The organism is Arcticibacter pallidicorallinus, from assembly GCF_003002875.1.
In the GTDB taxonomy this organism is placed as follows: Bacteria; Bacteroidota; Bacteroidia; order Sphingobacteriales; family Sphingobacteriaceae; genus Arcticibacter; species Arcticibacter pallidicorallinus.
This window is the reverse complement of sequence record NZ_PVTH01000005.1, coordinates 173,014-230,684: the sequence shown is the minus strand read 5'-3', so window position 1 is coordinate 230,684 and position 57,671 is coordinate 173,014. Positions and strand designations below refer to the sequence as shown.

The 57,671-nt window shown below is 43.6% G+C and carries 50 protein-coding genes and 1 tRNA gene; 25 read left to right on the top strand and 26 right to left on the bottom strand.

Annotated features, from left to right (window positions below; translation table 11 throughout):
* Positions 1–114 precede the first annotated feature (114 nt).
* Both istA and istB read left to right on the top strand, forming a co-directional pair.
* Complete coding sequence (istA, locus tag B0I27_RS10225) at positions 115–1,668, top strand: IS21 family transposase (protein WP_106293144.1); 1,554 nt, start codon at positions 115–117, stop codon at positions 1,666–1,668.
* Between the two features lie 18 nt (positions 1,669–1,686).
* Positions 1,687–2,424: an IS21-like element helper ATPase IstB gene (gene istB / locus B0I27_RS10220; protein WP_106293143.1), complete on the top strand. Its 738-nt coding sequence runs from the start codon at positions 1,687–1,689 to the stop codon at positions 2,422–2,424.
* A 185-nt stretch (positions 2,425–2,609) separates the two neighbouring features.
* Here istB and B0I27_RS10215 read toward each other — a convergent pair whose 3' ends face one another.
* Both B0I27_RS10215 and B0I27_RS10210 read right to left on the bottom strand, forming a co-directional pair.
* Positions 2,610–3,680, bottom strand: a complete 1,071-nt coding sequence (locus B0I27_RS10215; RefSeq protein ID WP_106293142.1) for a phospholipase D-like domain-containing protein — start codon at positions 3,678–3,680, stop codon at positions 2,610–2,612.
* A gap of 61 nt (positions 3,681–3,741) precedes the next feature.
* Entirely contained in the window at positions 3,742–7,791 is a 4,050-nt protein-coding gene (locus B0I27_RS10210; RefSeq protein ID WP_181276743.1) for a sacsin N-terminal ATP-binding-like domain-containing protein, read from the bottom strand.
* A gap of 1,727 nt (positions 7,792–9,518) precedes the next feature.
* Here B0I27_RS10210 and B0I27_RS10200 point away from each other — a divergent pair.
* The 3 genes from B0I27_RS10200 to B0I27_RS10190 all read left to right on the top strand — a co-directional run bounded on the left by B0I27_RS10200 (position 9,519) and on the right by B0I27_RS10190 (position 12,783).
* The gene (locus B0I27_RS10200; protein WP_106293139.1) at positions 9,519–10,748 is read left to right on the top strand and encodes a site-specific integrase; all 1,230 of its coding nucleotides are present in this window, start codon (positions 9,519–9,521) and stop codon (positions 10,746–10,748) included.
* 413 nt (positions 10,749–11,161) lie between these two features.
* Positions 11,162–11,776 carry a DUF6088 family protein gene (locus tag B0I27_RS10195; RefSeq protein WP_106293138.1) on the top strand — a complete coding sequence of 205 codons (615 nt, stop codon included), beginning with the start codon at positions 11,162–11,164 and terminating at the stop codon, positions 11,774–11,776.
* Positions 11,773–12,783 (top strand): nucleotidyl transferase AbiEii/AbiGii toxin family protein, encoded by a 1,011-nt coding sequence (locus B0I27_RS10190; protein WP_106293137.1) that lies wholly within the window; start codon positions 11,773–11,775, stop codon positions 12,781–12,783. Before B0I27_RS10195 ends, B0I27_RS10190 begins: the two co-directional genes overlap by 4 nt.
* 130 nt (positions 12,784–12,913) lie before the next feature.
* Here B0I27_RS10190 and B0I27_RS10185 read toward each other — a convergent pair whose 3' ends face one another.
* Positions 12,914–13,507 carry a DUF6088 family protein gene (locus B0I27_RS10185; protein ID WP_106293136.1) on the bottom strand — a complete coding sequence of 198 codons (594 nt, stop codon included), beginning with the start codon at positions 13,505–13,507 and terminating at the stop codon, positions 12,914–12,916.
* A gap of 732 nt (positions 13,508–14,239) precedes the next feature.
* Here B0I27_RS10185 and B0I27_RS10180 point away from each other — a divergent pair.
* On the top strand, positions 14,240–14,710 hold the full coding sequence (locus B0I27_RS10180; RefSeq protein WP_106293135.1) for a JAB domain-containing protein: 471 nt from the start codon (positions 14,240–14,242) through the stop codon (positions 14,708–14,710).
* Positions 14,711–14,722: 12 nt separating this feature from the next.
* Here the strand turns inward: B0I27_RS10180 and B0I27_RS10175 are convergent, their stop codons facing one another.
* Positions 14,723–18,850: an NACHT domain-containing protein gene (locus B0I27_RS10175; protein ID WP_106293134.1), complete on the bottom strand. Its 4,128-nt coding sequence runs from the start codon at positions 18,848–18,850 to the stop codon at positions 14,723–14,725.
* Between the two features lie 532 nt (positions 18,851–19,382).
* Here B0I27_RS10175 and B0I27_RS10170 point away from each other — a divergent pair.
* Positions 19,383–21,512 (top strand): ATP-dependent nuclease, encoded by a 2,130-nt coding sequence (locus B0I27_RS10170; protein WP_106293133.1) that lies wholly within the window; start codon positions 19,383–19,385, stop codon positions 21,510–21,512.
* A 1-nt stretch (position 21,513) separates the two neighbouring features.
* Entirely contained in the window at positions 21,514–23,286 is a 1,773-nt protein-coding gene (locus B0I27_RS10165; RefSeq protein WP_106293132.1) for a UvrD-helicase domain-containing protein, read from the top strand.
* Between the two features lie 1,078 nt (positions 23,287–24,364).
* Here B0I27_RS10165 and B0I27_RS10155 read toward each other — a convergent pair.
* From B0I27_RS10155 to B0I27_RS10145, 3 genes are all read right to left on the bottom strand, one after another.
* On the bottom strand, positions 24,365–25,660 hold the full coding sequence (locus tag B0I27_RS10155) for a site-specific integrase (protein WP_106293130.1): 1,296 nt from the start codon (positions 25,658–25,660) through the stop codon (positions 24,365–24,367).
* 184 nt (positions 25,661–25,844) lie between these two features.
* Positions 25,845–25,917: transfer RNA gene (locus B0I27_RS10150), tRNA-Lys, on the bottom strand.
* Between the two features lie 62 nt (positions 25,918–25,979).
* Positions 25,980–27,602: an ABC-F family ATP-binding cassette domain-containing protein gene (locus B0I27_RS10145; RefSeq protein WP_106293129.1), complete on the bottom strand. Its 1,623-nt coding sequence runs from the start codon at positions 27,600–27,602 to the stop codon at positions 25,980–25,982.
* Between the two features lie 88 nt (positions 27,603–27,690).
* On the opposite strand from B0I27_RS10145, the gene B0I27_RS10140 reads away from it, so the two are divergent.
* From B0I27_RS10140 to B0I27_RS10130, 3 genes are read left to right on the top strand one after another with little or no spacing between them, the layout of a single operon-like run.
* Positions 27,691–28,239: a hypothetical protein gene (locus B0I27_RS10140; RefSeq protein WP_106293128.1), complete on the top strand. Its 549-nt coding sequence runs from the start codon at positions 27,691–27,693 to the stop codon at positions 28,237–28,239.
* A 26-nt stretch (positions 28,240–28,265) separates the two neighbouring features.
* A complete protein-coding gene (locus B0I27_RS10135; protein WP_106293127.1) occupies positions 28,266–28,670 on the top strand; it encodes a DUF2721 domain-containing protein in 405 nt (134 codons plus the stop codon).
* 1 nt (position 28,671) lies between these two features.
* Positions 28,672–29,064 (top strand): DUF2721 domain-containing protein, encoded by a 393-nt coding sequence (locus tag B0I27_RS10130; RefSeq protein WP_106293126.1) that lies wholly within the window; start codon positions 28,672–28,674, stop codon positions 29,062–29,064.
* Here B0I27_RS10130 and B0I27_RS10125 read toward each other — a convergent pair.
* Positions 29,042–29,863: a YncE family protein gene (locus tag B0I27_RS10125; RefSeq protein WP_106293125.1), complete on the bottom strand. Its 822-nt coding sequence runs from the start codon at positions 29,861–29,863 to the stop codon at positions 29,042–29,044. The genes B0I27_RS10130 and B0I27_RS10125 overlap by 23 nt on opposite strands.
* Positions 29,864–30,187: 324 nt before the next feature.
* Between B0I27_RS10125 and B0I27_RS10120 the strand changes: the two genes are divergently transcribed.
* From B0I27_RS10120 to B0I27_RS10080, 9 genes are all read left to right on the top strand, one after another.
* Positions 30,188–30,466 (top strand): hypothetical protein, encoded by a 279-nt coding sequence (locus B0I27_RS10120; protein WP_106293124.1) that lies wholly within the window; start codon positions 30,188–30,190, stop codon positions 30,464–30,466.
* A gap of 110 nt (positions 30,467–30,576) precedes the next feature.
* The gene (gene ccsA, locus B0I27_RS10115; protein ID WP_106293123.1) at positions 30,577–31,236 is read left to right on the top strand and encodes a cytochrome c biogenesis protein CcsA; all 660 of its coding nucleotides are present in this window, start codon (positions 30,577–30,579) and stop codon (positions 31,234–31,236) included.
* Between the two features lie 5 nt (positions 31,237–31,241).
* Positions 31,242–31,454 (top strand): CcmD family protein, encoded by a 213-nt coding sequence (locus B0I27_RS10110; RefSeq protein WP_106293122.1) that lies wholly within the window; start codon positions 31,242–31,244, stop codon positions 31,452–31,454.
* Between the two features lie 10 nt (positions 31,455–31,464).
* Positions 31,465–32,886 carry a Glu/Leu/Phe/Val family dehydrogenase gene (locus tag B0I27_RS10105; protein ID WP_106293121.1) on the top strand — a complete coding sequence of 474 codons (1,422 nt, stop codon included), beginning with the start codon at positions 31,465–31,467 and terminating at the stop codon, positions 32,884–32,886.
* A 123-nt stretch (positions 32,887–33,009) separates the two neighbouring features.
* Complete coding sequence (locus B0I27_RS10100) at positions 33,010–33,414, top strand: cytochrome c maturation protein CcmE domain-containing protein (protein ID WP_106293120.1); 405 nt, start codon at positions 33,010–33,012, stop codon at positions 33,412–33,414.
* 16 nt (positions 33,415–33,430) lie between these two features.
* On the top strand, positions 33,431–35,884 hold the full coding sequence (locus B0I27_RS10095; RefSeq protein ID WP_106293119.1) for a heme lyase CcmF/NrfE family subunit: 2,454 nt from the start codon (positions 33,431–33,433) through the stop codon (positions 35,882–35,884).
* Positions 35,884–36,648 (top strand): Rossmann-like and DUF2520 domain-containing protein, encoded by a 765-nt coding sequence (locus tag B0I27_RS10090; protein ID WP_106293118.1) that lies wholly within the window; start codon positions 35,884–35,886, stop codon positions 36,646–36,648. Before B0I27_RS10095 ends, B0I27_RS10090 begins: the two co-directional genes overlap by 1 nt.
* Before the next feature lie 28 nt (positions 36,649–36,676).
* Positions 36,677–37,213 carry a KdsC family phosphatase gene (locus B0I27_RS10085; protein ID WP_106293117.1) on the top strand — a complete coding sequence of 179 codons (537 nt, stop codon included), beginning with the start codon at positions 36,677–36,679 and terminating at the stop codon, positions 37,211–37,213.
* Between the two features lie 10 nt (positions 37,214–37,223).
* A complete protein-coding gene (locus B0I27_RS10080) occupies positions 37,224–37,808 on the top strand; it encodes a Maf family nucleotide pyrophosphatase (protein ID WP_106293273.1) in 585 nt (194 codons plus the stop codon).
* 46 nt (positions 37,809–37,854) lie between these two features.
* Here B0I27_RS10080 and B0I27_RS10075 read toward each other — a convergent pair whose 3' ends face one another.
* From B0I27_RS10075 to B0I27_RS10050, 6 genes are all read right to left on the bottom strand, one after another.
* Positions 37,855–38,778, bottom strand: coding sequence for a Ppx/GppA phosphatase family protein (locus tag B0I27_RS10075; RefSeq protein WP_106293116.1), 924 nt, complete (start codon positions 38,776–38,778; stop codon positions 37,855–37,857).
* Between the two features lie 49 nt (positions 38,779–38,827).
* Complete coding sequence (gene dnaJ, locus B0I27_RS10070) at positions 38,828–39,982, bottom strand: molecular chaperone DnaJ (RefSeq protein WP_106293115.1); 1,155 nt, start codon at positions 39,980–39,982, stop codon at positions 38,828–38,830.
* A 4-nt stretch (positions 39,983–39,986) separates the two neighbouring features.
* The gene (locus tag B0I27_RS10065) at positions 39,987–40,601 is read right to left on the bottom strand and encodes a nucleotide exchange factor GrpE (RefSeq protein WP_281260341.1); all 615 of its coding nucleotides are present in this window, start codon (positions 40,599–40,601) and stop codon (positions 39,987–39,989) included.
* A gap of 110 nt (positions 40,602–40,711) precedes the next feature.
* Positions 40,712–41,395, bottom strand: a complete 684-nt coding sequence (locus B0I27_RS10060) for a cell division ATP-binding protein FtsE (protein ID WP_106293114.1) — start codon at positions 41,393–41,395, stop codon at positions 40,712–40,714.
* Between the two features lie 2 nt (positions 41,396–41,397).
* Entirely contained in the window at positions 41,398–41,601 is a 204-nt protein-coding gene (locus B0I27_RS10055; protein WP_106293271.1) for a fructose-6-phosphate aldolase, read from the bottom strand.
* Positions 41,602–41,641: 40 nt separating this feature from the next.
* Positions 41,642–42,667 (bottom strand): acyl-CoA reductase, encoded by a 1,026-nt coding sequence (locus tag B0I27_RS10050; protein ID WP_106293113.1) that lies wholly within the window; start codon positions 42,665–42,667, stop codon positions 41,642–41,644.
* 97 nt (positions 42,668–42,764) lie between these two features.
* On the opposite strand from B0I27_RS10050, the gene B0I27_RS10045 reads away from it, so the two are divergent.
* The gene (locus B0I27_RS10045; protein ID WP_106293112.1) at positions 42,765–43,118 is read left to right on the top strand and encodes a 4Fe-4S binding protein; all 354 of its coding nucleotides are present in this window, start codon (positions 42,765–42,767) and stop codon (positions 43,116–43,118) included.
* Between the two features lie 66 nt (positions 43,119–43,184).
* Here the strand turns inward: B0I27_RS10045 and B0I27_RS10040 are convergent, their stop codons facing one another.
* Positions 43,185–43,664, bottom strand: a complete 480-nt coding sequence (locus B0I27_RS10040; protein WP_106293111.1) for a universal stress protein — start codon at positions 43,662–43,664, stop codon at positions 43,185–43,187.
* A gap of 100 nt (positions 43,665–43,764) precedes the next feature.
* Here B0I27_RS10040 and B0I27_RS10035 point away from each other — a divergent pair, with 100 nt between their 5' ends.
* Positions 43,765–44,556, top strand: coding sequence for a C40 family peptidase (locus tag B0I27_RS10035; RefSeq protein ID WP_106293110.1), 792 nt, complete (start codon positions 43,765–43,767; stop codon positions 44,554–44,556).
* On the opposite strand, the gene B0I27_RS10030 is transcribed toward B0I27_RS10035, so the two are convergent.
* The 9 genes from B0I27_RS10030 to hisG are packed head-to-tail and all read right to left on the bottom strand — an operon-like array spanning position 44,546 to position 52,578.
* On the bottom strand, positions 44,546–45,460 hold the full coding sequence (locus B0I27_RS10030; protein WP_181276742.1) for a WD40 repeat domain-containing protein: 915 nt from the start codon (positions 45,458–45,460) through the stop codon (positions 44,546–44,548). The genes B0I27_RS10035 and B0I27_RS10030 overlap by 11 nt on opposite strands.
* Positions 45,461–45,469: 9 nt before the next feature.
* Entirely contained in the window at positions 45,470–46,057 is a 588-nt protein-coding gene (gene hisIE / locus B0I27_RS10025; protein ID WP_106293108.1) for a bifunctional phosphoribosyl-AMP cyclohydrolase/phosphoribosyl-ATP diphosphatase HisIE, read from the bottom strand.
* A 14-nt stretch (positions 46,058–46,071) separates the two neighbouring features.
* Positions 46,072–46,827 (bottom strand): imidazole glycerol phosphate synthase subunit HisF, encoded by a 756-nt coding sequence (hisF, locus tag B0I27_RS10020; protein ID WP_106293107.1) that lies wholly within the window; start codon positions 46,825–46,827, stop codon positions 46,072–46,074.
* Entirely contained in the window at positions 46,828–47,583 is a 756-nt protein-coding gene (locus tag B0I27_RS10015) for a 1-(5-phosphoribosyl)-5-[(5-phosphoribosylamino)methylideneamino]imidazole-4-carboxamide isomerase (protein ID WP_106293106.1), read from the bottom strand.
* 7 nt (positions 47,584–47,590) lie between these two features.
* Entirely contained in the window at positions 47,591–48,181 is a 591-nt protein-coding gene (hisH, locus tag B0I27_RS10010; RefSeq protein WP_106293105.1) for an imidazole glycerol phosphate synthase subunit HisH, read from the bottom strand.
* 15 nt (positions 48,182–48,196) lie between these two features.
* On the bottom strand, positions 48,197–49,357 hold the full coding sequence (hisB, locus tag B0I27_RS10005; protein WP_106293104.1) for a bifunctional histidinol-phosphatase/imidazoleglycerol-phosphate dehydratase HisB: 1,161 nt from the start codon (positions 49,355–49,357) through the stop codon (positions 48,197–48,199).
* A 1-nt stretch (position 49,358) separates the two neighbouring features.
* Positions 49,359–50,417: a histidinol-phosphate transaminase gene (gene hisC, locus B0I27_RS10000; RefSeq protein WP_106293103.1), complete on the bottom strand. Its 1,059-nt coding sequence runs from the start codon at positions 50,415–50,417 to the stop codon at positions 49,359–49,361.
* 11 nt (positions 50,418–50,428) lie between these two features.
* Positions 50,429–51,727, bottom strand: a complete 1,299-nt coding sequence (gene hisD, locus B0I27_RS09995; RefSeq protein WP_106293102.1) for a histidinol dehydrogenase — start codon at positions 51,725–51,727, stop codon at positions 50,429–50,431.
* A complete protein-coding gene (gene hisG / locus B0I27_RS09990) occupies positions 51,727–52,578 on the bottom strand; it encodes an ATP phosphoribosyltransferase (RefSeq protein WP_106293101.1) in 852 nt (283 codons plus the stop codon). The genes hisD and hisG overlap by 1 nt, the downstream gene beginning before the upstream one ends.
* Before the next feature lie 208 nt (positions 52,579–52,786).
* Here hisG and B0I27_RS09985 point away from each other — a divergent pair, with 208 nt between their 5' ends.
* The gene (locus B0I27_RS09985) at positions 52,787–53,977 is read left to right on the top strand and encodes a BaiN/RdsA family NAD(P)/FAD-dependent oxidoreductase (protein ID WP_106293100.1); all 1,191 of its coding nucleotides are present in this window, start codon (positions 52,787–52,789) and stop codon (positions 53,975–53,977) included.
* 40 nt (positions 53,978–54,017) lie between these two features.
* Here the strand turns inward: B0I27_RS09985 and mnmC2 are convergent, their stop codons facing one another.
* On the bottom strand, positions 54,018–54,698 hold the full coding sequence (gene mnmC2, locus B0I27_RS09980) for a tRNA (5-methylaminomethyl-2-thiouridine)(34)-methyltransferase MnmC2 (protein ID WP_106293099.1): 681 nt from the start codon (positions 54,696–54,698) through the stop codon (positions 54,018–54,020).
* Between the two features lie 107 nt (positions 54,699–54,805).
* Here mnmC2 and B0I27_RS09975 point away from each other — a divergent pair, with 107 nt between their 5' ends.
* Positions 54,806–55,846: a quinone-dependent dihydroorotate dehydrogenase gene (locus B0I27_RS09975; RefSeq protein ID WP_106293098.1), complete on the top strand. Its 1,041-nt coding sequence runs from the start codon at positions 54,806–54,808 to the stop codon at positions 55,844–55,846.
* Positions 55,847–55,942: 96 nt separating this feature from the next.
* Entirely contained in the window at positions 55,943–56,578 is a 636-nt protein-coding gene (locus B0I27_RS09970; protein WP_106293097.1) for a putative polyvalent protein kinase domain-containing protein, read from the top strand.
* Positions 56,579–56,594: 16 nt separating this feature from the next.
* Here B0I27_RS09970 and B0I27_RS09965 read toward each other — a convergent pair whose 3' ends face one another.
* A complete protein-coding gene (locus B0I27_RS09965) occupies positions 56,595–57,518 on the bottom strand; it encodes a hypothetical protein (RefSeq protein ID WP_106293096.1) in 924 nt (307 codons plus the stop codon).
* Between the last annotated feature and the right edge of the window lie 153 nt (positions 57,519–57,671).

Here is a 57,671-nt window from a genome sequence, read left to right as displayed (position 1 = left end):
CACTATCGGACGGGAATCTACTAACGGAAAGCTATTGAGCGTAACGATTACGGTTCGTTTTGTGCCACTTTATAGATCAAGGAAACTACCTTGCCGCTTTACATATACAGCGACATGGCCAACATACTTGATCCGATGGACTTGAAACAAATAATTACATTACATCTTGATGGTACCAGCAACCGCAGGATAGGCTCAATACTAGGGATCTCCCGGAATACGGTTAACACCTATATGCAGCTGTTTGCAGCAAGCGGAATTTCATTGGAAGAACTCTTAGTCTTTGAGAATGCTGACTTATCTGAGTTGTTTTCCTCCCATACTACTGTTGACACAGAACGGCATAACGAGCTTATGCTATATTTCGAAGGGGTCAACCAAGCGCGGAATCATCCTGGGTTCACTTTTTTGCACCACTACCAGCAATACGTAGAGCAGGCCCAGGAACCATACAGTTACACCCAATTCCTTGAGCATTACCGTCGTAAATACCCTAAGGAGAAGGGCTCCATGAAACTTGATCACCTGGCCGGTGAGGAGATGTTTGTCGACTTTGCGGGAAAGAAGCTACATATAATCAATAAGGGAACCGGGGAGCTTATTGCCGTAGAAGTATTCGTTGCCATTCTCCCCTGCAGTCAGTACACCTACGTACGGGCATGTATGAGCCAAAAAAGGAGTGACCTGATTTCGTGCTGTACAGAGACCCTGCGTTTCTATGGCGGAGCACCCAAGGCCATCATATCAGACAACCTACGGTCAGCGGTCAATCGTGCCAGCAAGTATGAGGCGGATATCAATCGGAGCTTCAAAGACTTTGCCCGTCACTATAACTGTGTGATCAATCCTACGCGTGGGTACTCGCCTCAGGACAAAGCTTTGGTCGAGAATGCTGTGCACCTGGTCTATCAACGAATCTATTATCCATTGCGCGAGATGACCTTCTTCTCGCTGGAAGATCTCAACAAAGAGATCAGCATACTGCTGAAGAGTTATAACAATCTTCTGTTCAAGCGAAAGGAATCCAGCCGCATCGAACTCTTCCAGAGTATTGAAAGGCAGTATCTCAAAGAGTTACCAGCTCAGTCATATGAGTTAAAGGACTATAAAAGAGCTAAAGTCCAGAAAATGGGATATGTTTACTTCTCGCCCGACAACAGCTACTATAGCGTTCCCCACCGGTATATTGGAAAGGAGACCTCGATCCATTACACCCAAAGCCGGATCGAAGTATTCTATAACCAAGAAAGGATTGCCTTGCACCAGCGTAACCTGACCAGAGGAAGCTATAACACCAACAAAGATCACCTGAGTAGCACGCATCGGTTTTACTCTGATTGGAGCCCGGAGTTCTTCAGTAAAAAAGCAGCCTTACACGGGGAGCATGTACTAAAGTGTGTAGAAAAGATAGTGACATCGCAGGATTACCCTGAGATTGGCTACAAGCGAGCCTTGGGTGTGATCCAGCTATACCGGGCCTATGGCTCTCAGAGGCTCAACGATGCCTGCAAAAGAGCTCTGGATACGGATGCCTGCTCGTACAGCTGCATAAAAAATATCCTTAAAAATAATATGGACAAAGTGCCCCTGGCTGACGGACAGCCGGAGCAGGCACAGCCCCATATCCCTTTTCATAGTAATATACGCGGAGCCTCCGCATACCAATAACAACAAAAAGACAGAACAATGAACAATCAGACAATTGACAAATTACGGAGTATGCGCCTGGGTGCCATGGCCAGGTTACATCTTCAGCACGTGGAGCAAAACAGGCTTGAGGGAATGACATGCGATGAATATCTGGCCCTGCTGACCGATCATCAATGGGAGGATCGGGAAAACAATAAGACTGAGCGCCTATTGAAACAAGCCTCCTTCAGACAGAATGCCAACCTCGCTGACATCAACTACTCAGCAGAGAGGAATCTGGACAGAAATATGTTCGCCCGGCTTGGTACACTTGATTTTGTATCCCGAAAAGAAAATATCATTATCTGCGGCGCTTCCGGCACAGGTAAAAGTTACCTCTGTCAAGCACTGGGACACCAGGCCTGTCTATCGGGCATAAAAACACTGTATACGATTACAGCCAGGCTCTTTAAGAAACTAAAATTGAGCAAAGTGGATGGAACTTACCTCAAAGAACTGGAAAAGTTGACGAAAATGGAACTGCTTATTCTTGATGACTTTGGCCTGCAGGCTTTCGACAATCAAGACAGGGAAACGCTGATGGATATCATCGACGATCGCCACGGAAAAAAGTCAACCATGATATCCTCCCAGATACCCGTTTCCGCATGGTACGAAATTATCGGTGGTGAAGGCACTATTGCCGATGCAATCCTTGATCGTATAGTTAACTCATCCCACCGTATAGACCTCAAAGGGGAGTCCCTGAGAAAAGGAATATTGAAACAAGAATAGTACCGCCTTTTTTATATAATTGTACGATCTTTAAAGTGGCACGGTTTGACCGAAATAACTGGCACTATCCCTCCGAAATACCCACACCCGAAAGAACTTATGGATTTCGATTTTGAGCAACCTAAATAGCCCCTTTAACAAAAGATAGAAAAGGAAAATAGAACTGATTGCTTTAATATCAAATGTTAAAGAGGAGATTGTTTTTTATTCTTTTTGAGCTTTTTTCCGAGTCTATTAATTGCCAATTGCATTTCATGATTGGAGTAATCATTTTCTATTTTAGGAAAGGATGCAAAAAGTTTGTTCACCAGCTTTTGGTTTAGAAAGAGAGCAAAATTATCTGGCCATAACCTATCCTCGATGATAATATCCACTTGGTTATTGATCATGGATTTGAGAACATCATACGTCCACGTGGTGTCGAACAGCGTTCGAAAAAAAATATCTACGGCATCCCAATTCCGCTCTATTTGTTCACCAAGTTCGTCCCAATATTCAGGGTCGTCGCGGTAACCATCGATCAGAAGGTTTTCATTACGGCTTCCTATCCAATTTTTGATAAGTTCTTTATTGATCGGTAACTTGAATTCACCTGCTATTAGTTTACGATCCATCCAACACCTTTGGTTGAATATGAAGCCTGGATCATATTTTATTTCATCATAAAGCCCATTTTCGTGGGTAAAGCAATAGCCATTTATAATGCGGTCTTTGTACAATTTATATTGCTCACGAGTAAATGGATAGTAGGTACAAAGTAAACGCTGGGCAAACTCCGGGTGATCAAATAATAATTGGACGTTTTCATCAACGTAGGTCTCCTCGGTGATGGCCCAGAAAACACGTTTGTGAATAGAGTTAAATCTATCATCCCTAATCAACGCCACATTTTCCGCGTTTCTTTTGGCCTTGCCGCTATAATTGTAAGACCCGAGCAAGGTCAGATCCTCGTCTATGATCATAAACTTGCGGTGTAAAAAGCGCCCATCGATCTTCTTTTTGATCAATATCCCTATGGCTTGGAAATCGTTAGCAACGTCTAAAAAATACTGGTCATTGATCTCGTTATCATCAACCACCAGTTCTACTTGCAACAGTGAGTTCCGAAGCTTGGCCCGGTATAAAGCACGTTTAATAACGTTACTCGTTAGCCACGCCATAACTATCAATACAGATATTTTGGCCTCGCTGATCAATTTGACCACCACTGGTTCAATATTTTCAAAATGAGCCTTAATAACAATTTTTTGTTCCATGAAATTAGTTACTGAAATAATTGATGAAGCAGGAAGCCCATTTTCGATAAAAAGGTGTTGTCTACACCGTTCCGCTAACCTTAGCTTCAATAAATTTCAGGTTACGATCAACGATTTCTCTATAAGGATCTCGTATGACCAATGTTTTTATCTGATCTCCTTTGATCACTTTCTTAATAATGATCAAAAAGTATTTATCACCACGACGTCGCATACTATCAAATTCTGGACCTGTAATGTGGACATATGGTGTGTTGTCGACCATACCTTTTACCTCTATAGCGAGGTCATGCGAGTCTAAATAAAGGTCATGCCCGATGCCAACACTTTGGTCATCGATGGACTGGTCGGCTATTCTCGGGAGATTGAACCAACAGACCGATTTCGCCACGCTGGCATCCAGGCCTAATAGTTCCAATAAGCTGGGTTCAGCTTCAATAAGCTTTTTGTACACATAATACTCAGCCATTAAACCAATATCCTTACGTGCATCCTCTGATAGCTCCGCTCTTGGAATAGGCATCGTATGGTTTGTAGCCGGTCTACGGGTCACGGGGGCTGTAAAGACTGGTGAAGTGGCTGTATCCACTGCTGGGGTGAACAATTCGCTTGGTAAAGATGTGAATTGGTCAAGGTACTCCAGCGACTCTGCTAAAGTGAACTCTGTTTCCAGTTCGATCTGCTCGACCTCTTGATGCACAACTTTACTTACAGGTTTAAATGCTGGGTGAAGGTTGGGGTTAGTTGGGACCGGAACAACAATTATGGTGCCTCCTTCATCACGAGGTTTGTCAACATAATAATCTTCGGTGAGTAAATTTTGAATTTGCTCCACCCTTACAAGATCAATATCAAGATCAGCCGCGTATCTTCTTTTACTTTCGCCTTTTCTTACCGGGTCTAAAAGTTGTTCAAATACTAAATTTAACCGTTTAAGTTCCCTACCTGTATAATGTTCAAAATAATCCAAAAGCGCTTCGCTCAATTGGCGTGAACGGTATTGCACATTAGTTTCGATGTTAAGCCTTGCTTTATCTTTATCCCCGGTAGTGTAAAACAACTGCCTTAATTCTATCGTTTTATCGCCTGCGACGTAATGATAATTGACTAGTAATTGCTGGTGAATGTATAATTCGGCGGTTTTAAAATACTGGATATCAACATCCGTAAAATTGTTGTCGAGGTCGGCTTCGACAAACGCGATGACGAGCTCAAGATTTTTGACCGTTGAAATTAAACTTTGAACGTTGCCCGTACTGCCTAGGCTAAGCGCGAAAATTGAACTTATCGGCCGCCCAATATCCTTCGCATGTTTACCCCATTCGTTTTTGTCCCTCTTAGTAAATGAGAACGGGTTATCAATATATCGAAGTAACCCATTTGCCGAGAGTTTATCAAGTAATGCCTTTTCATCGATATGAATGCAATTTTCGCCTAATTCCCAATCATAGCTTTGATCAATAAGGCTTCGGCAAAGATATTTCCTCTTTTTCAATTCGGGCAAAGAAACATGCTGGCGGTGGGCATTGTAAAAATCGGACAGGTATGCTAAGAACCGGTGATAGCATTTCTCATAGTTACGCAGGTCGCTAATGCTGTTTAGATCCGTCGCCGCAACATGGTCCAGTAAGTTGTAAAAGTTTTGCGCAGATTTTATATTAAGGTGTTTTAGATCAAAATCTTCTATAAATTGTGCATGCAATACGTTATCCAGTTCGCCCACGGGGTAATAAGCACTTATAACTTGGTTGGCGGTTTTGATCTTTTCATCTTGGGTAAGGTAAATAACTTCCTTTGCGCGGTGAAGGGTCTCCGGTTGACCAGCTTGCTTTGCGGGGATCCAAGCTAATTGTTGCAATAGCCGGTAGGCAGCCGAAGACCGGGTCTTTTTCTTGTCGTCATAGGACTGCCCATCGACAGCCATTTTTGCGTTATATCTATTGGTAATTATAAAAAGCCGGTAGGTCGGCCAAGCATTGCACCACGCTATTGCAAACTCTGCTGATAAGTAATATGGTTGATGTAAGGCCCTGTCGTTCGTAATGATCGTGTGGCTATCATTATCCTCGAAAGTAGTTTCTCCTTCTACTATATAAATAGCCGGGATGGTCCAAACGCCTAAGCGGGCTAAAAATGATCGCCAGCTTTCTACATCATTGGTGATACCAAGCGCGGTCCAATCAATTGCATCGAAATCTTGGTTGTAAAAAGAACCATAAAGAAAGTCGTCAAAGTAAACCGGTGAATAGAGTGGCGACCGCCAAGACAAATTCTCCGTTTTTCTATTCTGGGTTGGTAAGTGAATAGATTCTGTTATCGATTGGCAAGCCGTATCATCGATGCTTTCAAATTGCTTTAGGAAATAGAGCAATTCCACGATGATCTTTTGATCTTCAGCTATAATAGGATTCTGCACCTTTAAAACCTTGATCGCGGTATTGATCAAGTTCTGCTCGTTGAATTCCCGCACCCCAAGGTATTTCCGTGCCTCTTCCCTGATCCTGTCTATCTTGATCTCGTTATTTAAAAAAGATACCGACGCGTCTAGTATCGCCGGCGACTTTAAATTAGAACGCCTTTGGTAGTAGATTTCTGTTTCGTTCGACTTAACTAGGGTATTATTTTGCGTGAGTAATACCTGCTTATCGGTGACCGTTAGTTTCCGGCTATTTAATAGCTCGTATAAACTGGTAAAAAACGCCGGGTCATCAACGAATTGTAGGCACTTCGCCTCGATATGATGCTTGATAGAAGAATCAGGCAGGTCAACCACGCCGCATTCCTTTTGCAACCACGATTTGATCCTCTCGCTTGGCGCTTTAAATAAACACTTTTCCCCCAAGAACCCATCACGGAAAACTTCGTATTCTGCTTGGGATACTAAGTAGATCTCGGATGGACTTTTATAGGCATTGCTGGGTTCATGGTATATAAAAGACGACGTACGCAATCCAGCCCGCAAATGATCATAGAACTTATCCAATTGGTTGTTGCTTTCACGCGTAAAGGCCAAGATCTCTAATTCTTGCCTTGCGAACTCCGCTTTGATCTTTTCAAGGAACGTCCCCGAGTAAAAAGCCGCGATTTGCTTGAATAGCGTTTGGTTTAAATAGCTGTCGGTCGCCAGTCGCTTACGGTCGAGGGTGACGGCAAATAGGCTGTGTATACTAAATGAAAGGCCTGTGCCGAAATCCATCCCGTAAAAAAGGTGCAAGCGAGCTCTCGGGGTAGGTTTAAATTTCCCGTCTTCGCCGATTTCTAGCAAATAGCGGCATTCAGCGCTGGTCGCATCCCCGAAAGATTCTAACTCTTCGGGTGAAAACCGTGCAATATCTGCCGGGGGTAATTCGAGAATTGTATCGTAAGACTTAAAGTTTCTTTTTGAGCCGCCAGTCGAAACTGTAACCGGGTTATGCTCATCATTCAAGGTTAAATCGGAATCGCCGATCTGTAGAAACTGAATAGCTTTTAAAAATACGAGGTCTTCTGGCGCAAGCAGGTTAGCCGCAACTAGGCTTGTCTTTCCTTTGAAGGCATCCTTTAATGGGAACCGAAAGATCGTGGTAAAGCCCTGTGTTGCAAGTACGGGGTATGCAGCCGTTATGTTTTCCTCCCGGTACATCGGGTACTGGAAAAGCGGCAATTCGGACGGTAAATGCTTGTTACCCAACTCTATTGCAGCGGCAGCTGTATTGAAGACGATCGTTCCGTAGTTTGTGATCACCTCCGGCGAATCCGTTATTTCAAGCACGGCACTGAAACCGATCCCTTTATGGCCGATGAAGTCCCTTGAATCCTTGGTTGATATAGCTGGAAAACAAAGACTGCGTACCCCCTTGCGGTCAAAAGGAATACCGTTATTGGCAAAATAAAGACAATCGTTTTCCAACCATGCTTTTATACTCCCATTTTTTACCCTGCCTGCAATAATGGCATCGCGTGCATTTTGTAGTAATTCTAAAAAGAAACGCGATTTGTACGAGGCTGCGAATAGCGCTTGGACTTTCCGTGCGGACTCTAAGGATTCTTCGCTGCGGTCGCGATGTTCGTCAAAAACCTCGCCCACGGCTGCGCGTAGCATAGCAGGCGTTTCGATCGTATTTTCAAGCATATTAATAAGGTATCGAGGCTTTGGGCCGGTCATAAAGATATATAATATTGTAAATAAGGGTATCAACTTTTACAGGTTGCCGTTAGAAACTTCCTTTAAGGATCCGCAATTCGCCTTACGGGATACAAATTTTTTGGTCATATTTACGTTATGCAACAACAACCCTCATTTGAACTAGGTACGGGCCCTGCGAACATAAATGCACTATCTAGGTTGATAACAACCAAGTGGGCCGAGGATGATCTAAATATAGGGTCGCTGGTGATCGTGCCGTGCTTTCATTGGATGAGTATGCTAGTGTGCAGATTCGTAAGTTAGATTAACCAAAAGTTCCTTGATAATCGATACTGAAAAGCATCTAGCGTACAAAAATTAGTAAATGAATTAACGAATCTGCACACTAGGCGCGTTTTAAACGTCCACTTGTATTGCTCACAGGCCTTGGAATTTTCTTTCAGCATTGAAAAAGAAAATGATGAAGGTGAATTAGTAGAAGACGTATTTTTTGACTGGTGATGATCTACTTATCATACCAGCTAGCTTGCGAAAAAAAATTTTAGAAAAAATGTTTTACAAATGTTTTACGACATGTTGGAATCACCTGTTAGCCGTCTAAAAATAAGAGAGTTACTAACGGGTTAAAATAGAACCGGAATCTGATATTCCTGTTCAGCAACCTCTCACTGAATTTTGTATTGCCCAGATATTTTACTGAGTTGACTATCGCAAAAGGATAAATTCATAGCAAGCGAGCTCTTGTAAATTTCCAAATTATGATTTAACTCCTGGTTACGAGAAGTAATCATATTTGAGAAGAAAACCCGATTATGTTTTTACCTCAGAAAACTCCGGCTTCCACATGCAAAACTGCTGGCCCCTAGTTAATTGCCTTGCAATAGACTTATCCATTTGGACCTTAGTTTGTAATCTTCAATGCTAATTTTTAAGTATTATACCTATTTTTTAGCGAAGTAGGTTGAATACTTTAAAAATGTTATTACATTAATGTATGATCTGCTCCAATAGCATGCGGGCGATTAGCAAGTTATTACTCCATACCATGTTACGTAGGAGATTAATTTAGGAGAAACAAGCTTGTGAGTTGACGTGTTTCATTTGTTAAATGCAAATAGAGAGATAGCTTTCTTAATGCGCTTATAAGAAAACATCTAATTGCAGGATTTTTGAAAGGAAATCGCCAAAGTCTGCAAGTCCTTCTCGTAGGCAGACCAGATTGTGAGTTAAAACGTCATAAAATCGACAAAGCGATTTTTGACCTTCCCAAGAAAAAGCCGTAAATTGGCCTCTGTAAGCTGGAAAGCGCGATTTTTCTCGAAGCAAAAGGAGCTATCCAAAGGACTCATAATCTTTTGGTCCCTGGTTCGAGCCCAGGTGGGCGCACGAAGTACCTTCCAAACAGGTACAAACAAGTGTAACAAATCGAAAAACCCTGTAAATACATCCATTTACGGGGTTTTTTGTAAAATTTCAATTCAAGTAAGTTCAAAGAGAATCAATCTGCTCGTTACCAATCGACTACCTGTTTTTTGTTTTTACCTTTGAGGTAATACAAAGTGCTGTAAGTCTCTGCTTGTTAGTTGATTACGACCAAAAAAGTTGACTAAAATCGCCTTGTTTTCAGGCTGTTTGTGTTACCTCTGTGTTACCTGAAATAAAGGCAAGAAATAGGATGTATTGAATGAATTTAAAACTAAAAAACAAATTTTATGAGATCATCACAGTCATTCGGAATTCACTTCACTATCAGAACTGATAAGGTAAGAGAGGGGAAAGTACCAGTTTACGCTTGCGTAACGGTTAGCAGGTTGCGTAGCTATATCGCCTTAAAACAATTAGTGGAGGTAAAGAGCTGGGATAATGCCAAAGGAGCATTAAAAGGAAACCGGGAAGAATTTAAAAGCATCAACAATTATTTGCAGGAAGTTAGGATGGCAATCGGAACCTGCTACCAACAGCTAAATCTTAAAGGAAAGATGATTAGCGCTGAAGCCATCAAGGATGCATTCCTGGGAACAGCCAAAGAAGTCCACACGTTAAGCAGCTTGTTTGAATACCATAACGAAACGGCCGCCAGTACGCTCAAATGGAGTACACTTAAGCATTACTATGTTACTCAGCGCTATCTCGTAAAGTTTATTCAAAAGCAGTTCAAATCAGCAGACCTGTATCTTCACGAACTCGATTACAAGTTCATCTACGACTTTGAAACGTTCCTTCGTAATCATAAGCCTGTAGACCACCAGAAGCCCTTAAACAATAATGGAGTAATGAAGCATATTATTCGCGTTAAGAAGATGGTTCACCTCGCTATCCAGCTTGAATGGATTTCTAAGAACCCGTTTGCTAACTACAAGCTCAAAATTCAGAAAGTCAACCGGGAGCATCTTTCTGAAAAAGAACTAAAGACCATGGAGAACAAAGTTTTTGATATCGACCGGATTGATATGATTCGCGATCTCTTTGTTTTCTGCTGCTATACCGGCCTTACTTATGTGGATGTGATCAATCTGAAGCACGATAATATCGTAGAAGCTGCTGACGGAGAAATGTGGGTGAGAACTTGCAGACAGAAGACGGATATTCCGGTTAATACCCCACTGTTACCTAAAGCGGTAGAAATCCTGAAGAAATATAAAGACAATCAAAGAGCCTTACTAACTAATACCATTTTTCCGGTAGTTTCTAATCAGAAGGTAAATGCTTATCTGAAAGAGATTGCCGAGGTCTGTGGTATTAAGAAGAATATCACTTTTCATTTAGCGAGACATACGTTTGCTACCACGGTTACGCTGTCTAACGGAGTTCCAATTGAGACAGTGAGTAAGATGCTGGCGCATACTAAGATTGCAACGACTCAAATATATGCTAAGGTGTTGGAGAAGAAGATAAGTGAAGATATGGCGGCTTTGAGGAAGAAGCTAAAGGAGGTAGTTTAAAGACGATGATTAGTTAGCGAAATCTTAATAAAACAAGCTCAACTGTACTATCATTAAAGTCAAAAGTATTTTCCTATATTAGCTCATCTTTAAAGAAAATCTGGCCATTCCTTAAAAAAGTCGAACCGCTTTTATTAGCGAAGCTATGTTTATATAATAGACACGGATGCCTTTATCTTCAACTACGTTGAAGATAAAGGCATCCGTAAGGCGAGTTAGTACGTTTGATATCAACTTCGTTGATATCAAACGTACTAAGAGAGTGAAAATCCATCCCAAGCACGGGCTACCCTTAAGGGTAGCCCGTGGTATAGGTTCCCCCCCCCGGGGTAATACATATATCATTTATATAATATAATTGTTTATTTTTGTAATAAATATCTAATAAATTTATTACAGATTTAGAATAGAAAATGCCTTCACAATCAGTTCATAGTCAGGTGTATAATAAGATAGTAAAGCATAAGCGCGGATTGCTATTTTCTCCATCCGATTTTTATGATATTGGAAGTGTGTTGGCGATTAATACGGCCCTATCCCGGTTAGAAAAAGAGAAGATAATAGAAAGAATTGCACAGGGAATTTATTTATATCCCAAAAAAGATCCGGTATTTGGAAATTTATATCCATCTACAGAAGAAATCGCAGAGTATATCGCCAAACGTGACCATGCTCGTATTATACCAACCGGCGCGGCTGCGCTTCAAAAGCTCGGTTTATCGACGCAGGTTCCAATGAATTTGGTTTACTTCACAGATGGTGCTCCACGAAAAATTCGTATTGGCAAACAAAGTATTACCTTCAAACCTACTACTCCAAAAAAATTAGCGGTACAAGGCCCTATCAGCAGTTTGGTAATCCAGGCTTCCCAGGAAATCGGCAAATCAAAAATGGGCGGCGAACTTCGAACGAGGATTCTTCAGATCTTGCAGAGTGAGACTGAAAAGAACCTTGAACATGACGCAAAACTCGCACCCGCATGGATTGCAGATATTTTAAAGGAGGCTAAAAAAAACATCAAGTTATGATCGCTTGGCTACAAAATACAGCGGAACGTCAACGAGAATTATTAGGTTTAACCAGTAGCCGCAGTGGCTTACCAGCAGGCGCCATAGAAAAGGACTGGTGGGTGACACTGGCATTAAAAGCGATATTCCAGACACCTTGGTCAGATGCCATGGTGTTTAAAGGTGGCACATCGCTCAGCAAGTCGTGGGGCTTGATAGATCGTTTTTCAGAAGATATAGATTTGGTGCTGGATCGTGCAGTACTCGGATACCCCGGAGATTTGAGTAAGACAAAGATTAAAACGTTACGCCGTGATTCCTGCGCCTTTATATCGGGAGAATTTCGCAAAAATCTTGAAGAGCAGTTTCTTGCTATTGGGATACCAACTGAACTATTTTCATTAACGGTCAAAGAAACAACTGAACATGACCGTGATCCTCAGGTGCTCGTGTTGAACTATGCCTCAGTTCTCGATAAAGATCCATATTTACGTGAGGCTGTACTAATTGAAATTGGAGCCCGCTCATTACGAGAACCTTCCGAACAACGAGAAGTTGGCTCATTGATTGGACAGACGTTAAAAAACAACGAGGTCGCAGGTTCACCGTTTAGCATTTTGACCGTGACACCACCGCGCACCTTTTTGGAAAAGATTTTCTTGTTACATGAGGAGTTCAGCAAAGCAGAAGAAAAAGTTAGAAGCGAGAGGATGTCTCGTCATTTATATGATATTGAACGCATAATGCGTACCGACTATGCAGAACAAGCTCTCAGCGATAAAGAGTTGTATCACAGTATTATTGCTCATCGGGAGAAATTCAACGCATTGCGGGGTTTAGATTATAGCGGGCACCAACCTGCTACTATCCGTTTTCTGCCGTCAGGGGAAACGTTAAAAGATTGGGAAAATGATTATAAAGCCATGCGTGAAAGTATGTTTTATGGTGAATCGCTTTCTTTTAGCGAGTTGATGCATAGGTTGCATGTTTTACAAAAACGCATCAATAAGCTGTCGTATTCAAGATAGCGCATGCTATAAAACTCATTCATCATCCCATCCTGTTAAGATGCTCTCCTTCCGAGTGCATGAACTATCAAGAGTTCCAAGCGCTGTATTCTCAATAGCTTAGGGAAATCTTTTTTCGGTCATGAAGATGCTAAGAGACGTCTTGTTTAGCTGGGAACTCCAATAATGGAGTTAATATCTTTTTTGCCTTTGCATTTCCGTACTGAGACACATAACGTTTTAACTTTTTGGTGTCCATAGTACGAACCTTTAAAGCTATTTTTTTTAATACTTCTGTTGGATCTTCGGCAAGGGTTTCAAGGTTATTAACCAGATCAACCAACAAAAATTCTTTGGTTACTTTACTCGGAAAGTGTGGCTTCATCCGGAATGAGAACTTTCTGTTCCCTAGTTTAAATTCACCGTGCCTTTTATGATTGTATACCGTCCTTTCGTTATATAACTGCGTACCAACCCCTAAACTGTTATAAGAACTTGCTGAAGTAAGCAAAAATCTATCGTCTTTAAGAAAGCTTCGTATCAAAACATCTTCCTCCGGTGGAGTTTTACCAAAGGCACTTAGTTTCGGATAATAGTATAGGCCTTGAGAAAGTTTTTGAAGTGTATCTTCCTCAACCAAAGCATCAAGGTGCCGATCAACAGATTTAGACCATTTGACTAAATCATACCTCCGATACACCCGGCCTCTTTTAAGTTGCTTTTTTAATTCCTCAAGCCTGTTCATACTTTCCTTAACACAAAAATAGTGCTAATATTTTACAACATGTAAATATTTTTATTTAAAATTCATGCAAATTTATGGTATATCTATCTCATAGTAAGATGATAAACTGGTTGATGTTGATATAATTATAATCGTACGAACTGCTGCCCAAGAGATATAGTACATACCTGTTCAAAAAACTCATACACCCATTCCATTCCTTTGTTAAGCCGCTCTTCTCCTAAGTGCATGAACCTGTCAAGAGAACATGGAATAAATCGGACTGACGAAGGAAGGGGAATTTATGCCGTGAAAGCTCTTGACGGGTGAAATAAACGTGAGACCTTCGCTTCTCAAAGAATGAGATGATTGATTTAGACCATCTCTTTTGAATGGTCAGCAAGATGTACGTTTGTCGGACAAACGCATCTCGCCCTCCGGGTAGAAGCCTGGATTTCCGGCTTCAGCAAGATGTACGTTTGTGGCACAAACTAATCTTGCCTATATCAAAAATCCTCCGAAGTCGGATTTTATAAAGACCATTTAACGAGTACCAGTATAGAAGACGATCGTCGAAAAATTCATTAATCATCAGCACCAAGTTAGGCCAAGGGCTGCTGTGGCGGGCAAAAGCTTCCGGCATAAACCCGCTTGTCTTGGCTCTTGCCCATTTATTCCTTTTCCTTTTGCCCTTGATTGCCCTCAGCCTGCTGAAGCGCTATAATTAATTCATTAACCTCAAATCATCTAATTATGGAAAAGCTTCAATCTCAAATTTCATTGTTCCAGGTAGCCGAAATCAACGTGACTTACAAACCGAAGTTCAAAGCTTCCGAAAGGCCGGCAATCTCCAGTTCTAAAGACGTTTATAATATCCTGTACCAAAACTGGGATACCAATAAACTAGAGCTACTCGAACAATTTAAAGTGCTTTTGCTGAATAGGGCAAACAAAGTATTAGGAATATTTGAAGTATCTACTGGTGGCATGGCCGGAACCGTTGCCGATCCCAAGCTTATCTTTTCAACCGCATTAAAAGGCTGCGCAAGTTCAATTATACTTAGCCACAATCATCCTTCAGGCAATTTAAAACCTAGCCAGGCTGACATTAATCTAACAAGAAAGATAAAAGATGGAGGAAGGTTACTTGATATTGAGGTGCTTGACCATGTGATTATTACCTCCGAAAGTTATTATTCATTTGCAGATGAAGGGCTCTTGTAGCTCTTTAGAAACTCAATTGCTAATCTGCTCAAATAATTTTTTTATCTCCTTAGTCGATAACGGAACGACATTGATTTCTCGATATCTCTCCGTCATTTGCTCTGCATGCCAACCTAGGTGACCGGAGTTCTTTGGGTAGCTTGTAGCCAGTTCTTTGGCACACTGATACATCAGACCTGTAACTAACTGAAGATCTTTCTCGCTTTTAGCTGCAAAGCCATTAAATATTTCAAGCAGTAAGTCCTTTGGTGAATGATGAAACCTGATATTATCTGTTTTTGCATCTAGCAAAATAGACATAAGCGGTTTCAACTGTCGCAATGCCCACTCGGTTTCTACTCCCCAAATCTTAACGTTACCCTGTATCTCAAAGGGCGCGATCTTTCCAATTTCAAATTTGCTGATCAGAAAGCTAAACCCTTCCTGATTTCCAAGTTGAGACAAATGCCTTGCTGCTTCAATTTTTCGTTCCGGTGAAGTTTCATCGGAATGGAGTGATATCAGTAGCTTTTCAATCACAGCTAACGGATGGGTTTCTTGGAGCAGTTTGACCATAAACATTAGTAGGTAGCCATTTAAGTCCGTTACTTTATTGAAAACCGGCAAAAGATCTGAATGCGGGCCGCCAAGCGAAACATACAATTTCATATAATCATCTATGTCATTGAGCTCAGCTTGTTCATTTAGAATAAAGCCTAAAATATAGGGCAGCGCTTCTTTGATACTTAGTTCACGGCAAAACTCTAGATGCGTTCCTATGATAGCTATATCGGTCAAACCCGTTTGGAGATTGCTTAGCACACGTTGTTTCAGGAGATATTTACGTTCATCAAAATGGTTTAACAATGCATTGGTCACAGATTTTCTTTTATTGTCCGACGCAAATCGCATTCCACCATAACCCTCTGTATTTACGCGGATAAACTTCAGGAGGATATCCTCATCTGTTGGAAAAAGATAATCCCGCCATATTTTTAGCAATTGTGTGGATTGATACCGTTCGTTGTAAGAGCTGTTTACACTCAATGTATCGAATGGAAAAAATGTTATCTCTTCGCTATAATACTTCTCAATATGTTGTATTACCAGATCCGGATAATATTCTATGATATGGTTCCGCCTTAATTGGTCAGCCCGCCATATTTTGAAATATTCCAGATTATCAATAGCGTTTAAACAGTCATACAAAGATGCCTCCTTTTCGGAAGATTGTTCTCTGATGAATGAAGTTAGCAAAACAGAATTTACGTTTAACCGCGGATTATCCTCATCAAAACGTTCGTAGAGTTCTGGTGTATTGATAGTTTCACTACCCGCAATCTGAAAAAGTTGAATGATGCCATTTCGGAATGCCTCTCTTGAGCCCATATATAATAAGTCGTTCTTTCTTTTCCGTTCCTGCGTTTTGCGATACCTAATATTTGTAGGATTGGGTTCATTTACAAATCCGAAAACTGTTTCACCTAACTTTTCGAGTTGCTCATAAGCATCACGCTGCTGACTATAAAAAAAGCCATTACAGCAAATGTTGAAGCCTTCGCGATCCAGAACTCTTTCTTCAATCGCATAAAGAATGTCCGGAAAACAAACCGGCCGAAGCGCACCGCTGAAGGAATACTTTTGCAGATCGGTTTTTTCCGACAGCATTGCGATACGTAGTCCTAAAGAGTGAGTTTGCGTGATTTCCAGGAATTCAACCATCTCATTAGGTTCTCGGTCATAATGATGACGTCCGGTAAAGATCAGGTAAGCAACAACAGGGAAAATAATGGTTCGGTCTGAATGATATATTTCTGCACAGACTCCTGCGAGCGATTTATAAAACGCTTTTGTGACGTCTTTATCATGTCGGAAAAAACTTTGGAATGGCTCACACTGTACTTGTTTAAGCAAATGTCGGATATGCTGACTCTCACGTGTCGTTAGAACGATATCGAGTAATTTCCTTTCGGAGCCAAAGTGGGAAATAGACTTATTATGAGCATAAAGGGCCTGGAAGCCTGAAAGTATCCAGTTATAATGGGTATCAACCAAATTATGAGCCGACAGATATTGATACAACCCCTGCCGAAACTCATGTGATGCATCTAATAATGGATTTTTCAGCAATTGATTTAGAAACTGCTCATCTCCCAACTTATAATGTGCAATTGCTTCTAGAAGTAATCGGCCAAGATCAGGGTCGTCGATATCGACTAACACTTTTTTAGCCAAGTTTGCATAACGCTCCGCCTGGGATGCGGATAATAACAGGTAACGAAGTGTCCGACAGGCTACAATCTTTACTATTACGGTAGTGTCAAGTAGCAAGACGGCTAATAGTTCATCTACAACAGCATCATCATTATCAGCAAATGAAGCAAGGTTCGATTCGTCGATTGCGACCAACCTTGCTTGATGCCGGTGTGTCCGGCTTATTATTTTTTGTAGGACTTCAAGCCGGAACTCGGGGCTAAATTTACTGCCTTCGCTTAACGCCAAAAGTTCAATATTATCGGCCTCAATAAGCGCCACCATTAGTTGACGATCTTCATGGTTTTCCGGCAACAAGGATAAATAGGTTGCGAGCGTTTGGATCCATTTCCGGCTTATCTTCCGGATTTTGTCACCGAGGGTAACTAACTCAATAACCTCTGTGGCCTCTATTTTTAGTAGGGCAAGGGCAGCCAGTTGTTCCTGGAAAAGAGCATTAATGAATGACCATTGGCCATTCCGTATATTAAGGATAGAGCTGTGGGTTAGAAGGTCTATATCCTCTTGGGGAAATACTTCCTGAAGCAGTTCATCTTGACAGGCATTAAGCCCTTTGATTTGCAGAAGTATGGCCAATTTTTGTAAAGCGTCGCGGTATTTTACTTTATGTTTATCAAAGCTGAGGCCCGAACGTAACTTTCGGGTTGCCGAAACACTCAGTGATTCATCTACAAACCGGGTGGCAATAGCGATCCTGTTATTGGGCATTTCTTGCGTAGGGTCATTAAACCATTTCACCAGTTGGTGTAAATAAAACGGCGTTCCCAATAAGTTGGCTATTCCTAAGCCATTCATTTTAGAATAAAACGCTGCTGCTTTATTAAAGTCGCCCAGTTGCTCTTCCAGGTAATCGAAGATTTGTCGCATGTGCAGTTCAAGCAACTCATAAAATTGGAAACCGGGCAGCTCCGCATTAAGGTTTTGATAATTATAAAACATTTTGCGGCAGGAAAACGCAACACGCACAGCCGGGTGATTTCTTGCGAAATCACGGATATGACCGACTACCGTATTGAACTGCGCGGCGGGCACTTCGTCAAGTCCATCAATCAGTATGACGAGATCTTTTGCGGGCACGCTCATCCAGCTTTCAAAATGATCACTCAACAGTTGTCCGATAGGTATTACTGAACAGAATTTCAGGTCTAAAAGAAGCGGGACAATGGCAAGATCAAGCTGGCTAAGCTCCCATGCGGTTTGCCGCATCAGGCTGCTCTTTCCCTCATAGGCCTCTGCAATTACGCAAATCTCCCTTTGTGCTGATTGTCCGGTGATCAATGATGTCAATGTCAGAACGGATCTTTCTTTTTCTGCGAAATGCCAGGCCTCTGTATCACCTGTCTCGGTGACTGGTTGAATATGACGGGTCAAGAAGCCTGGAACAGGCTTAAGTTCAGGCAGATTAAGAGCCGGCTGAAAGCAATGTGCTTTCGCTTCTGCTATTCCGAAATATTTTTCTGTAAGACCGTAATGTGAAGTGAGAGCATCTTCTAAACGTGAACGGTCCCAAATATCAAATGCAATTGCATATTTTTCCCGCAACTCACGTTTTTGCCTTGTAATCCAGGATTGGATTTCCGGCTTTTGAAGGTCTGCACTAGTCGTAATAATAAAGCTTTCGGAGGTTTCCCCATATTCTCCTGACAGAAACAAGGGAACTATTTTTTTTAGTTTAGAAAAAGTTAAGTTAGTGTGTTTACACTGAATGCAGACGTGTTTGCCGCTTTCCTGGCGAAAAGACAGCAAGTCAATACCTGATTGAAAATGCCCCTGCCGCAAGAATTCTTCCGCAGAAAGGTCGCCCATTTGCTTATGGTATAAAAAAAGACTGATCTTTTGGAAGTCCTGCCAATCAACTTTAGACCAGGTAAGTCCGCTTTCATTCATCCCGTAAAGATAGCGGATTTAGGGTGGCTGCTGTCTAACGTTTTCCGCAGGTTTAACTGTTACTAATTGCTGAATGTGCATATGAGGCAGCAGAAGTATGGTTAGAGTAAATGAAGCGATTACTGATTTATTCTCTTCATCCATTTTGGCTTTTGTATCCGCAAAGATAAACCGCTGCGGCAGACAAGGCCGAGCCCTCCGGGTTTGAGCTAGAAAATCTCCACACCTCCGCTAGCTCCGGGTAGTATTTTCATCGCCGCAAAGTCTTGCCTCGTCAGGCCCGCGCTCAATTTTTTTGCTTCTACCAAAAGCCAAAAGAGACATGTGCCTAATTGGTGACAAAACTCAAACACAACTTCATCGATTAAAACTTAAAGCTAAATGAGTTAGGTATATATTGTTAAGGTGAGAAAGCCTAGTAAGAGTGGTGCTTGTATTTTCTGTTGACGACAAAAAATAAGCATTAGCAATTGAATCGAAGCGGGTGTAGTTTCAATAAAAAGCTTAAATTCGTCATACTTGCCTTCACCTTATGTACATCTCTCAAATAGACATCAAAAACTATCGAGGCTTCAAGGAAAATATTATACTTTTTCAGCCTGGAATCAATATTGTAATTGGTCACAATAATGCGGGGAAGACAAATTTGCTTCGCGCATTGCAAATAGTTTTTGACAGAGCACAACAGCGGTTGTCCATTGACGATTTCAATGCCTCAATTACAGACTTCTCCCAGCCACCAAAAATAGAGATAAGCGTTACAATCAAAGAAACGGTTGCAGCTGCTGGTGCCAATAACGTGGGCGAAGATCCTGAAGATAAAAACGTCGTGTACAACTGGTTGGTGAACGAGCAACAGCCATATGAGGCAAGGTTGACCTACCAGTTTTATCTTCCATTTAAACACCATAGTGAGTATTTTAAGGAAATTAGTTCCTTTATAAAAGAGGATGGCACATATGAGACTGAGCTGTGCTTCAACCTAATCGATAAAAAGTTTTTAAGAAAATATATCGCAGCTGTATTCGGGGGTGATCCGCAAAATGAAGAAAAGGCAGGGAGTGATAACATGGAACGCTTCGACTTCCAGTTTCTTGATGCAATCCGTGATGCAGAGCGTCAAATGTTTTATGGTAACAACACTTTACTCAGGGATGTACTTAACTACTTTTTAGACTACGACCTTACCGAAGGTAAGGATTTTGAAATGTTAACTGCTGAGAACAAGCAATCTTTGCGGGATAGAGAGCAAGAATTTACAACTAAAGCCCGCGAACTTTTGGGGCTTTTAATAAGTCGGATTTCAAAAAATGGAATTTTATCTTATGCAAAGGCAACAGGTGCTGATAAAGGCGGTAATCCGAATTTCGATGCAAATATTTCCGAGCAGCAACTGCTATTTGCACTTCGCCTAATCGTTGAAAAATTAGGATTTAAATTGCCGATAAAAAACAATGGGTTGGGCTATAATAACCTGTTGTTTATCTCTTTGATTATGGCCCGAATGCAAATGGAGCGAAGCAGCTTCATGGGCGATAATGCAAAGATCTTTCCGATTCTTGCTATTGAAGAACCAGAAGCCCACTTGCACCCCTCTATGCAATACAAGTTTCTCAAGTTTTTAGATGAGAACATCCATACACAAAAACAGGCAAGACAGGCTTTTATAACAACACATTCGACACAAATTACTGCAGCGGTAGACTTAGATTCTATAGTTTGCCTTTATGAAGATTTTGAAGGATATCAAAGAGTAAGTTATCCTGGTCGTGTTTTTTCAGATTCCAATGAGGATAAGGATTCCAAAGCATATGTGCGTCGTTTCCTAGACGCTACCAAATCAAATATGCTTTTCGCAGACCGGGTAGTTTTTGTTGAAGGATTGGCAGAGCAATTGTTGTTGCCATGCTTTGCGGCTTATCTAAAAGCTGAGGAACTACTTATTAATGCACACACCGCAATAGTGAGTGTTGATGGTACCTCATTTAAACATTTTTTAAAGCTGTTTGCGTTCCAGGATGCACCAGATAATTATTGCCTACGCCGGAAGGTTGTATGTATCACTGACGCTGATCCATCTCATAGAGAACGTGAAAATGACGAGGAGGAGGAAGATCACCGTCGCCATTGGAAATCATGCTATCCATTCCAGTTAGACACTGAACCGGATAAATATCATTATTCACCGATGGCCTCTCACGCTCAGGCATTGTTAGCCTTTGCCGCAAACTATCCAAATATGAGGATTTCGACGCCTTCACAAGGTATTGGAAAAACCTTGGAATATGAACTCGCTCATCACAACCCCGATTGTGGGTTATTATTAACCGATAGCTTTCCTACTAGAGGCAAAAATAAAAAGGCGGCTATCAGTCAACTTATGCAGGCAATAAAAGATGCTAAGGAGTTTGAAGAGCTATCAAGCATGTGTCAGCATCAAGATATAATAGACTGGCTGGCCTTGAGCAAATGGGAAAGCGAACCCAAGAAGAAAGCTCTTCTGGCGGCTTGTTATCATCGTGCGATTGAAGCTTCAAAAGGGGAACACGCCTTTTTGCTGGAACAACAATTACGGAGAAATCTATTGGCCCAGGGAGATACGAGAGTTGATTTCAAAGTACCACCCTATATCGCCGAATCTATCACTTTCATTACCCAATAAAATGATAGACATCAACCAATTACCTACTATTGATCAGTTACCTTCTATTGAGACTCGGTTCAGAGCGTTTGCCGGACCTGGTGCCGGGAAAACTACTTGGCTAATCAAGCATGTTAAAAATGTACTTAAAGATTCGAAGAAATTAGGCGTAACCCGACGTATTGCCTGCATAACGTATACCAACATTGCAGCTGAACAGTTATTAAGCCGAATGGATTGCGACAAGTCGCAAATCGAGGTATGCACCATTCACAGCTTTCTTTATAACAATGTGATAAAACCCTTTGCCCATCTAATTAAAACTGACGACGATGGCGATGACCTATTCAACGTCGCTGAAATGCAAGGGCATGAGGAACACATTCCACATGCAGACCGAATCCGTCGTTGGCTGTCAACCATCGAGCAAAGAAGCGGCAAAAGGCAAAATTATTATGGATATTTAAACGGTAGGGATAGCAAAGCCAACCTAGTTAAATACTTAGGAGGCCTCGATTACAAGTTTGATAATGAAGGCAATATTGTGTTGTATAGCAAGAAACATGTTAATGTTGCAGTACCCAGTTCTAACAGAGAATTATGGATTTATAAGAAAAAATATTGGTCAGATGGCGTGATGCACCATGAAGACGTTTTGTATTTCGCAAATTATATAATCAGAAAGTCTCCCCGTGTTCTTGATTTCATACGGAACCGGTTTCCGTACATATTTATTGACGAATTTCAAGATACGACTGTATTACAAACAAGCATTGTGCGGAAGATTGCAGATGGAGATATGACAATTGGTATCATCGGCGATCTTGCGCAGTCAATTTACAAGTTTGCTGGCGCTGTCCGAACAGACTTTGAAAACCTTCAATTGATAGGAATGGGCTCCTACAAGCTTGAACAAAATTTCAGGTCGAGCCAATCCATCATTGACTACCTTAATACCTTAAGAATCGATATCCAACAGCGCGGGTATGAAGATACCCCTGCTGGCAACCCCATCACTTTGTTGGTAGGTTCTCACAGCCAGTCTTATCGTTGGGTACTGGACAACATTAGCCCAGACGCCATAGCTCTAGCTCCTGAACACCGTGATGTCGAAAGCATCAGGACCGCTGTTGCAGTAGAAGGAGAGCATCAGGTGAAAAAGATGTTTGCGGAAGATTCTAATTCTAAAAGGGCCAGATACATCCACCTTCTATTGACAGGTTATCGTTGGCTCGAGCGAAAAAACAATAAACAGGCTGTGAAAGTAGTAAGTCAACAGTTGAAGGCTCTTAATCCCAATGCTAGTAAATTCGCCATTCAGAAAGCAAGCATCTGGATATTGGAGGAACTTAAAAAAGAGGCATCTAAAAGACTGACTGTTCACGATTTCTATTTACTAATAAATGACCATTTAGAGAAAAAATTTCAGTTCAAATCTCACGCTCGGTTTGCAGCTGGAGGCGCTCAAACATTTTACAGGGGTTGCAGTGTCGATGAAATGCTCCCTTTTGTAAAAGTAGATACGCAGTCCGATGAAAAGATTAGGACTATTCATAGTGCTAAAGGCACGGAGTTTAATCATGTGCTAGTTTGCATGCAGTCTTCGGGTGATATTGAACGCTACATCCTTGATGCCAAAGCAAAATTGGAGGCTCCTAGCGATGAAGGACGTGTTTATTATGTAGGCTTCAGCAGAGCTAAGGCCAATTTAATTATTGGAGTGCCTGAATTGAAGGATAAGCTTATTTCTGCCCTTTATAAACAAGGCATAAACGTTGTGCGATTACAGAATTAGAGCTGAATGAGAAGTTTTTATATCCCAAAAGAGACGTTTACATAACTTGGTTTTTAATGTTATGGGGAGTGTAACGTAAACTGTGTCAGTTATGTATTAATCGACGTCTGCCACTCCATGCGTTACTAATTATGTTTGCAATAAACGGTCAAAAAACGTGTCAGACTTATTATCTCGTATTCGATCAATAACATTTTTTGCCTCTTCTTAACTCCTTTTAGCATGCCATATTTCGGGGGTTTTTCGCTTCCTGTTTCGTATGCGAATATACACGGGTGTTTTTTTAGTTCATTGACTTGATTAGCTGTAAGGGCTTCGTATGACGATTTGAGCTCGCCGTTGGTATGTTCAAATGCACGCGATTGATCAATCTCGAAAGGGGTACCTTCAAAATCCTCATCACTGCCAGAAATAAAAAGATTATACATAAAAGGATTCTAAGTTAGTCCAAAAATAATCAAGGATAACCAATAATAACGATTGTTTTACTTTTCAAACCTGCGAGGTCTTACTTTTGGAGCGATTGTGGATGATGAAAGATGTTATGATTCAGGGTTTCAAATTTATTTTAGCAATGCAGGCTTAGACAGAAGAACGAAAGTAGGTATACTGCGCTCAGTGGTTCACTTATTGCCCTAATGTATTCCCCGGCTGGATCTATGCACGGAACAAAAGATTATGAGTCCTTTGGACTGCTCCTGTTGCATGTCGAAAAATCACGCTTTCAAGCTTACAGAGAACAATTTACGGATTTTTCTTAGCAAGGTCAAAAAACATTTTCCCGATTTTACGACGTTCTATTTCCGGAATTCTTTTTCCGAAGTTAACGGCAAGAGGATTTTGCCAATTTCTCATGACATAGAGTTGATTTGAAACCTATAATAACAAATCAACTTCTTGATGTTCCTTGTTAATCCTAGTCGACGAACGATATACTAACTCAGTTTTTACAAAGTGTAAACCCGGTCGCTCTACCTAAAGCTAAGTCGGTTTTTCGATGACAATAAACCTTTCTTTTATATTGCATTATAAGAAAGAAAATGTCATTTTCAATCCCGAAATAGTAGCACTCACGATTCTAAACAACCCTCATAACGACACTACGATCGATAACCACTATTTCGTTTCCTATTTCCGGTTCAAGTAAAGCAACAACCTTTTCTTGTACTTCGTCAATAATACTCCAATCCTTTTCTATATAAATGTCCGTGGTGCGGTGTCCTTCATCTATATGATTAAGCGCAAGTGCTACATCATCTTTACTCATCCGGCATTTATTCCTGGCGAGATTAGCAAAAGTATGCCTTGCCCAATAGAATGTAATGAAGTTAATCCCGGTAATTTCTCTGATTTGAAGCATTCCTTTACCAATTGCCCTGTTTAAGTTTTGGATTGTATTATACCGGTACTGAAGTGTGCCTGCATATTTATCTAATAGCACTTTGGCTTCGGGAACAACTTTAATACTAATAAACGCGTTATCCTTTCTGACGAGACGCGTTTTTGATCGGCTATACTCCAATCTTGCATTTTTCACGCTGTCTTTATCGATTTGATAAAGATCTACAGCATTCATTCCGCATAAATAAAAACTTAGCATAAACAGGTCTCTGGCTAGTTCGGCTCTGCTATTTGGTTCCACTACACAATCTCGGATCTGTTTAACCTCTTCTATGCAAATATTCCTTTTCCTGGTTAGGGGAGGAGAGCCTATTTTGTATTTTTTGAAGGGATAGTGCTTTATTTTATAGATACCCAGATCCTCGTTGTTGTAAGCAGTACAAGCGGCATTAAAAAGGGTTCGGAGATCTCTCATGTAGTTGTGAATACTACTGGCACTGGCACCTTCGCCTTCAATTTCGATTAATTTGCCACAGTTATCTACTCGGTACATGGTCCGTGGCCTCTTCAAGAACTTTTCAAAGGAGAAGAGCATATTGGAACTTATCTCATTAATAGAAGCATGATCCCGTCCAAAATAATCATTCAAATTATTGCGAACTGTCCGATGATTATTAGCAGTCGCTGTTCTGCCTTCGCTTTTAAGCTGCTCGATATGTTGCGCGCAGAATTTAATGAAATCGACGTCCTGCTCTTTATCGCGTAAATAATTTCTCAGCTCCTCAGCGGAGAAGAAATTAAGCTTATCCCCAAGCTCGCTGATCCACTTTCTGTAATTGTCCAGATTGGCCTCCAGCGACTTCAATAAGAACTTGTCTTTGACCTTCAGCTTCGAATCCAGTTGTTTCTGAGTGACGAAAAAGGTGGTGTCGATAAGTTTTTTTACTTTTTTGTGATAGATCCGGATCTTGACATTGTACGTTCCATCTGCTTTTTTATGATGATCATACACCATAATACTGACTGTTGCCATAAATTTTTTCTAACACGCAGAATCGTTGTGACGTATTTGTGACGCTTCTACGTTAAATTCAACAAAAAACTATGTAAATCCTGACAAAACGGCGGTTGCCTCAGTCCATCAAAACAGCATGAAAAAGCTGCTTTATTAAACAGAAAAAGCCCTTCTTGATATCAAAAAGGGCTTTTTCTACAAGTGACCTGGGAGAGGCTCGAACTCTCGACCCACTGATTAAGAGTCAGTTGCTCTACCAACTGAGCTACCAAGTCGTTTTGGTGGTTGCAAAGAAACGATTTTTCGGTTTCTTTTGCAACCACATTTATAATTTATTTTAAGAATACATCTCTTCGCGTTGCTGCTTTACAACATCGCTGCTGATATATTCATCGTAAGTCATTAATTTATCGATAATTCCTTTCGGCGTGAGCTCAATGATACGGTTTGCAACAGTATTGGTCAATTCGTGGTCACGTGATGTGAAGAGAATGGTTCCCTTGAAGTCTTGCATACCGTTATTGAGCGCGGTGATGGATTCGAGGTCCAGGTGATTGGTTGGCTCGTCGAATAAAAGCACGTTGGCCTGCTGAAGCATCATCTTGGAGAACATGCAACGCATCTTTTCTCCTCCGGAAAGGACATTGGATTTCTTTAACACCTCTTCTCCGGAAAATAGCATTCTTCCGAGGAAACCGCGAATAAACTGTTCGTCTTTGTCACCTTCGGAGTATTCTCTCAGCCAGTCGACCAGGTTAAGGTCTTTGCCTTCAAAATAAGCAGAGCTGTCGTTAGGAATATCAGCTACGTTGATGGTGACACCCCATTTGAATTCGCCGGCGTAATCAGTGTCTCTGCCGGTAAGGATGTTGTAAAAGGCTGTTGTGGCCAAACTGTTGCTAGACAACACCGCGATTTTATCGCCTTTGTTTACCAGCAGATCGATTCCTTTGAAGAAGGTTTCACCGCCAGACACTTTCTTTAGTTTCTCGATTTGAAGGATCTGGTCTCCTGCTTCTCTGGACACGTTGTTAAACATAATTCCAGGGTATTTACGGTTTGACGGCTGTATTTCATCCAAATTGATCTTTTCCAGGGCCTTTTTACGGCTGGTTGCCTGTTTGGATTTGGAAGCGTTAGCACTGAAACGGCGGATAAAGTCCTGAAGTTCCTTTACCTTATCTTCCATCTTCTTGTTCTGGTCTGATCGTTGACGGAGGGCAAGCTGACTGGATTCGTACCAGAAAGAGTAGTTACCGGAGTAAATGCTCATTTTGCTGAAGTCGATATCGACAATATGCGTACAAACGGTGTCGAGGAAGTGACGGTCATGGGATACTACCAATACGATATTCTCGTATCCCGCAAGGAAGTCTTCCAACCAGGAGATCGTTTCGATGTCAAGGTCATTCGTAGGCTCATCGAGGAGGAGGATGTCGGGATTTCCAAATAAGGCCTGCGCAAGGAGTACGCGAACTTTCTGGTTACCGTCGAGTTCCTTCAGGAGCTTAAAATGATGCTCTTCTTTAATGCCGAGGTTGCTTAGTAGGGTCGCCGCATTATTTTCTGCGTTCCATCCGTCCATCTCCGCGAATATATTTTCGAGTTCTCCGGCGCGTTCGCCGTCTTTGTCCGTGAAGTCTTCTTTGGCGTAAAGAGCATCCTTTTCTTTCATGATGCTGTAAAGCTCCTTATGTCCCATTAATACGGTTTCGATCACGGGAACTTCGTCAAAAGCGTAGTGGTCCTGAGTCAATACAGCCATGCGTTCGCCGGGAGTAAAACTCACCGATCCACTTGTCGGGTCCACATCACCTGAAAGGATTTTCATGAAGGTTGATTTACCTGCTCCGTTGGCACCGATAACGCCGTAGCAGTTACCATGCGTGAATTTCAGGTTAACATCTTCAAATAGTGTGCGTTTGCCGAAGCGTAAAGATAGATTGGATACTGTAATCATACGTAAAGAAAAATGAAGTGCAAAGGTAGGCAATCTGGATAGGATATACCAGAAGGCTATAAAAAGTTTTATTTTAGGGAAGTTAAATATGAAACTCGAGGAATTAGAAAAAGAATTGTCGGCCAGACAGGGCAGTGCACGGGCGGCTCATCTTGCAGCTCGGTGCCGTGAGGGCAGCTTTTCATGCAGGGAACTGATCGATCTGACTTTTCACTCTGATAGCGTACTGGCCTTTCACGCAGCATGGGTATTAGAGCATGTTTTTTTAGAGGGCACCTCAGCAGAGCGAGACTGGCAGTATTTTTTTGCGCGCTACGGTGAACAGAGGAACCGGAGCTGCCAGCGGCATTTCACAAAAATAGCCATCTACTTTTTTAATAAGGTTCGGGCGGTTGGCGGTATTGATTTAGAGTGTGTTATAGAACGTACGATCGAGTGGCTTGCTGACGAAAATACACCCGTAGCGGTTAAAGCGAATTGCATCGACATTCTTTTTGCTCTGAGAGGGAAAGAAGAATGGCTTAGTGAAGAACTTACATTTCAGTTGGAGTTTATTGTACGCAACGGCACTTCTGCAGCTCTTCAATCGCGCACCAAAAAGTTTTTGACAAAACTCAGGAAAGAGCAAATGCTTTAAGTAATTTTGCCGTTCAACTTAACTAAATGGAACTCACCCTCGGTACGCCGGCCATGCTTTTCCCGGCAATTGCCCTCTTATTATTGGCTTATACAAACCGCTTTCTGGCTTTGGCAAGCTTAATCAGAAATCTGAAGAGTCAGTATGTGGCGAATCAAAACCCTAATTTGTTGGGACAGATACAAAGCATTCGTACGCGTATCATCCAGGTGCGAAATATGCAGGCTTGCGGGATTATGGGCTTTTTGCTTTGCGTTATTTCCATGTGGCTCTTGTATAACTCACAGAATGTGCTTGCAGGTTATGCTTTTGGCCTAAGCCTGCTGCTTCTGATGATTTCTCTATTGATATCGTTCCGTGAGACGCAAATCTCGGTTGAGGCGCTGGAGATTGAGTTGAGCGATCTGGAAGAACTGGTAAAAAAGAAATGAGATGACGCTTTCTATCACCACGCCGATTCTCTTGTTTCCGGCAATATCGCTGATATTGTTAGCATACACGGCGAAGTTTGCTCATCTGGCTAATCTGACAAGGAATCTAAATAAGCAGTATTCTATAGATGAGACCGCCGGACTCTTACATCAGATTAAAAATCTCCGTGAAAGAATCTACTTAATTAAGAATATGCAGGTGTTTGGCACAGGCAGCTTTTGCCTTTGTATCATCAGTATCTTTATGCTTTTTAATAACTGGTTGCTGGCAGGGCAGATTTCCTTCTGGTTGAGTACCGTTGCCATGATGGTGGCACTTTACTTTTCCCTGAAAGAAATCTGGTTGTCTACCGATGCACTGAAGGTCGTTGTTAATGAAGTTTATAAGCGATAACGCTTTTTTTGTAGAATGTCGGAAGGTAAACGATCTTCTTTTTTTGGTCATAGTGAAAGTCGGCTGTGTTCATAACGCCCCTGGTGTCCATCAGCTTCGTTACCTGCCCCTTTGAACCAACGCTGTAGACGAGTCCGTTCCAGCAACTTATAAGAAATTCGTTTTTGTTGATGAGCTGCAGGCCATCTATCGAGCTTTCAAAGCCTTCGGCAATTTTAGCGAGGTTTTTATTCGCGTCGGCCTTCCATAGTACAGGTCCCGCGCCTATATAAAGATCTGTACCGACTGCCTTGAGTCCGTTCGTTCCCTTAAGGCTGGTTATATAAGGACTAACAATATTATTTTTGATACTGAAGATCATGCCGTTCTTTGAGTCGGATACATAAACGGTGTTTTTTGAGTCGACGGTAACATCATTCAGGCCTTCAGCCTGAGGAACCTTGAGTTTAGTATCGATTTTTCCTGTGGCGATATCAATGACAACTACTTCAGTAAGGTCAGCCACATAGAGTTTGTTTTGCATGACAGCTATTCCCTTGGGCGCGTTAAGGCCGCCTACCCACATAGGATCTATTATCTTACCATCCGCATCGATCTTTCCAATTCCGCCCTTTCCGTCAACTTCGAAAGGAGTGCCATCAATAAGCGAAACGAACATTTGTTTGCCATCTTCGTAGGGTGTAACCGATTCGGGTACGGCTAGTGAATCAGTTTCCCAGATTTTTGTCAGCTTGTATTTTTCTTGTGCAAACGAGCTGCTTGAACAGGCAACAGCTAAAAGGATAAAGAGCTTCTTCATGTTTCTTTCTTAAATATGTTAAAGCTATAAACATTCTCAGAAATGTGGCGCCAACTTTACGTTTTTGTTACATCTGGGCGTATGCTGCAAAATACACTTACAGCGAGAGGGCTGTCCTTAAATCTAAACAGACTGAGAAGTGTCGATACACAGTTCATAATAAAATTGACATTTTGCTACGAATTTTTCAATAATACTTGTACCTTGTGTTTTCAATCATACTTAAAAATGACTTGGCTCATAAATTGTTAATTCATATATCAACAGGCAGGTTTCCTGTCAACATATCTCAATACTTATATTCAACTTAATTGGAGGGCAAAAATGAAGTTAAAAGAATTATTATTAAACCGTTTTAGTTTTAGAGAAATTCTAAAGAGCTTTTCTATTGATCAGTCTGATTTCATTATCCAGGACGAAGAACTTATCCTTTCAAAGGAAAACCTTTCCAATAAAGAGACGATTAAAGAACGTGTTTTGATTCAGGGAAAGGGTCCCGCAGGTATGGTCAATTTTTTTGGCACACTCCACTATAATCTTCTGGAAGGTCTGGCAGTATTTGAACTCGATTCTGTCGAGCAGAACCGGGCGCAAGTTGCCTAGTTATTAGACTCTACCTATTAAAGCTCGTGCAACGATTTGCACGGGCTTTTTTGTTTTATTTTTGAAGCACGCCTTACTTTTATACCTTTGATGCTTTAAACGCATCATATATGAAAGAAAACTGGTGGAAGATATTAGCCTCAGTTCTTGTTCTGTACTCCGCTATCGCGGGTTTTCTGGGCGAGGTACCCCAATTGCCGATATTACACGAATCTATCAGGAACCTTTATTTTCACGTTCCTATGTGGTTTTCTATGGTGATTCTGTACCTGATCTCCGTAATATACAGCGTGAAATACCTGTCTTCAGGGAATGAAAATCACGACCTCAAGTCGGTCGAATATGTCAATGCCGGCGTTGTTTTCGGTTTCCTGGGTCTTGCAACCGGCATGATCTGGGGCAACTATACCTGGGGGTCTCCCTGGCCAAATGATCCGAAGATGAATAGCTCGGCTATCTCTACGCTGATGTATCTGGCATATATTGTTTTGAGGAATTCGCTGGAAGAGGAGCAGAAGCGAGCGAAAATCTCTGCAGTTTACAACATATTCGCGTTTCCCATAATGATCGTGCTGTTGTTCATCCTGCCAAGGATGACCGATTCCTTGCACCCCGGAAATGGAGGTAACCCCGGGTTTAGCTCTTATGATCTGGACAGCAGAATGAGGGGCGTATTCTACCCTGCTTGCCTCGGCTGGATTCTTTTGGGCGTGTGGATTGCAGATTTGCAGTTCAGGATCCGGAAACTTCAAAACAAACAATTAAACTAGTCACAATGAGAAAATATATCGCAGCCATATATCTGCTGCTTTTCACGGCAGGAACATCTTTCGCTCAGTCTGACAGCGGAGTTGAGATGGCAGACGGAATGCGTTCTTCTGGAAAGATTTACGTAGTGGTTGCCGTTATCGTCCTGATCCTTCTTGCTCTGATAGCTTATCTGTTTAGTATCGACAGAAAGGTAAAAAAGCTTGAACAAAAGAACTAAATACTAATCTATGTCTACAACGCAAAACACAAGTTTCTTCAATGATGTGTGTTCGTTTTTCGATCATGCATCGCAGTTTACTAATCATTCGGCCGGTCTGCTCGATCAGATAAAGGCATGTAACAGTGTCTACCGCTTCAGGTTTCCTATAAGGAAGGGAAATGGTGTTGAAGTAATTGATGCGTGGCGCGTTGAGCATTCCCACCATATGTCTCCAACAAAAGGGGGGATTCGTTATAGTGATATGGTGAATGAGGATGAGGTGATGGCTCTTGCAGCGCTTATGACATACAAGTGTGCGATTGTAAACGTTCCTTTCGGTGGCGCTAAGGGCGGCATCAAGATCAATACCAAGAATTATTCTCTCGCTGAGCTGGAAAACATCACGCGCAGATATACGGTAGAACTGGTTAAGAAGAATTTTATCGGTCCGGCTATCGATGTTCCTGCACCTGATTATGGTTCGGGCGAGCGGGAAATGAGCTGGATCGCGGATACTTACAATACGATGAATCCGGGGCAGCTGGATGCTATGGGTTGCGTTACGGGCAAGCCTATTGCCCTCCATGGTATTCAGGGGCGTCGTGAAGCAACCGGAAGGGGTGTGGCTATCGCTATCCGCGAGTGCGTTACGGTAACGGAGGATATGAAGTCTTTAGGTCTAACTCCAGGTTTAACCGGCAAGCGGGTGATTGTCCAGGGACTCGGAAACGTGGGTTATAATACGGCTAAGTTCTTAATCGAGATGGGCGCGGTCATTGTTGGCCTGTGTGAGTACGAAGGCGCGATATATAACACTAACGGACTGGATCTGGATGCTGTGGTTGCGCATCGTAAGGAAACCGGCACCATCCTTGGGTTTTCAGGGGCGGCCAGTGAATTTGCGAACTCGGCGGAAGGCTTAGAACAGGATTGTGATATTTTGGTTCCGGCAGCATTGGAGAATCAGATCCTGGCATCTAATATTGACAGGATTAAAGCAAAGATAATTGCTGAGGCAGCAAACGGGCCGACTTCTCCTGAGGCGGCAGATGTCTTTATTAAGAGAGGAGGAATCATTATTCCGGATATGTACTGTAATGCAGGTGGTGTAACAGTATCGTATTTTGAGTGGTTGAAAAATCTTTCTCATGTTGCGTTCGGACGCATGGATAAGCGCTACGAGGAAAACGCGAACCTCAACCTGGTATCTATGGTGGAGAAGATGACGGGAGTGAGTCTTTCTTTAGAACAACGCGGACTTATCATCAAGGGCCCATCGGAACTTGAGCTGGTTAATTCTGGCCTGGAAGAAACCATGGTTCGATCGTATCACGAAATCCGGGAGACCAAGATGTCGAACGCTAAGATAGGGGATCTGCGAACCGCTGCATTTGTAGGTGCAATTAATAAGGTTGCAGTGTCTTACATGAATATGGGTATCTGGCCTTAGAAATGTAAAATTATTATGAGTATTCGCCCTTAACTATTTTTGAGGGCGAATAAGTTCTTCCTAATCATTCCCGTTTCGTAATTTTGCGGCATATTCTATCCGGATATCGTAATTACCAGATCAATGAAAAAAAGCTCTATTATAGGCATCATCATTATTGCAATTGCTATAGGGGTTATTATTAGCACCTATGCCGACTCCAGCACGTATGGTTCGTTTAGTGACGCCCGGGAAAGTCAGACTGAGCTCCACGTGGTCGGTCAATTAAACAAGGAAAAGAAGTTAATATATAATCCTCAGGAGGATGCTAACTATTTCGCCTTCTATCTGCTGGATAAGCAGGGTAAGGAGTGTAAGGTAGTTTTCTCTGGCGCAAAACCTCAGGATTTTGAACGCTCCGAAGAGATTGTACTGACCGGAAAAATGGTTGGTAATGAATTTCAAGCCTCTAAAATTCTCATGAAATGTCCTTCCAAATACAACAAGGACGAAGTCGAGATTCAGGAAGTCCAGCAAACCGCTGCTTAATACAGAAAATTTCTAAATGGATATACAATTCGCAGGAGAACACCTGCTTCCAGGGAAACTTGGGCAGTTCTTTATAATATTAACTTTTGGCACAGCGCTTTTATCGGCAATTGCTTATTACTTCGCAACGATAAAAGATACGAAAGACGATTCCTGGAAGCGCCTGGCGCGCATCTCTACCTGGGTAAACACAGTTTCTGTATTGGGAATCGGAATCTGTCTTTATTATATAATCTACAATCATTATTTTGAGTATCACTATGCATGGGCGCATTCATCGCGCGCATTACCAGTGTATTATATTATCTCCAGTTTCTGGGAAGGACAGGAGGGAAGCTTCTGGCTATGGATGTTCTGGCAGTCACTTCTCGCTAATATTCTGATATGGAAAGCGCGTAGCTGGGAGAGTCCGGTGATGACGGTAATGATGCTGTCTCAGCTGTTCATCTCCTCGATGTTATTGGGGGTAGAGATCCTGGGTACTCGTGTAGGAAGTTCGCCTTTCATTCTTTTAAGAGATGCGGTAGAAGGGCCGATCTTTTCACGTCCGGATTACCTGTCTCTGATACCTGACGGAAACGGACTGAACCCTCTATTACAAAACTATTGGATGGTTATCCACCCACCAACACTATTCCTGGGCTTCGCTTCCATGATCATTCCTTTCGCTTATGCGATAGCAGGACTCTGGGAAAGAAGATATTCAGAATGGATCAAAGTATCTCTGCCATGGGCGTTATTTGCGGTCATGGTGCTGGGTGCAGGTATCATCATGGGATCCTTCTGGGCCTATGAAGCACTTAACTTCGGTGGTTTCTGGGCATGGGATCCGGTTGAGAATGCCTCTATCATTCCATGGCTGACGCTCATTGCGGCAGTGCACGTGATGCTGGCTTACAGAAGTTCAGGTCATTCTTACTTCACCGCTACATTCCTGGTGTTGATTAGTTTCGTGCTGGTATTGTACGCTTCATTCCTTACCCGAAGCGGTATTCTGGGTGAAACATCAGTGCACTCATTTACCGATCTTGGAATGTTTGGTCACCTGCTTGCTTATATCCTGGTATTCTTTTTTCTTGCGGTCGGTTTCCTGGTGGCAAGGTGGAAGGAACTTCCGATTACGAAGAAAGACGAGGAGACTTATTCACGTGAATTCTGGTTGTTTATCGGAGCCCTCGTTCTCACGGTGGCTTGTGTTCAGGTTATTTCGACCACATCTATACCGGTGTTTAACGCACTGTTCGGTACCAAGATTGCGCCTCCTGCGGATGTGATTCAGCATTATCACCAATGGCAGGTTCCGTTCGCCATCGTTATCAGCTTTATCTCCGGATTTTCGCAATATCTCCGATATAAAAATACTGACTCTAAAAAATTCTTTAAGAAGATTGGATTAATCCTGATCATCGCAGCTGTAGTTACTGCTGGATTTGCGTATATCGCTAAGGTGCATAACAATGTGATGTATGTGGTGCTAACCTTCGCCGCAATATTCTCTATCTCTTGTAACATCAGGATCCTGATTGATGCTATCAAAGGGAAATGGCGTCTTGCCGGATCTTCCATTGCACATATTGGGTTCGGTCTGTTGCTTATAGGAGCCCTGGTTGCAGCAGCCACAAGTAATGTGGTATCGCTGAATACTTCAGGTGTCGGTTTCGGAGAGGAGTTTGATAAAAACAACAACTCGAAAGAAAACATCATCCTTTACGAAGATGAGCCTGTACGCATGGACGAATATACGGTTACCTATAAAGGTGATTCTACTGAAGGTGTGAATACATACTATCGTGTAAATTACAAGGTTATCGACGAAAAGACTAAGGAAGTAAAGGAGGAGTTCGACCTGTATCCGCATGCTCAACAAAATGCAAAGATGCAGACGATTGTTGCGTCTCCAGACACCCGCCACTACCTGTTCCATGATATCTACACCCACGTAAGCAGCGTGCCCCTGAAAGAAGAAATGGCTGAACATGAAGACCATGAAGGTCATTCTGAAGATGAGGGTTATGAGAAGCCGGTAACGTATGAGGTATCTCCCGGAGATACTATCCGTTACAGAGAGGGTGTGATTGTAGTTAAGGGTGTGAACCGGAATGCTACCATTGAAAAGATTCCTTTGAAGGCTGGCGATGTAGCGATTGCCCTGCAACTGGAAATCAAAACCCACGCTAACAAAACGTACACGGCAGAACCTGTGTTCCTTGTTAAAGGGGGGAACAAGTTCGACTTCGGTAAGACGCTTGTTGATCCGGGTTTGAAAGTCCGCTTTTCAAACGTTTATCCTGAAAAAGACAAGCTGGAGATGATGCTCTACCAAAAACCGAAAGCTGAGAAGAAGTGGGTCGTCATGAAAGCGATTAAGTTTCCTTTCATTAACCTTTTCTGGGCCGGAAATATCCTGATGGTTGTAGGTTTCCTGATCTCGATTTTCAGAAGAAATAAGGAGATCAAAACCACTGACTAATGAAGATTGTCCTGCTTGGCAGTGGTAACGTAGCTACACATCTGGGCCATGCCCTGAAGACAGCTGGCCATGAGATCCTGCAGGTGTGGAGCCGCTCGCTTTCAAACGCACAACAGCTTGCTGATTCTTTATCAGCTGCTTTTACAAATGAAATTGGAGCGCTGAACAATACAGCTGATATTTATATTTTATCCATTAAAGATGATGCTATCGAGGAGGTGGCATCATCTTTTTTGTTTAAGGGTAAGTTGCTGGTTCATACTTCCGGGACAGCGGGTATTGATCTGCTTGGCAAGGAGTGGGCTAACAAGGGCGTATTTTACCCTTTGCAAACTTTCAGTAAGCAAAAGGGTGTCGATTTCAGCACTGTGCCGCTGCTATTGGAGGGAAGTAATGAAAAAGTTGTCGCCCAGCTTAACGAATTGGCTGCTAGTATCAGTCAGACCGTTCGACCAGCATCCTCCGAACAACGTGCAGCAATTCACGTTGCCGCTGTCTTTGCCTGCAATTTCAGCAATCATCTGTACTCCATATCAAAGGACTTGCTAGCCAAAGAAGGGCTCGACTTCAAGCTCCTGCTTCCGCTCATTGCAGAAACGGCAGCGAAGGTACAAAGTCTCGATCCGAAAGCTGCACAGACCGGACCTGCCATACGCGGTGACCAGGCAAGCATTGAAAAACATAAGAAGTACCTGGAGGCATCACCGGATCTCCAGCAACTGTATACGCTGATGACGAATAGCATCATCGGTTCCAAGAAATAAAATCTTTAGTCCCCTAAAACCTTAACACATGTTTTTATCAAAGATCAAATCTGTCAAAGCCTTCATATTCGATATCGACGGGATACTGACAGATGGTACCGTACTAGTCACCGAATCGGGTGATCAGCTAAGAAAGTTTAACGTAAGGGATGGATATGCCATGCGCTTAGCGGTGAGAAAAGGCTACCATATCTGCGTTATCTCAGGGGGCAACTCTGCGAGCGTTATCTTTCGTCTAAACGGACTGGGAGTAACGGAGGTTCACCTGGGAATAGACAAAAAGCTCAGCGTTTACGAAGACTTCATAAAAAAGCATGCGCTCGATCCAAAGGAAGTATTGTACATGGGTGATGATGTACCCGATATGCCTGTCATGCAAGCCGTGGGAGTGAGTGCCTGCCCGATTGACGCTATCGAGGAAGTGAAAGCCATCAGCGACTATATCTCTCCGTTCCCCGGAGGTACAGGCTGTGTTCGGGATGTGGTAGAGAAGGTTCTCAAAATCCAGGGCAAATGGTTTGACCAGGATCCTTCAGCACATGACGATACCATCACATCATCTTAAGAGTAAAAATATGATCACCACATTTCCGCCAGTAATATTGGCATCTAAGTCTCCACGCAGACAAGAACTCCTGCAGCAAATGGGCATTGACTTCAGGGTAGTTCTTAAAGACGTAGATGAATCATTCCCTGCATTCCTCCAGCCCGCCGAAGTAGCAGTTTATATCGCCCGGAAGAAGGCCGAAGCCTTTGATGACTCCTTGCAGGAGAATGAAATTGTCATTACAGCCGATACTATCGTTACAATCGACGGCCTGATATTGGGTAAACCTGAAGATGAGCAGGATGCATTCCGGATACTTTCTCTATTGTCGGGTAAAACACATGAGGTGATCACCGGCGTAGCCTTCTTATACAAACACAAAATCCATGCGTTTTACGACAGTACCACCGTTTATTTCCGCGGTTTAAGTGATGAAGACAAATGGTTTTACATCCGAAATTTTAAGCCTTTTGACAAAGCCGGTGCCTATGGAATACAGGAGTGGATCGGACATGCTGCTATTGAGAAAATTGAAGGCTCTTATAATAATGTAGTAGGGCTTCCAACCTTCAGAGTTTACCAGGAGTTGCAGAAAATCTTAGCCGACAAATAAGAATTAAGCGCTGCTAAAGTTCTGCCATCTGGAAAAGAGCCCCAGCCTAATCCAGCTTTTCATACAGCAAGCCCTCTTTAAGCGCATAAGTTGAAAGCATGACATTGCGGACACCGGCATGCGACAGGATATAGGACGTCAAAACAGCAGCAGTCACAATCATGTCTACACGCACCGGACTGATCTTGTCATCCGCAGCCCTCTGATCGTGAGTCGAAAGAAGGATATCGTTAATTACTGATTGCAGCTGCGTTCTCTCTATACGGTATCCAGACTCGCTGTCTCTGTCTCTCAGACCGTATTTGCGTATTGCCAGATCAGCGAAAGTTTCAAAGGCACCCGCAGAACCGATGAGGGTTTCCGGCTTATATAGGAATAGGTTCTTTTTAAGGTCAGCCAGTTGCTCTTCCAGATGTGTGTGAAGGGCGGAGATATCATCGGCGTTAATCGGATCAGACTTGTGAAAGAGAGCCATCAACCGCGCAGCCCCAATAGGATAGCTTTTCTTAAACTGAACGTTCTTCTCGTCGCAGAAAATAAACTCTACACTTCCTCCACCGATGTCCATAATCACAGCATTGCCGCGAATCTCAACAGCCTTGCTCACCCCTCGATAAATAAGGGAAGCCTCTTTATCACCATCAATGATGTCAATGCCTATTCCCGTCAGTGCTTTAACCTGATCAACAAAATTCTGGCCGTTAGCCGCGGTTCTTAAAGCCGCCGTACCCGTTCCGTAAACCTCGGTAACGTCATACTGATCAATGACCCGCTTAAAGTCCTGCATCGCCTCAAGCCCCCGATTAAAAGCAACTTCAGCGATCCTGGCTTCGGTTATCCCACCTTCGCCCAGCTTGACATGTTTCTTCTCTACGAAAATCTCGTTGATAGAACGATCCTCATTCAGTTCAGCAATTAATAAATGGAAGGTATTTGTACCCAGGTCGAGTACCGCGATAGGTTTTTTCATAGGAAAAAGCAAAGCCACCGTGAAGGTGGCTTTGTATGATGGATTTTAATTATTCGAAATATTCTTTCATTCTCTCGAAGAAGCTCTTCTCGTTTCTACCAGGCTGTGGCTTGAAGTTAGGAGAGCCCTGAAGCTTTTCAAGCATTTCTCTCTCATCCTTAGAGATCGCTTTAGGTGTCCATATATTCACGTACACCAGCTGGTCGCCTCTGTGATATGAATTCACTTCAGGAACACCCTTACCTTTTAGTCTCAGGATCTTTCCACCCTGTGTGCCCGGCTCGATCTTGATCTTCGCCTTGCCATCTATAGTAGGCACCTCTACGGAGGCTCCTAAGGCTGCGTCAATGAAGCTGATATGAAGATCATACACCACATTGTTGCCTTCGCGTTGTAGAGTCTCGTGCGGAATTTCCTCGATTAGAATAATCAGGTCTCCGGCGATACCACCGTTAGGGGCAGCATTACCCTTACCGCTCATCGAAAGCTGCATGCCTTCACTTACACCCGCTGGAATGTTGATTGTGATCGTTTCCTCACCGCGAACAACACCTTCACCATGGCAACTGTCGCACTTCGCAGTTATCTGCGATCCTGAACCGTTACAAGTAGGACAGGTGCTGCTGGTCTGCATCTGACCGAGGATCGTGTTGGTCACACGCCTTACAGATCCGGCGCCACCGCAGGTACGGCAGGTTTGAACAGAAGAGCGGTCTTTAGCACCAGTACCGTCGCATGTACGACAGGCAACAAGCTTATTCACCTTAATCTTCTTCTCTGCACCCTTGGCAATTTCTTCCAGGTTCAGCTTCACCTTGATCCGGAGGTTGCTACCTCTGGAAACACGGCTTCTGCCGCCTTGCTGACCGCCACCGCCAAAGAAGCTATCAAACGGACTGCCACCGCCACCAAAGATATCTCCAAACTGGCTGAAGATATCATCCATGTTCATGTGACCACCGCCACCATAGCCTCCCTGAGAAGCACCCGCATGTCCAAACTGGTCATACCTTTGTTTCTTCTCCGGATTGCTAAGAACTTCGTAAGCTTCTGCTGCCTCTTTGAACTTATCTTCTGCCTCTTTGTCGCCCGGGTTCTTATCCGGATGGTATTTAATCGCCAGCTTACGATAAGCCTTCTTTATCTCATCCGCAGAAGAACCTTTGGAAACACCGAGGATATCATAAAAATCTCTCTTCGCCATATAATTAACTTCCTACAACTACTTTAGCAAATCTGATCACCTTATCGTTCAGAAAATAGCCTTTTTCAACCTCGTCTATCACTTTACCCTTCATATCTTCTGATGGTGCAGGAATGTTCGTTATAGCTTCATGGAGATCAGCATCAAAGGATGTGCCTATAGACTCCATTTCTTTCACGCCTTTCTGAGTCAGCGTGGTCTTAAATTTACTACTTACTAAAACGATACCTTCTTTAACGGCCTCGATGTCTGAAGACGTATTCATGTATTTAATCGCACGGTCGAAGTCATCCGCAATCGGAAGAAGGCTTAAAAGAACATCCTTACCTGCTGACTGCAACAGTTCGATACGCTCTTTATTCGTACGTCTTTTGTAGTTGTCAAACTCTGCATACAGACGCAGGTATTTGTCGTTAGCCTCTTTCAGCTCCGCACGCAGTTTCTCCTCTGCAGAAACTTCTTCTACTTCCTGAGCTTCAGCTTCTGCTGATTGCTCTGCCTGCGGCTGTTCCGCCTGCTCTACATTTTGTTCCATCTCAGACTGAGTCTGATTGTCAGAAGCTACTTTCTCTTCTTCGGTAGTTTTCTTCTTGTTTTTCAACATATCTGAAAAGTTCATATCTAATGGGATAGACAAATAATTTGCCAAGTTAATTAAACGGTCAAGCTGTCAGCTTAAACCAAAACAATGTCAGCCCGATGATGCATCAGGCAGACAATAAGCCCTGTTTATGCAATTTTTGCGTCCTCGATCACACGACCGTTCTCGCATTTGATGATGCGTGAAGGGAAGGTTCGGATGAGGTTGTAATTATGGGTAGCCATAAGGATGGCCGTGCCCGAGCGGCTGATGTCTTTCAGCAGGAGCATAATTTCTTCAGATGTTTCCGGGTCCAGATTACCTGTAGGCTCATCAGCGAGGATCAGCTCCGGATCATTAAGAAGCGCTCTGGCAACCACTACACGCTGTTGTTCTCCACCCGAAAGCTCGTGTGGCATCTTCTTCAACTTGGAGCGCAGACCTACTTTTTCAAGCACGTCTTTGATACGCTCATCTTTGAGCTTGCGGTCTTTCCAGCCCGTAGCATTCAGCACAAAGCGCAGGTTTTCTTCCACCGTACGATCTGTCAGCAACTGGAAATCCTGAAATACGATGCCCAACTTACGACGCAGGTAGGGTACATCATGATCAGAAAGCTTCTTCAAGTCGTAACCTCCCGCATGTCCCTCTCCCTCAGTGATATGAAGTTCACCATACAGGATCTTCATCAAACTGCTCTTTCCTGATCCAGTCTGACCAATAAGGAACACAAACTCCCCCTTATCTATATGCAGGTTTACTGATGACAGAACGAGGTGCTTTTGCTGATAAACATCTACGTTATGGAGTTTTATAATGGAGTTTCCGATCATTACTATATTTCTAATTTCATTATTTTACCAAAAGGGAGGTCTTTTACCAGCGACATGATCGCCTCTGCCTTGTCACCAAGACCTATTTTTTGCAGCGACTTATCCGGCCTGTCCACCCGAAAATACGCCAGCAAGGTAAATTCATCATCTCGTAGCTGAACATAATCCGGTATTTTAGCTATTCCCTTTACTTTGATGACATACATATCCTCAAAGTTAATGTTTTCCGGCAAAATCGCCATTCTATTATATACTTAGAAGGAAGGCAAAGGTATCAATCCCGTCTGCATAATCCCATAAACGGGGACTCTGGCTGCAGCCGAAACCCACAACCTGACTATCGATTGAAAGCTCAGCGTTAGCAACCACACACTGAATTTGCCCGGAAATCAATGTAAGCTTTGCTTCTGCATCCGTCCGATCCTTATATTCATCAAAGAAAAGGGCCGCCAGGGGAGAAGCCATCCCCTCGTCGCGTTTTAACAGCAGGAAGCCATTGTCCAGATGCTTCGCTCCGTTTACCAGATAGATCGACTTATTATAATCATAGTTATTCGCATACTTATGGTGGTTGATCATCCCCTTGAAAGGCTCTTCAATCGCCTCAAAGAAAGGCACGAAGTCATAACCTTCAGGAACCAGAAGTTTAGAGACGTTACGGCAACCCAAGCCGAAGTAGTCGAAAATATCATGCCCCAGGGCCACAAAATCTTCCGTTGTCTCGGTCCCATCCAAAACGGCGATGCTATTCCTGTTGCCCCGAATAATGTGAGGAACTGACTTAAAATAGTATTCAAAGTAGCGCGAAGTATTGTTACTTCCGGTGGCAATTACCGCATCAAAGTCCTTTAAGCGGTCAACATACACAATTCGCTTAGCAAATGCAGGATAGAAATCGACCAGACGGCTGAGGATATGAGGTGTAAGGTGTTTGTCCTGAGAGGACAGTTTAACAGACGCTATGTGTCCGCTTGCCAGCACAGTCAGAATATCATGGAAACCTACCAAGGGAATATTTCCGGCCAATACAAGCCCTACTACTTTTGCCTTTCCGCTCTGCGTCCTACCAGCATAAGCGCCGTCTATCCACTGCTCAATATCCCGCCCATTCAGCATGGTGCCCAATGCCCTTACGGCCTTTCCGACCTGATCTGCTGTAAACCAGGCATTATAATGATGAGAAGCGTTTACCAGAGATAAGAGTTGTTCATCGTCCGATAGTAAGTAGTGTCCTAACTGTGTAAAAGCTTCCTTTATTTGATGTACTGACATGTATCCTTATATTAAAACCAAGTTTTCTATTATATTTGCATTGTTTTTGCATGCATATAACTTTGCAAAGTTAAGTTAAGGAAAAGACATTTAGACCATGGCAATTATAATAACAGATGAGTGTATAAACTGCGGAGCTTGTGAACCAGAGTGCCCAAACAATGCTATTTACGATGCTGGAGCTGCATGGCGTTTCTCGGACGGAACATCCTTGCGTGGCGTTATCGACTTCGGTGATGGAACCACTCTTGATGCCGAAGAAGTTCAGGCCGCGATATCAGACGAGTTCTACTATATAGTATCCGATAAGTGTACAGAATGTAAAGGCTTCCATGACGAGCCTCAATGTGCGGCGGTTTGCCCCGTTGATTGCTGCGTGGATGACGAAGATGTAAGAGAAACTGAAGAAGAGCTTCTTGCAAAGAAGGCTTGGCTTCACATGGAAGCATAAGAACCTATATACAAAAAGGCGGATACATTTCTGATGTATCCGCCTTTTTTATGCCTGTGCCTGAACCTATTCTTCCTCCAAATCTTTATTCGGTATAATCAATACCGGACATTTTGCCTTCCTGGCTACCTTTTCCGACACACTTCCCGAAATGAAATGGTCAAAACCCGTCCGGCCATGTGTGCCTAGAATGATCATATCCGCTTCCCATTCTTCCGCCGTTGCCAGAATTTCGTCTCTGGGATTACCCAGCTTGGTATATGTATATGTTGGAACCCGACCTGCGTACACCTCAGAGATACGATCCAGCAATTTCCTGCTCGACTCGTCCTGCATCTGTATAAGATCCGGCAGCACCACCTGCGACTCATTCAACATCGGATCGGCGATATAAGAGGTCCCTACGGGCACTTCATTAACATGTAGCAATGCCACCGAGGCGTTCAGCTTTTCGGCAAGGTCAAATCCATATCCTGCCGCCCGTTCAGAATATTGACTGTCTTCTACGGCAATCAAAATCTTCGTGATCTGATTCAGTGTTTTCATAATTGCGGGTTTAAGTTAATCTGTCTTATAAAGATGAAACGTTTTTACAATCCATTAGTTTTAATTAGGCCTTAGGAGATTTTTTTAATTTATTTGTAAGATGACTACTGAATTTGGCGTGTGCAACCTCGCTTTGGTTCCTCTCAGGGCCGAAGCGTCCGATAAAAGTGAAATCATGTCCTTTCTTCTTTTTGGAGATTGCTTTGAGATCCTCGAGACTCAGCCAAAGTGGATGCAGGTGCGGACCTTATCCGACGATTATACCGGCTGGATAGATCCAAAACAGCAGCAGAATCTCAGGGAGAAGCAGGTTCAGCAGCTCCAGGAAAACCAGGTAGTGACCGGACCGGCCATTTTCCATACCATCGAAAGGACGGATAATCACGAGACATTGCATCTCGTCGCCGGCAGCAGAATCCCCGCGCCGGATGCCCAACACCTGTTCAGGATAGGAGAGACGACCTACCGATTCATCCAGGTACCACAGCTCGCCGCAGGGCGTGACTTCGACCGCCACATCAGCGAATACGCACGTTTCTACTTAAATGCACCCTATTTATGGGGAGGAAAATCAATCTTAGGGATAGACTGCTCAGGCTTCACCCAGATGGTCTTCAGAATGCTCGACATAGAAATACTTAGAGATGCATGGCAGCAGGCAGAGCAAGGCAGTGTGGTCAATTTTTTACAGGAGATCAAACCAGGAGATCTGGCATTCTTTGATAATGATGAAGGACGAATCATCCACGTGGGCATTATTCTCGACTCCCAGCACATCATTCATGCATCAGGAAAGGTACGCATCGATGTGATCGACAATCAGGGGATCTATAATGCAGAGGTTGGGCGCCATACCCATAAACTGCGTATAATAAAACGCTTTACGAGCTAACTCTGATCTCCCAGAGCATCGCCATTTTATCATCACTTACAGAAGCCAGCAGCTTACCGCCGTCAAGCCAGGTCAGCTTATTAACCGAGTGGGAGTGGGAGTTGAAGCCCTTATCTTTGCTGATGATGCGTTTCAGCTTCATGCCATCCAGATCCCAGATTTTAATGCTCTTATCCTGACTGGCCGTTGCGAACAAGCGGCCCCCGGGATGGAACTTAATATCGTAGACCGCAGACATGTGGGCTGTCAGGCTATTCGAAATGCTGTAGTCCGAAACGCTCCATTTGATGAGCTGCGCATCACGTCCGCCGGAAAGAAGTACATGTCCATCCGGACTAAACGCCACAGAAGTCACCGCCATCGTATGCCCGTTCAGCTCATGCTGCAAACTATAAGTATCCGCATCATAGATCCGCACCAGGCTATCTTTGCAACCAAAGGCAAGCGTTTGTTCATCCGGACTCACCGCCATCGCCCTGATGGTATCACTAGAAACCCGGAAATTGTACAGAAAGGAGTAATCTAGAGCACTGATAACCGAAACAGTACCATCCTCAGATCCCACCAGGATTTCATTCTTCCGCCTGATCTCCGCGATAGAGAAGACAGGCAGCTTATGCTGTTCAATGCGTGCGATGATTTTGCTCTCCGAAAGACTGAAGATACTCACGGCCCCACTTCTTTCCCCAATCACAAGAATACCCTTTTCTGGAGAAAGATGAAGAGCGTAAACGGAGCTTCTAACCGGACAAACAACAGTCGGTTTGCGATCAGCCAATGACCACTGCACAATACCCTTGTCATTTCCAGCCGTATAAAAGCTTGCATCATCGATGCCCGTTTCAACCGTATAAATGGAGTTTTGATGGCCGGGCAATAGAGCCAGCAAATCAATGTCAATCATCAGCATAGACTATTTATGTCTCGACTCGAGGTTCTTGGCAATTTGTTCCAACGAAACATTCTTTTCGCGCAGGAGAACAAGCAGGTGGAATACCAAATCAGATGATTCGTTAATAAAGTCAAATTCCGTCTCATTCAAAGCCGCGATAACGGTCTCGACACCCTCTTCGCCTACCTTCTGAGCGATTTTATTCAAACCTTTCTCTCTTAGTCGGTTCACGTAAGAACTTTCCTGAGGATTAGCATATCTGTCGGCAATGATCTGCTCCAGTTTGAAAATAAAGTTTTGATTGTATTCAGAAGAGAAACAGCTGCGCGACCCGGTATGGCAGGTCGGACCGACAGGATCGGCCTTAATCAGAATAGTATCCTGATCACAATCAATAGCGATGTTTTTCACATAAAGAAAGTTGCCGCTTTCCTCACCTTTGGTCCAGAGGCGGTTCTTTGAACGCGAGTAGAAAGTTACCTTACCCTCAGCTTCTGTTTTAGCAAAAGCCTCTTCGTTCATGTATCCCAGCATCAGCACTTCCAAACTTTGGAAATCCTGAATGATCACAGGCACTAAACCCTCTCCTTTATTAAAGTCTATAGACATTTCAATGTTATTTATTATAAACGGACCTCGATGTTCTGCTTCCTTAACTCCCTTTTCAGGTCAGGAATCAGTATCTCTCCATAATGAAAAACCGAAGCCGCTAAAGCAGCGTCGACATTCGCCTCCAGGAAAGTATCCGCAAAATGCTGAATGGTACCCGCACCGCCCGAAGCAATGATGGGGATAGACAAAGTGCTGTTGATTTTCCCCAGCAAGCCGTTATCAAATCCAGCCTTCGTTCCGTCATGATCCATGGAAGTCAGCAATATTTCACCCGCACCGCGTGATTCCACTTCCTTAATCCAGACTTCGGTTTCAATCTCCGTCGCTATCCGGCCGCCGTTCAGATGAACCAGATTCTTTCCGTTCACCCTTTTAGTGTCCACCGCCACAACAACAAACTGCTTACCAAAGGCATTAGCCAGCTCATTGATGAGTTCCGGATTTCTTACCGCAGCCGAGTTAATGGAAATCTTATCCGCCCCGGAATTCAGCAGAACATCCGCATCCGCAATTTCGTTGATCCCGCCGCCGATGGTGAAAGGGATGTTCACCTGTCGGGCAACCGACTTCACCAGCTCAACCATGGTCTTACGTCGCTCATTCGTCGCCGTAATATCCAGGAATACCAGCTCATCCGCACCCTGCCTCGAGTATTGCCAGGCCAGTTCCACCGGGTCACCGGCATCCCTCAGGTCAACGAAATTGATACCTTTAACGGTCCTGCCATCTTTAACATCCAGGCAGGGAATAATGCGTTTGGAGACCAATTAGAAAGAAATTAATGATTTTAAGTTCCAGTCTTTTATCTCGTCGATGGAGATATGACCTTCATAAATAGCCTTACCAACCACGCAAGCTTCTACCTTATATTGCTGCACCGCTCTGATGTCATCCATTGAGCTGATACCGCCTGAAGCAATAAGCTTGATGAAAGGAGAGTGGTCCAGAAGTTTCTGGTACAGTTCTACACCGGCACCACCTAATTTACCATCCTTATTGATGTCGGTACAAAGAAAACGGAAGAAACCTAAGTTAAGACAGGTGTCTACGTAATCCATTAATTTGATTGGTGAGCTTTCCATCCAACCCGAATACTTGATTACCTCGTCAAGGACGTCGATAGCCACAACAATCTGGTCAGTTCCTGTCCCTGTTTCCCTGTGTGTAAAAGCACGGCTCAGTTCAGGAAGAAAGTCAGGATTTGTGATCGCCTGAGTTCCAACAATAACACGATGTATGCCTGCATCGATAAGCTCTTTCACTTTCTCAATACTTCTAACACCACCGCCATACTGAACTTTCATCTCAGTCTTACGGATAATATCGAATAGATATTCCTGGTTACTGAAATCACCTTTCGCGCCATTCAAGTCGATAATGTGAACAAATTCAGTCCCGTTAGACTGATAGCGCTCAATCATTTCCTCTAAAGTTACATCGTAAAATGTAGCTTGCTCGTAGTTTCCTTCACGTAAACGGACAACCTTTTTGTCCAGAATATCAATTGCAGGGATTATGTACATATTTTTTCTATAATTCTGAAAAGTTTTTGAGTAACTGCTCTCCCGCTTCACCTGATTTTTCAGGATGAAACTGAACGCCATAAAAATTGTTTTTACTAATTGCTGCCGAGAATTTTAACCCATAGTCAGCAAAAGCGACTGTAAAAGTAGAATTAAATTCTATAAAATAGGAATGAACGAAGTAAAAGTACGTCTCATTTGGAATTCCCTCAAATAATTTACTTTCATTTTGAACGCTAACCTTGTTCCAGCCCGTATGTGGGACCTTTATCTTCAGGTCTTCGGTAAAATGACGGGTTTTTACTGGCGTGATTCCTAATAATGAGGAATTTCCTTCCTCCGAAAACTCCGTAAGCAACTGCATCCCGACGCAGATTCCCAACACGGGTTTCGTGATCGATTTGATGCTTTCCACCAGTCCGCTTTCCTCCAGTTTCTGCATCGCCGCTCCGGCATGACCCACACCCGGAATGATGAAGCGATCGTATCTGTCGAAGCTATCGGCCGAATTCACCATCTCATAAGCAATCTTCTGCCTGTCCAATGCAGCAGTGAGCGAAAAAATGTTGCCGGCGCCGTAGTTAATTATTCCGATCATTTATTTCTGTCTTAATTAAAGAAGGCCCTTCGTACTGGGTAATTGCATATTGTTTACATCCCGCTTCGCTGCCATCTTGATTGCTTTCGCAAACACTTTAAAAATAGCTTCAATCTTATGATGTTCGTTAGTCCCTTCAGCCTTAATGTTCAGGTTACAGCGAGATGCGTCACTGAACGACTTAAAGAAATGGTAGAACATCTCCGTAGGCATTTCGCCTATCTTTTCACGCTTAAAATCTGCATCCCAAACAATCCAGTTCCTCCCGCCGAAGTCGATAGCCGCCTGAGCCAGGCAATCATCCATTGGCAGGCAAAAACCATACCGTTCAATACCTCTTTTGTCGCCTAATGCTTTCGCAATAGCCTCACCCAGAGTGATTCCCGTATCTTCTATCGTATGGTGTTCGTCGATGTGCAGATCGCCCTTTGCCGTAATTTCCAGATCTATGCTGCCATGTCTCGCGATCTGGTCCAGCATATGATCAAAGAAATGCAGTCCGGTGCTGATCTTAGCATCGCCCTTACCATCCAGATTTAGTTTAATGTATATATCGGTTTCCTTGGTTGTCCTTCTGTGCTCAACCTCTCTTTTACCTACTTTCAAAAATTCATAGATGTCTTTCCATGAAGTAGTTGCCAGTGCAATGTAATCGTTCAGTATCTCCAGCTTGCTGCTCACCTCGTCAGCACCCAGACTATCCGATTGGTTAATCCATATTGCTTTAGCGTTCAGGTTCTTAGCCAGCTCAATATCCGTCACTCTGTCACCTATAACGAAAGAGTTTTCAAGGTCGTATTTTTCTACGTCAAAAAAATGCTTCAGAAGTGCGATGCCCGGTTTTCGTGTATCTTTGTTCTCATGTGCAAAGGTTTTGTCAATGATGACTTCCTTAAATATCACACCTTCCGCCTCAAAAGAGTTCATAATAAAGTTATGTACCGGCCAGAAATTGGCTTCCGGATGGCTGTCCGTTCCCAAACCGTCCTGGTTCGTCACCATGATCAGGTCAAAGTCCAGTTCCTCGGCAATCTTCGTCATGTATTTGAAGGCACCCGGATAGAAGCGCAGCTTCGAAAAAGAATCCACCTGATAATCCTCAGGCTCCAGAACCAGGGTCCCATCCCGGTCAATAAACAATACTTTGCGCTTGTTAGCACTTTTCAAGTCTTCCATTTTATTTAGCAGTAGAGTAGGCTTTCAATGTATTAATCAATAAAACGTTTTCTTCAGGTGTACCGATGGTGATGCGGATAGCACCCTCACAAAGCTGAACCTTGGAGCGGTCACGTGTGATGATACCATTTTCAACCAGGTACACATAGAGTCCCCGGGCATCAGTAGTCTTCACCATGATGAAGTTCGCGTCCGAAGGCACGATCTCGATAACGAAGGGGAGCTCAATCATCTCTGCAATCACCATCTCCCGCTGGCGGATCGTCTCGCGGATCCACTCATTTACCTGGTCTACGTTGTTCAGCGCTTCCAGAGCCAGTTCCTGAGTAGCCTCGTTAATATTATATGGCGGCTTTACCTTGTTGAAGACCTCGATGATCTCTTCACTTGCGAAAGCCATACCCAGACGGATTCCGGCAAGTCCCCATGCCTTCGACAAGGTCTGCAGCACCACGAGGTTGCTATATTCCGTTAGCTCCTGTATAAAGGTTTTCTGCCTGGAGTAATTGATATACGCCTCATCCACAACAACCAGTCCCCCGAAATTCGCAATCAGCGTTTCAATATCTTCACGCATAATGGAGTTACCGGTAGGGTTGTTAGGCGAGCAAACAAAGATCATCTTCGTATTCTCATCAATAGCCTCCGCAATAGCTTCCATATCCAGCTGATAGTCCGGAGTCAGCAATATCTTTTTTAGCGTGACATCGTTGATGTTAGCCGAGACCTCGTACATGCCATAGGTAGGAGGTAGGACGATGACGTTGTCGATACCCGGGCGACAAAAAGCCCTGAACAAAATGTCAATCGCTTCATCACTGCCATTTCCCAGAAAGATATTTTGAGGCGGCACACCCTTGATCGTGCTGAGCTTCGTCTTCACAGCCATCTGCAAAGGGTCAGGATAGCGGTTATAGTTTTTATTTAAAGGAGAGCCAAAGCTGTTCTCGTTCGCGTCAAGGAAAACAGAAGCTTCCCCCTTGTATTCATCCCGTGCAGAAGAATACGGAACCAGATTCAATATGTTGGTTCTCAATAGTTTTGTTAAATCAAATTCCATCGCTTGTTTAATTAGCTGTTCACAGAAGAAATTCGGACCGACATGGCATTTTTATGGGCCTGCAGTCCCTCCAGTTCGGCCAAAACCTCAACGGCCTTACCAATCTGATGGACCCCTTCGGGTGAGATATGTTGAAATGTAATTTTCTTGATAAAGGAGTCAAGCGACACACCCGAGTAGGAGCGCGCATAGGCACTTGTCGGCAGCGTATGATTCGTGCCCGATGCATAGTCGCCCGCACTTTCAGGAGTAAGATGTCCGAGAAATACTGAGCCCGCATTACTGATCGAAGGAATCAATTCCTTCCAGTTAGCTGTCGCCAGGATCAAATGCTCGGGAGCATACAGGTTGCTGAAATCCATAGCCTGCACCAGGTCTGCCGTCAATACCGCGTATGAATTCGCTATCGCCTTAGCAGCAATTTCCGCTCTCGGCAACACCGCAAGCTGTCTTTCCAGAGCAGCAACCGTTTCGCTGATAAGCGCAGACGAGTTGGATACCAGGATAGCCTGCGAATCCGCGCCATGTTCCGCCTGCGCCAGAAGATCTGCCGCTACAAATTCCGGATTAGCACCCTCATCTGCCAGAACCAATACCTCCGAAGGACCGGCAGGCATATCAATAGCCGTCTGCGTCGTCGACTGAATGAGCGTCTTCGCTTTGGTTACGTATTGGTTACCCGGACCGAAAATCTTATCCGTGCGTGGGACAGAATCCGTTCCATAAGCCATAGCAGCCACCGCCTGAGCCCCCCCCGCAAGATAAACGCGTTCGACGTCAAGCAATACCGCCACATAAGCTACGTAACAATTGATCAGGCCGTCCTTTTGAGGAGGCGAACAAACCACGATTTCCTTACATCCCGCAATACGGGCAGGAATTCCGAGCATCAGAAAAGTGCTGGGCAGCACGGCCGAACCTCCCGGAATATACAGACCAACACGCTCGATAGCTCTCGCTTCCCTCCAGCAGGTTACCCCCGGCATCGTATCAACCGGCGCTTCCTGATGCTTCTGCGCAGCGTGGAATGCAGAAATATTAGCGTAAGCCAGGTCAATAGCCGCCTTTTGTTCAGCGCCTATACCGGCAGCAATTTGCGCAATCTCCGCTTTCTCAATAAAGAGCTTATCCAGTTTTACCCCGTCAAACTTTTCGGCGAAGGCCTTAAGAGCCTCATCACCCCGGCTGCGCACTTCAGCGATAATGCCTTCCACGCGCTGGCCGATAGTCTGGTCTTCATCAGCATTTCTGGAGATCAGTTTATTGATCTCAGAGGCCGACAGGTCCTGATATGAATAGGTTTGTAACACTATAAAATGATCTTTTCAATAGGCATAACAACAATTCCCTGCGCTCCAACAGCCTTCATCTGGCTGATCTTATCCCAGAAATCTTTTTCTGCAACAACCGTATGAACAGCTACCCAGCCTTCTTCAGCCAAAGGAACAACAGTAGGACTCTTGATACCGCTTAGCAGTGACTTGATCGCATCCAGGTTCTTGCGCTCGATGTTCAGCACCACGTACTTGGTCTCTTTTGCCCGCAGTACCGATTGTACGCGTTGCAGAAGTTCCACGATCAGCGGGTTCTGCTCATCGCCCTTACGGCCGATCAAGACGGCCTGCGAATGCATGACATCCCCGAAAGGGATCAGTCCGTTACTCTTCAACGTGCCGCCTGTCGAAACAAGGTCACATATCGCATCACTCAGCCCAAGGCCGGGAGCAATCTCCACAGAACCTGAGATGGTGCGTATATCCGCAGCAACATTATTTTTCGCCAGGAATTTCTTTAAGATATTCGGATAGGAGGTGGCAATTGCTTTACCGCTCAGGTCTGATAAGGACTGGATCTGCCCGTTGTTCGGTACAGCCAGCTTCAGCGAACATTTGCCAAAGCCCAGCATCTGCAGGTAAGCTACATCAACTTCCGTTTCGTTGATCACGTTTTCGCCTACAATACCCAGGTCAGCGATGCCATCCTGCACGTATTCAGGGATATCATCATCTCTTAAAAAAAGAATTTCTAAAGGGAAGTTGGAAACTGTAGATATTAATGAGCTTTTGTAGTTTTCAAAACTAAGGCCGCAGTTTTTAAGAAGCTCTACCGATTTTTCGTTTAGTCTACCAGATTTCTGGATAGCAATTTTGAGTGTTTTCAATTTTAAATAAGTTAATCAGTCCAATAAAAGGTGTTCAGGAACAATCAGTTTCACGTAGAAACCATATACATATCATATCGCCGCTAGGCGATGATGGAAATGATGATGGTATGTGAACGATATCGACATATATTGGGCTCCTGATTAAAACCGGGATATGACAAATATACATATCCAACCCTAAAATCAAAACTTTTATATTTGGCCGATGGTTGATGCGATTATTATTGGCGCCGGCGCCTGCGGCTTGATGTGTGCGGTTCAGGCAGGTTTTTTAGGCAAACAGGTCATCCTGCTGGAGAAGAACGACAAGGCAGGAGCGAAGATCCTGATCTCCGGAGGCGGACGATGCAACTACACCAATCTCTTCAGCAGTCCCGCCAATTTCATCTCTCAAAACGAACACTTCTCCAAGTCGACCTTTTCACAATGGACCGTTGAAGACAGCATCAGTTTCTTCGAAGCATACGGCATCTACGGTCAGGAGAAGACACTCGGACAGCTCTTTCCCGAGAATAACAAAGCCAAGGATATTGTCGACGTCTTTACATCGCTCTGCGATGATCTCGGACAAACGATCCGCTTGCAGGCAGATGTGAAGTCTGTACAACGCAAGGAAGATGGCAGTTTTGCCGTTATGTATGAGCATCAAGGCAAGAGCAAGACCCTGGAAGCACCAGCCGTTGTCATCGCTTCAGGCGGTTTGCCCGTTCAGAAGATGGGCGCGACCGACTTTGGCTTGCGCATTGCAAAGGAGTTCGGATTGAAGATTGTCCCTACAGCACCAGCATTGGTTCCTTTAACCGTTACGGGGAAAGACGCGGAGTGGTTTGCCAGCTTGTCCGGCAACAGCATTTTCTGCAGAGTAAGCAATGAGCGGATCAGCTTCGAAGAGAATATCCTCTTTACCCACTGGGGACTCAGCGGTCCCGCTATCCTGCAAATTTCATCCTATTGGCGCCCCGGGGAATGGGTGGAACTTGATCTTCTTCCCGGAAGGAATATCCTCGAGCTCATCGAGCAGGAGCGTCAGCAGAACGGAAAGCGCAGTCTGCTCACCCTCTTAGCACAGCTTTACACCCGGAAGATTGCAGATGCACTAGCCAAATACCTGCCGGTTGATAAGAATCTGGCCTCCCTGAGTAAGGCCGATCTGCAAGCTGTTGAGCAGCAGATTCATTATTTCAGGGTCAAACCAGCCGGCGACAAAGGATACGATAGGGCAGAAGTCATGCGCGGCGGGGTAGATACAAGCGAGCTATCCTCCAAAACCCTGGAAGCCAAAAAAGTACCCGGACTCTATTTCGGCGGAGAATGCGTAGACGTTACCGGATGGTTGGGCGGTTATAATTTCCAATGGGCCTGGGCCTCAGGGTTCGTGATAGCACAGCGTATCTGATACTTAAAAAAGAGACAAATCTCCATCCAGGCCTTCGAACTTATAGGTTTTTCGTAGCCCTCAACATTTCCCGTTTTCCCGGTGCTCCCGGCGCTTTCTCGATAGAAAAGCCGAGCGACTTCATAGCACGCTTCAGATTGCCGGTGATCGCGTAGGTAACAAAGACGCCACCAGGCTTAATGAATTTGGTAATATGCGTTAGGGCTTCTAAAGACCACATTTCCGGCTGGTGGATCTCCGCGAAAGCATCAAAATACATCACGTCGAACGTTTTTGAAGAATCAAATTCCATCAGTTTTACCGGACTGACCTCCAGCTTGCAGAAGGCGTTCAATTCTCTAACGGATCCCAATGCAGCCGAATAACATTCTTTGAACTCCGTCCAGGTACCGGCAGACACATACTGGTCATAACCAGTACCAAAGATCATTTCCTCCGGCAGAGGATAAGCCTCAATACCTGTGTATTCCAGATTCAAGCCTGCTGTCCGGCAGTAATCCGCGCTGATCAGAAAGTTCAGTCCCGTACCAAAGCCAACCTCCAGCACACTGATGGCCTCAGCCCCGGAAAGCTGCTGAAAATACTGCAATCCCGATTTCAGGAATACGTGCTGACTCTCCTGCACAGCTCCATGTTTGGAGTGGTAGTTTTCGCCCACCAGTTCATTAAATATTGTCGAAGAGCCGTCTGCCGTCTGTACCAGTGAAAGATGATCTGCCATATGTTCTTATCAGTTGCAGCCACAAACTTAAGCCTAAACCATCGGCCTGAACAGAAATAAATCAAATAATACGTTCGTATTTCCTAAAACTGCTGTAATTTCGCCGCATGTATCAATTGATAAAGCCTTTATTATTTCAATTCGCTCCTGAGAATATTCACCATATTGTCACTTCCATGCTGAAGAACGGCAATCTGATTCCGGGAGTTCCCTTCCTTCAGAAGAGCGTGTTCCATCTTGATGACCCGCGACTCGAACGTGAGGTATTCGGACTGAAGTTTAAGAATCCTGTAGGATTGGGAGCCGGTTTTGACAAGAATGCCGCCCTTGTAGATGAGCTGTCGCATTTCGGCTTTGGCTTTATCGAAATTGGTACAGTAACCCCCTTGCCCCAGCCAGGCAACGATCAGCCACGGATGTTTCGGCTTCCTATGGACGAAGCCCTGATTAACCGTATGGGCTTTAACAATGAAGGTGCGGAAGTAGCCGCCACGCGTCTGAAATTCCTGAAGCGCAAGGGCCTGATGATTGGCGGAAACATCGGAAAAAACAAGATCACCCCGAATGAAGACGCCGTCAGCGATTATATCAAAGCTTTCGATGCACTGTTTGATGTGGTTGATTATTTCGTGGTCAACGTTAGCTCACCCAACACACCCGGACTAAGAGCTTTACAGGAAAAAGGGCCTTTAAAAGAGATTCTAAACACCCTTCAGCAACGCAATAACAAAGATGGTATCAGCCGTCCCATCTTACTGAAGATCGCACCCGATCTGACCAACGAACAGCTCGATGACATCATCGAAATCGTAACAGAAACCAGGATCGCCGGAGTAATCGCAACCAATACCACCATCTCAAGAGACAACCTTCGCTCTCCTGAAAACCTGAAATCTGAAACAGGAGGACTCAGCGGGAAGCCACTGACGAAACGCTCAACGGAGGTGATCCGTTATCTTTCAGAAAAGTCAAACAAAGCATTTCCGATCATCGGAGTAGGAGGAATCCATTCTGCTCAGGATGCTTTAGATAAGCTCGATGCAGGAGCATCCCTGGTTCAAATCTATACCGGTTTTATCTATGAAGGACCCATATTGATCAAGAAGATCAATCAGGCGATATTGAAGAGGGAAATGCAAAAGGACTAAAAAAGTTTAAGTAATAGTTCGGGCGCGGTGTGAGTTGCACAACGCCACTATTTTTTATACCAATTACAATTTGGTATCTTTGAATATTGTTAATTAATGAAAAACGTCAAAGATGAATTACAACATATCATTCTCCGAGATGAACCGTTTGGCGAAGGAAACTCACTCAAAAAAACCCAAGCTTTCCTTAGAAGATATGCGGAAGCAGGCGTCTGCACTGAAAAGCATCAGTACCTCAAAAGTGAAGAGACAAAAGCAATCTTAGTATTTGCAGAGGCCCAAAATCTGTTTTATCAAGATGAAATTCTAGAAAGCAACTTCATAAGTGAAGGCGCGGAACAAAGAGTCTACCGGCTTGATGAGGCTAGAGTCGTTAAAACAAACGCTGGCATTTTTTATGAGTATTGGCTGGACTACTTCAACAGCCTGCTGATCCATAATTACTTCTTTCCAAGTACAGGTTATACTTTCTTAGGTTTTAAGGTGATTAATGGGGAGCTCTTCGCTGTTGTCAGACAAGAGTTTGTTGTAGCGAATGAAGCTACTGATCTCGATAGTGTAAAGCAGTTCTTAAATCATAATGGTTTTCAACTGAAAAAGAACAACGACTACTTCAATTCGGAGCTCGGATTAATATTGGAAGACCTTCACGACGAAAATGTCCTGTCAAATACAGGTGTACTTTTCTTCATTGATACGATATTTTATATAAGGCCTGCATTCTATTCTTAAAAACCTGCTGACAAGATCAGAGTTCTTTCACTTCAAACAGCTTATCAAACAATTCAGATTTTGTAATGGTAAGTTCATCAAAATAAGAAATGCCGGTATCTTTCTTACGCTCGATATTGACCAGGCCAAACCAATGGGCAAAGCATTCGAAAAACCGAATTTCGTAAGCACGGTGATAATCCCGATCCTCCAGGCCTCTCTGGTAATCCTCCCATAACTCCTTTTCAAATGCACGCATTGCCTTAAGACTATAAAACTTACTTGGAAGCGCTTTATCGCCATACCTGGAGAGCAATGCCAATGAATAAGCCCATCCCAATTGTCCGCTTCTACCGCCGTCTTCCAGGTCATAAAAGTTGCCCCAGTGAAAGCGACTGGCCAGGTATGTAAAGATTCGGATAAATCGGACGCTCTGTTGCTCTTTAAGCAACTTCTCCCCATTTTTCGTCAAAGAAAGAGAATTGTTGCGCTTCTTTACGATACCCTCATCAAGCAGGTATTGCTTTAATGGCCAGAGATACGGCACCGCTTCCTCCCGAATTTTTTTAACGTATTTCATGAAAGACCAGTAAATTAAATTCTGGTCGCATAACCGCTGACAAATACTCACGGGCAAGTTGCCCTTTGTTGTTAATTTTAACTTTCCGACTTGTTCGATTTCACGCAGTAATATTTCCGAAAGTTTAAAAAAAGGCACTTCCTTTACATGCGCATCTATGTTTTCCCGAAACTGAAGCAGACCTCCCGGGGCGAAAGGTGTGTAAAGCAGGCTTGTCATCTGGTTCGGACTCAGACCATCAAAGTCCTCTAGTCGTTCAGCGTTAACCTTTTTCTGATGTTCAGCAATCAATTCGTTCAATTCGCCCATATTGAGTGCACCGCTCCTCGCATGAGGATTAGCTCTAAAGAATGAGTTCATGAAATCTTCTGCAGTACCCATGTGTTATTCTTTTAGCGTAAATGTATAATCTTTTGTATCTAAACAGATCAGGCCCCCCAACATTTCTACCCAAAGTTCTCGATTTTCTGTAGTTCAAACACAACCTAATGTCAACGCGTCGTAACCAACCCTTTCTTACAAAAACATGAACAC

Bases quoted from the DNA above. Each gene is read 5' to 3' on its own strand.
- istA (WP_106293144.1), top strand. From the start codon at position 115: ATGGCCAACATACTTGATCCGATGGACTTGAAACAAATAATTACATTA.
- istB (WP_106293143.1), top strand. From the start codon at position 1,687: ATGAACAATCAGACAATTGACAAATTACGGAGTATGCGCCTGGGTGCC.
- B0I27_RS10215 (WP_106293142.1), bottom strand. From the start codon at position 3,680: ATGGAACAAAAAATTGTTATTAAGGCTCATTTTGAAAATATTGAACCA.
- B0I27_RS10210 (WP_181276743.1), bottom strand. From the start codon at position 7,791: ATGCTTGAAAATACGATCGAAACGCCTGCTATGCTACGCGCAGCCGTG.
- B0I27_RS10200 (WP_106293139.1), top strand. From the start codon at position 9,519: ATGAGATCATCACAGTCATTCGGAATTCACTTCACTATCAGAACTGAT.
- B0I27_RS10195 (WP_106293138.1), top strand. From the start codon at position 11,162: ATGCCTTCACAATCAGTTCATAGTCAGGTGTATAATAAGATAGTAAAG.
- B0I27_RS10190 (WP_106293137.1), top strand. From the start codon at position 11,773: ATGATCGCTTGGCTACAAAATACAGCGGAACGTCAACGAGAATTATTA.
- B0I27_RS10185 (WP_106293136.1), bottom strand. From the start codon at position 13,507: ATGAACAGGCTTGAGGAATTAAAAAAGCAACTTAAAAGAGGCCGGGTG.
- B0I27_RS10180 (WP_106293135.1), top strand. From the start codon at position 14,240: ATGGAAAAGCTTCAATCTCAAATTTCATTGTTCCAGGTAGCCGAAATC.
- B0I27_RS10175 (WP_106293134.1), bottom strand. From the start codon at position 18,850: ATGAATGAAAGCGGACTTACCTGGTCTAAAGTTGATTGGCAGGACTTC.
- B0I27_RS10170 (WP_106293133.1), top strand. From the start codon at position 19,383: ATGTACATCTCTCAAATAGACATCAAAAACTATCGAGGCTTCAAGGAA.
- B0I27_RS10165 (WP_106293132.1), top strand. From the start codon at position 21,514: ATGATAGACATCAACCAATTACCTACTATTGATCAGTTACCTTCTATT.
- B0I27_RS10155 (WP_106293130.1), bottom strand. From the start codon at position 25,660: ATGGCAACAGTCAGTATTATGGTGTATGATCATCATAAAAAAGCAGAT.
- B0I27_RS10145 (WP_106293129.1), bottom strand. From the start codon at position 27,602: ATGATTACAGTATCCAATCTATCTTTACGCTTCGGCAAACGCACACTA.
- B0I27_RS10140 (WP_106293128.1), top strand. From the start codon at position 27,691: ATGAAACTCGAGGAATTAGAAAAAGAATTGTCGGCCAGACAGGGCAGT.
- B0I27_RS10135 (WP_106293127.1), top strand. From the start codon at position 28,266: ATGGAACTCACCCTCGGTACGCCGGCCATGCTTTTCCCGGCAATTGCC.
- B0I27_RS10130 (WP_106293126.1), top strand. From the start codon at position 28,672: ATGACGCTTTCTATCACCACGCCGATTCTCTTGTTTCCGGCAATATCG.
- B0I27_RS10125 (WP_106293125.1), bottom strand. From the start codon at position 29,863: ATGAAGAAGCTCTTTATCCTTTTAGCTGTTGCCTGTTCAAGCAGCTCG.
- B0I27_RS10120 (WP_106293124.1), top strand. From the start codon at position 30,188: ATGAAGTTAAAAGAATTATTATTAAACCGTTTTAGTTTTAGAGAAATT.
- ccsA (WP_106293123.1), top strand. From the start codon at position 30,577: ATGAAAGAAAACTGGTGGAAGATATTAGCCTCAGTTCTTGTTCTGTAC.
- B0I27_RS10110 (WP_106293122.1), top strand. From the start codon at position 31,242: ATGAGAAAATATATCGCAGCCATATATCTGCTGCTTTTCACGGCAGGA.
- B0I27_RS10105 (WP_106293121.1), top strand. From the start codon at position 31,465: ATGTCTACAACGCAAAACACAAGTTTCTTCAATGATGTGTGTTCGTTT.
- B0I27_RS10100 (WP_106293120.1), top strand. From the start codon at position 33,010: ATGAAAAAAAGCTCTATTATAGGCATCATCATTATTGCAATTGCTATA.
- B0I27_RS10095 (WP_106293119.1), top strand. From the start codon at position 33,431: ATGGATATACAATTCGCAGGAGAACACCTGCTTCCAGGGAAACTTGGG.
- B0I27_RS10090 (WP_106293118.1), top strand. From the start codon at position 35,884: ATGAAGATTGTCCTGCTTGGCAGTGGTAACGTAGCTACACATCTGGGC.
- B0I27_RS10085 (WP_106293117.1), top strand. From the start codon at position 36,677: ATGTTTTTATCAAAGATCAAATCTGTCAAAGCCTTCATATTCGATATC.
- B0I27_RS10080 (WP_106293273.1), top strand. From the start codon at position 37,224: ATGATCACCACATTTCCGCCAGTAATATTGGCATCTAAGTCTCCACGC.
- B0I27_RS10075 (WP_106293116.1), bottom strand. From the start codon at position 38,778: ATGAAAAAACCTATCGCGGTACTCGACCTGGGTACAAATACCTTCCAT.
- dnaJ (WP_106293115.1), bottom strand. From the start codon at position 39,982: ATGGCGAAGAGAGATTTTTATGATATCCTCGGTGTTTCCAAAGGTTCT.
- B0I27_RS10065 (WP_281260341.1), bottom strand. From the start codon at position 40,601: ATGAACTTTTCAGATATGTTGAAAAACAAGAAGAAAACTACCGAAGAA.
- B0I27_RS10060 (WP_106293114.1), bottom strand. From the start codon at position 41,395: ATGATCGGAAACTCCATTATAAAACTCCATAACGTAGATGTTTATCAG.
- B0I27_RS10055 (WP_106293271.1), bottom strand. From the start codon at position 41,601: ATGTATGTCATCAAAGTAAAGGGAATAGCTAAAATACCGGATTATGTT.
- B0I27_RS10050 (WP_106293113.1), bottom strand. From the start codon at position 42,667: ATGTCAGTACATCAAATAAAGGAAGCTTTTACACAGTTAGGACACTAC.
- B0I27_RS10045 (WP_106293112.1), top strand. From the start codon at position 42,765: ATGGCAATTATAATAACAGATGAGTGTATAAACTGCGGAGCTTGTGAA.
- B0I27_RS10040 (WP_106293111.1), bottom strand. From the start codon at position 43,664: ATGAAAACACTGAATCAGATCACGAAGATTTTGATTGCCGTAGAAGAC.
- B0I27_RS10035 (WP_106293110.1), top strand. From the start codon at position 43,765: ATGACTACTGAATTTGGCGTGTGCAACCTCGCTTTGGTTCCTCTCAGG.
- B0I27_RS10030 (WP_181276742.1), bottom strand. From the start codon at position 45,460: ATGATTGACATTGATTTGCTGGCTCTATTGCCCGGCCATCAAAACTCC.
- hisIE (WP_106293108.1), bottom strand. From the start codon at position 46,057: ATGTCTATAGACTTTAATAAAGGAGAGGGTTTAGTGCCTGTGATCATT.
- B0I27_RS10015 (WP_106293106.1), bottom strand. From the start codon at position 47,583: ATGTACATAATCCCTGCAATTGATATTCTGGACAAAAAGGTTGTCCGT.
- hisH (WP_106293105.1), bottom strand. From the start codon at position 48,181: ATGATCGGAATAATTAACTACGGCGCCGGCAACATTTTTTCGCTCACT.
- hisB (WP_106293104.1), bottom strand. From the start codon at position 49,357: ATGGAAGACTTGAAAAGTGCTAACAAGCGCAAAGTATTGTTTATTGAC.
- hisC (WP_106293103.1), bottom strand. From the start codon at position 50,417: ATGGAATTTGATTTAACAAAACTATTGAGAACCAACATATTGAATCTG.
- B0I27_RS09985 (WP_106293100.1), top strand. From the start codon at position 52,787: ATGGTTGATGCGATTATTATTGGCGCCGGCGCCTGCGGCTTGATGTGT.
- mnmC2 (WP_106293099.1), bottom strand. From the start codon at position 54,698: ATGGCAGATCATCTTTCACTGGTACAGACGGCAGACGGCTCTTCGACA.
- B0I27_RS09975 (WP_106293098.1), top strand. From the start codon at position 54,806: ATGTATCAATTGATAAAGCCTTTATTATTTCAATTCGCTCCTGAGAAT.
- B0I27_RS09970 (WP_106293097.1), top strand. From the start codon at position 55,943: ATGAAAAACGTCAAAGATGAATTACAACATATCATTCTCCGAGATGAA.
- B0I27_RS09965 (WP_106293096.1), bottom strand. From the start codon at position 57,518: ATGGGTACTGCAGAAGATTTCATGAACTCATTCTTTAGAGCTAATCCT.